We start from the raw sequence: 41,282 nt of genomic DNA on the forward strand, positions 1-41,282 counted from the left end.
AGGATCTTTATTAGCGCCCTTTTGCCTCGCAGCCCGCCTACTGTTAGCCCTTATGCTTCACAATCTAAGTTTTTTATCCTTTGGGTGGATGTACTATGATTAATCGATTTTAAAATATCTTTATAGTAAAAATTTAATTAAAAAGTCTATTTTTTATTATATCTTGGTATAATATACCATGAAGCTGATTAAATATATATCTAAATTCAACAGAGGTAATAAAATAGTGAAGTTTAAAATAGTAGTTGACAGTTGTTGTGATTTAACAAAAGAAATTAAAGAAAGATTTGATATATCGACAGTTCCATTATTTATTGATATTGGTGATCAACATTTTATAGATGATGAGAATCTAGACCGTGAAAAACTACTGGAGGCAATGAGAAACTCTACCGAAGTTCCTAAAACCGCCAGTCCAGGGCCTAAGCCATTTCTAAATTTATACGAGAAATATGAAAATGCCTTTGTAGTTACCTTATCTAAGGAGTTAAGTTCGAGTTATCAGAATGCGGTTCTCGCTAAGAATATTTTATTGGAAGAAGCTAAAGACAAATTCGTGAAAGTATTCAATTCTTTTAGCGCTTCTGTCGGTGAAACAATGATTGCTTACAAAATTGGTGAATTAATTGAAGCAAAACTCGGTAGGGACGAAATAATAAATAAAGCAGAAAAATATATAGAAGAGATGAAGACCTTATTTGTGCTTGATTCGCTAGATAACCTTATCAAGGCAGGGCGTATGGGTAAGTTGAAAGGTGAATTTGCATCTTTATTGAATATAAAACCTATTCTGGCTGGTACTAGAGAAGGTACTATAACTTTATTGGATAAAGCACGAGGAAGCAAAAATGCGATTAAAAAGCTAATTGATAAAATAGGAGAAGTAGGGAATAATTTGAAAGATAAAGTTTTAGGAATTGCTCACTGCAATGCTCTCGAGAGAGCTGAGTATATCAAAAAAGAAGCAGCTAAAAGATATAATTTTAGAGATATAATTATTGTGGAAACTGCAGGGATAAGTACTGTTTATGCTAATGAAGGCGGAGTTATACTTGCTTTTTAAAGTGAATTAAATTTTGGAAAATCCCCGCCATTATAGGCGGGGATAATATATAAAAAGTTTTTTGTATTTATCTTTGTATTATACAGCAAGAATGAATGCATGTGAAACTTTCTTTCGGTCCTAGATAAGAGATTTTTGATTATGACTTATAGGGGGTTTTCTTCGGCATAAAAGGCTGCAGATGCTGCCCCTAAAATACCCGCATCTTCCACTAAAGATGATTGTTCTATAGTGTAAGTATCTGCGAAACTGCTCATTACATATTTTTTCGTCATTTCTCTTAATGGAACAAAAAGAGCATCACCGGCTCTGCTTAATCCCCCGCCGATTATAATTTTTTCTGGGTTAAAGGCATGAACATATCCTCCAATAGCCCTTGCAAGTGCATCGATGGCAAAGTTACAAACTACACTGGCAAGAGGATCATTTTTTTCATAAGCTTGAAAAACGTGTTTTGATTCAATCTTTTCCTTTTTTCCGGCTAATTTTAAAACAAGGCTGTCTGGGTACCTATCTATCAAATTTTTGGCTTCTAATGCTATATATTTCGCAGAAGAAGTAGCTTCTACACATCCCCTATTACCGCAACCGCATTGTGGACCATTTGGTACAACTACAACATGTCCCAATTCTGGGGCTAGACCGTCTTTACCTGTTAAAAATGTGTTGTTACAAACCACACCGGAACCTATGCCTGTTCCTATGGTTAAAGCGATGAAATCGTGCAACCCCTTTGCTTTACCAAAATACCATTCACCAAGTGCAAAGGCATTGGCATCGTTTTCTAAAAAGACGTCAACGTTTATATTTTCTTTTATCAAGCGAACCAATTCAAAATTTCGCCAGTTTGGAAAGTTTGGAGAAAATCTCACAATTCCATTTTTTCTATCTATAGAACCTGGTGAACCTATTCCAATTGCTGAAAATTCAGTGTTTTCCGTTAAATCTTTCACGGTTTTTGTTATATTAGCTATTACTTGGGCATTTCCCATTTCAACTTCTGTAGGTCTAGAAATCTTTTTAATTATTCCTTTTTTTTCATCGACTAATCCGGCTTTTATCTCAGTGCCTCCCAAATCGATTCCTACTACCAACATTGCCATCACTCCTTGAAGTGTATTTGCTGTCTTCTACTATATTTGCTCCCCTCCGCCCAGCAGCCCACCCTTGGACATTAAGGGGCTTCGCCCCTTAAGATCCTCAAAATCAAAGTTTATTTTAAAAAAAGCTTTTTGTACACGGCTGCAAAAGGGCTCCGCCCTGTGACCCCACCGTGCGCACAATTCTGCCAAAAATATATTATAATAAGTTTATCAATCTATTATATCAAAAGTTAAATTAATTATTTAAAAAAAAGATGAAGTTCTACTAAATCTATTTTTTAAAATACAAAAAATAATAAAGGGTGAAGAAAATGGTCTATGCAATTATAGTAGCAGCTGGAGAAGGAAAAAGAGCGGGATTTGAAATTCCAAAACAATTAGTAAAATTAAATAACAAAACCATATTGAGAATGTCCGCTGAAAAATTCCAGAATTCAACATCAATAGATAAGTTTCTCGTCGTATCTCACAGAAACTACGTGGATTTAACAGAAAAAGAAGTTAAAATCTTTTCAAAATTTGAGAATGTGGTAATTGGCGGGAGCAGTAGACAAGAGAGCGTTTATAATGCCCTCTTGTATTTGAATAAAAAAGATAATAAGCCTGATTTAGTTTGCATTCATGATGCCGTAAGACCTTTCGTTGATATTAAAAAAATAGATGAAAGCATCTACAAGGCCAAAGAAATAGGAGGGGCTGTTTTGGCAGAAATGGCAGAAAACACGGTTTCTCAAGTCAATAACGGTCGGATTTTAAAAACTTTAGAAAGATCCCAGATTTATCTTCATCATACCCCTCAAACTTTCGATTTTGCTAAATTACTTAAAGCTTATCAAAATGCCGAAAAGATCTTATCTTCTTTCACAGATGATGCATCTATATTTATTCATGCTGGTTATGAAACATCGATTGTGGAAGATTACAAAAATAACATCAAACTTACAAAAAAAGAGGATTTTGAACTAGCCAGATGCATGTTTAAATGAATCTCTTAGTCTAAAAATGTCTCAAAAACCTTGATCCCAACATCTATTACCTCATCGGGAGGCAAAAATTCAGGGTTATGAAGACCGTGGTGTTCTCCTTTGGAACTTCCTAACCAACACATTAGTGCGGGATATTTTTTTGATATGAAGCCAAAATCCTCACCCGTCATTTTTAAGCCACAGTCAACAAAATTAAATGTTTTTGAGAGTTTAGAAATAAATTTGTCGTATAGCAATGAATCGTTGACGACTTCCGAATAGAAAGATCCTTTGCTTAACGAATAATCAACCCCTGTCATGGTCTTTATCCCTGACAATATATTTTTCATATCTTCGAAATATTTTAGGCTATTTTCAGAATCGACACCTCTTATACTCCCCTCAACATGGGAGTTCCCTGGTAGAATGTTGATCGCGCTACCTGCACTTACTTTACCAACGCCGATTACAAAAGGTTCCATGGGATTTTTTGGAAGTTTATCAAGCACATCTAAAAATATGCGAAGGGCGTTCAACGCATTTTTAGATTGATGGGGAAAGGCAAGATGTGAAGAAACCCCTTCAAAATCCACAAAGAACTCAAGGGCTGAAGCAAAAAGCGTACCACGCGTTGAGGCTATGGTCCCCACAGGGAACTCATCGTTGACATGTAGTGCAAACGCTGCTTTTATATTGTACTTATCCAATATTCCACTTTCGATAACCCTTTGGGCTCCACCCTTTGATTCTTCTGCAGGTTGAAATAAAAAAACTATATTTTTATTTACTTTATTTTTTATCACGTTGAGAAAAAAACCATACAAAATAGCGGTATGAACGTCATGACCACATGCGTGCATGTATTCATTTTTTGATTTGAAATCAACTTTAGTCTTTTCTTTTATATTTAAAGCATCGATATCTGCCCTAAAAAGAAGGTACTCCTCACCGCTGCCACCATTATACTCAACAATAAGTCCAGTTTTTAAAGGTTTATATACGTTAATGTCAACGTTGTAAAAGGTGGCGGCTTCTTTTATGGTTTTTTCCAATAATTCGGTAGTTTGATACTCTTCAAGAGATAATTCCGGATTCTCATGTATTTTATGTCTCAATTCGTAGGGTGGAATGATCATTTTAAAACCTTCTCTAATTTTACCAGCATCTTTTCGATGTCGTTATATTCAATATTTAAAGGAGGCAATAGACGAATCACACTGTTATGAAGTACATTCAACAAAAGACCCTCTTGTAGACCTTTTCCTCTCATTTGAGGGTCCTCTTCTTTTAACTCTATGCCAATCATCAAACCTTTGCCTCGAACTTCTTTTACTTTTTCAAAATTTTTCTCTTTTAAATATTGCATTATGTAATTTCCTTTTTCTTCAACATCTTTCAGAAGAGAAGGGATATTTTCCACAATGAACCTAGCTCCCGCAAGGGCTACAGGATTTGGGGCAAACGTTGAACCGTGTTCTCCTTTTTCAAAAGCCTGAGATATATTTTCAAGAAATAACGTACCTCCCAAAGGCAAACCGCCGCCTATGGATTTACCGATGGTTATAATATTTGGAGATAGCCCAAAATGTTGGTATGAAAAAATTTTTCCCGTTCGCCCAAGCCCAGCTTGAACCTCATCGCAGACTAAAATAAAATTATATTTCCTTTTTAAGTCCTCTATCAAAGATGCGAATTCTGGTTTGATTGATACTATTCCGCCTGATCCCAGAATGGGTTCTACAAAAACAGCCAACGTTTCTTCTCCGAATAGATCGAAGTATCTACTTAAATCCTCTACATCGTTGTACTTTAGTTCTATCGTGTTGGGAAGCAAAGGTTCAAACGGTTCTCTTAAGTCTTTAAAACCGTTTATAGAAAGTGCGCCTAAAGTTCTACCATGAAAACCGTTCTCGAAAAAAACAATCTTATTTCTTTTATCTGTTGCTCTTTTTTTTATGGCTTTTAAAGCAGCTTCAGTAGCCTCTGCTCCAGAGTTACTGAAGTAAACGGTGCCATTTTTCCCAGTGAAATTGACTAGTTTTTCTGATACAAAAATGGCATCTTCATCGAGGAAAAAATTAGAAGTGTGCATATATCTATCCATCTTTTCCTTCAACACTTTTAACAAAGATGGATGAGAATGCCCAAAACTCATTACTCCTATACCAGAAAATGTGTCCAGAAACGCTTCCCCTGTTTTATCGTAAATGTAACAACCTTCCGCTCTATCAATTTTTATTGGAAACGGGTTGTAGACTTGTATTAGGCTCATAAATCAAACTCCTTTGCTATATTTTCCACGGCTTTTTGCTTATACTCTTTTGGAATCAAACATGAAATTTTTATTTCCGAAGTAGTCACCAAAAAGATAGGGATATCTTCAATAGCTTTAAAAAATCGGGAAGCCACTCCTCTTGCCTTCCTCATACCAATTCCGACTACCGATATTTTGACTAAATCATTTTTAAAATCAATAAAATTCTCATGATCATTTTTAAGAGAATCACTTAAAACTTCTCGAAAATTATCGATTACGCTATCTACGATACTGAAAGAGATATCAGCTTTTTCATTATTTTTTATTATTGATATCATATCAATGTTTAAATTTTTGTTGGCAGCGATTTCGAAAATTTTATTAATAAAAAAATGATCCGTCGGAAGATTTAAAATAGTGACTTGGGTTTGATTTTCAGCCACACTTAAACCGGTTACAACAGGTTCTTCTAAATATTCGTTGTAATTATCCACTACGTAACTTCCCTCCTCATCTGAAAAAGACGATGCACAGTATAACTCCACATTAAACTTTTTAGCAATTTCTACAGACCTTGGGTGCAACACTTTTGCTCCTAAAGCCGCCATTTCCAGCATTTCATCGTAAGTAACGTATTTTAATTTTTTTGCATTAGGATAAATCTTTGGATCGATTGTATAAATACCGGCAAAATTACTGTATATCTCACACTTGACTTTTAAAGAAGCGGCTAAGGCAACAGCAGAAGTATCAGAACCTCCTCTTCCCAAGGTTGTCAAATCTCCTTCTTCTGTAATACCTTGAAATCCAGTGATAACTAAAACATCGTGGCTTGCAAGGTTTTTGTGAATTACCTCTTTGTTTATCGCTCTGATCTGAGCCTCATTGTAATCAGAAGTGGTTAATAATCCTAATTGAAAGGCATTCATGGATTTTGATCTGACACCTCTATCGTTCAATATCATAGACAACAAAGAGGCACTGATCTGTTCTCCAGTAGCTAAAAGCATATCCAATTCTCTTGGATTAGGGTTCTTAACTGTTTCTTTAGCTAATGCTATCAATCTATTCGTGGTCTCTCCTCTTGCAGAAACCACAACTAATACTTTAAACCCTTCATCTACCTTGTTACATATTCTCTTGGCAACGTTGTTCAACCTTTCAGAATCCGCAAGAGAACTTCCTCCATATTTTTGAACTATCAACTGCATGTTTAATCCACCCCGGTAAATTTATATGAATAAATTATTTCAACTTTCTAAGTCCTTCTACAAGTTGAGTTTTGGCTTTTGTTTTATCGTCAACCTTTTTAATGAATTTTGCAGGGACTCCTGCTACCACAGAGTATGGTTCGACATCAGAAATTACCACAGAACCGGCTCCGATTATTGATCCCTGACCTACTTTCACTCCTTCTAATACCACTGCGTTAGCTCCAATAAGAACATTATTCTCAATCACCACTGGTTGAGCGCTTGGTGGTTCTATTACCCCTGCTATAACTGCTCCTGCCCCAATATGGCAATTTTTACCTATTTGAGCTCTTCCTCCTATAACGACGTTCATATCTATCATGGTGTTTTCTTTAATGCAAGCTCCTATATTGATAACGGCACCCATCATAATAACACAACCGTCGCCTATCTCCACAAGATCCCTTATTATGGCACCTGGTTCTATTCTTGCGTTGTATTTAGATAAATCTGCCAAAGGAATGGCAGAATTTTTTCTATCCCTTTCTATTCTGTAATTAATTATAGAATCTTTATAAGTCTCATAAATTGTTTTGAAATCTTCTTCTTCGCAAAACAAGATTCCGAATTCATCGTTACCGTAAAATTCAACATTGGAAAAATCTACTTCTTTGAGGTTACCTTTAAGGTACACTTTCAAAGGATTCTTTTTCTTTGAGTTTGCTATTAAATTTATTATTTCTTCGGTGTTCATGATGACCTCCTTTTCAAATTACGTCGGTAAAGGTGAAATACCCATTCTTTTTATTGATTACAAACTCTGCGGACTTAAGAACCCCTTCTGCGAAAGCTCTTCTTGATAAAGCCCTATGAGAAATACTGAGAACCTCACCCAAATTCGCCATGTACAACACATGATCGCCTGCTACATTTCCCAACCTTAATGAGCTTATCGGTACATCTTTATCCAAACTTTCTTTTATCATCTTGGCTGTTCCAGAAGGTTTATCTTTTTTAAATCTATGGTGTGTTTCAACTATTTCAACGTCCCACCCATCGATTTTGTCTTTCAAAAGGTCCACCATCTTTAGAAACAATTGTATGCCGATCGAAAAGTTGTAGCTTTGAACTACAGGTACATCTTTAGATAAAGTTTTTAAAGCTTCAATTTGTTCATCATAAAGCCCCGTTGTTCCAATGATCAATGGAACTTTAAATTTATTCACATAATCTTCCGTTTTTTCGAAAACTTCAGGAAGTGAAAAATCGATAATAAGTTGAGGTTTTTCTTGAAAATATTCACCATCTTTATCGTATCCCCAGACAAATTCATGGTTCTTCTCCTCAAAGAGGTCTTTTATCTCTTTTCCCATTCGTCCTTTGTATCCTACTATACCTATCTTCATACTAGATCCAACCTTTCCATCTCTTCTTTTAGAAGTTTCTCTGTTTCTTGACTTGCTTTCACCAATGGTAATCTCACGACATTTTCACATAAACCTAACAAAGAAACGGCATATTTGACAGGAATGGGATTAACCTCTTTGAATAAAAGTTTGTTGAGTTTCATAAATTGATTGTTTAATTTTCTTGCCTTTTCTAAATCGTTGTTAAGAATGCTATGAGTTAATTCAACAAAAGGCCTGGGGGCAACATTGGATGTAACTGAGATAAGCCCATCTCCGCCTAAGCTCATTATAGGGAGGACTTGATCGTCGTTTCCTGAAAACACCTTAAGAGAATCCGGTTTTATAGAAAACAACTCAGCTATTTGTGATATATTACCGCTAGCTTCTTTTACTCCAATAACGTTTTTACAGTTTTCGTGGATAGAAACGGCTGTTTCTGGAAGTATATTCATACCGGTTCTTGAAGGTACGTTGTACATTATTATTGGTAAAGTTGTTCTTTCAGAGATGTACTTAAAATACTCTACCAATCCTTTTTGTGTACTTTTATTGTAATAAGGGGTAACGATTAATAAGCCATCGGCACCAGCATCTTCAGCCAGTTTATTGTTTTTGAGAACGTGATTCACGTTGTTTGTTCCTGTTCCCACAATAACGGGAATTTTTTTATCCACAATTTCTACTACCGTGTTGACTATTTTTTCTCTTTCTTCCTCTTCAATAGCAGGTGCTTCGCCCGTAGTTCCTAAAACTATTAAACTGTCAACACCGTTATCAAGCTGATATTTAACAAAAGATCTTAGTGAATTATAATCGACGTTCAATTCTTTGTCGAAAGGTGTGATCATAGCTGTTCCAAGACCATTAAACATTGAGAATTCCTCCTTCTTAAAAGTTTTATATCTCTAGTTATAGCGCCCTTTCACCCCGCTCCCCACCCGTTTTAAGGAAGGGACCTGAGAATTAGAAATCGAAAGTAGCAAAGTAATCATCCAACGTTTCGGCTCTTCTTATCATCTTGAATTCTCCGTCTTTGGTGAACAAATATTCAGCGGATCTTAATTTTCCGTTATAGTTATATCCCATGGAGTATCCATGAGCACCTACATCATGAAAAACCAGCACGTCTCCACGTTTTAATTCTGGTAATAATCGATCTGTTGCCAGTTTGTCGTTATTTTCGCATAACGATCCTACCACATCGTACAACTCTGTTTTTTCATCAGAGTTTTTATTTAATACCGTTATATGATGATAAGCCTTGTACATAGCGGGTCTCAATAAATTTGCAGAGTTAGCGTCAATTCCCGCATATTTTTTGTAGGACTCTTTTATATGCAAGACTTTTGTTATTAAGTAGCCATTAGGTCCAGTGATGTATCTTCCGTGCTCCATATATATCTTTGGAGGTTTTAGCCCATTTTCCAGTAAAATATCCTCATACAATTTTTTTATTTGGCGTGAGATGTAGTATATATCAAGTTCCGTTTCTTCGGGTTTATAAGGTATACCAAAACCGCCTCCGAGATTTATGAATTCAAAATCTATTCCTAATTTCTTATGAACTTCCACAGCGGTTTCAAAAAGAAATTGGGCGACTTTTATTATATTTTGAGGGTTCAATTCATTTGAAATCAACATCGCATGCAGTCCGAATCTTTTAACCCCATAATCTTTGAGCCTCGCGAATCCGTTTATTAGATCCTTTTTAGGTACTCCGAATTTTGATTCCTTTAAATTCCCTATTATCTCGTTTCCAAAATCCCCGCCTGGATTGTATCTGATGGACACCAAATCAGGCAACATATATTTTTCTTTTAATAAATCTATATGGCTTACATCGTCAAGATTCAAAATGGCGTTTAAAGATAAAGCCTTTTCATACTCTTGCAAAGGGGTATCGTTGGATGTAAATAGGATCTCGTTATTCACAAATCCACTTTTTTCTGCTGCCACCAGTTCTGCCATTGAGCTGCAATCTACTCCACAACCTTCTTCTTTTGTGATCTTTAATATATGGGGATTAGGGGTTGCCTTCACGGCGAAAAACTCTTTGAAATCAGCCCAAGAAAAGGCATCTTTTAATGTTTTTATTCTATTTCTTATACCTTTTTCATCGTAGAGATAAAAAGGTGTTTGTACGCTTTTTAATAGATTATTTAACTCTTTCTCTGAAAAGGGAAGTTCTTTTTTCAAACCCCGCACCTCAATTCAATTCCCTGTGTTTTTGAAGTATTCTAATTGCATTGGTAGCAGCACCAACTCTTATATTATCCGCTATAACCCACATCAAAAAGGTTTTTTCTTCGATCTTTCTTATTCTAGAGACATATGTAATATCACTTCCCGCAACTTCTATGGGAGTAATTTTTTCCTCGTTGTACTCGACGTTTGGAGTCGATTCAACCAATTTCATAATCTCATCAACAGAAGAATCCAACTTCGTTCTGAAGAAAACCGATTCGGAATGACCGTAGAGTACAGGCACTCTAACGGTTGTAGGGAATACTTTAATTTCTTTGTCAGAAAAAATTTTTCTAGTTTCGTTTATCATCTTTTCTTCTTCAAAAGTAAGCCCGTTCTCCTTTTTTTCACCTATCAATGGTATAACGTTGTTCTTTATGACCTTTGGAAAATGGTTCACTTCATTTATCCCTTTTTCTTGATTTAAAAGCTCCATGATACCCTTATTTCCAGCCCCAGATACCGCCTGATATGTAGAGACAACTATCTCTTTTAAACCTAAATCACGATGGATCCCGTTAAGGGCTAAAACCATTTGAATGGTTGAACAGTTAGGGTTCGCAATTATTCCTCTGTAATTTTTCAACAACTCTGCATTAACCTCTGGAACGACAAGGGGAATCTTTTCGTCCATCCTAAATTGTGAAGAATTGTCTATAACGACATTCCCTGATTCTTGTGCTATGGGGGCGAACCTTTTTGACACCGAGGCACCAGCCGAGAAAAAAAGGTAATCAAACTTTTCTTTCATACTGTCTTCTTGCAGCTTTTCCACGGTGTATCTTTTAGAACCTACTTTGATCTCTTGCCCTTGAGACCTTTCCGATGCAAACAACCGTAATTCGGAAATTTCGTTAATTAGTTTGTATTCTTCAAATAGCTTCAAAAATGTTCTTCCTACCTCACCGGTAGCTCCGACAACTCCAACTTTCAAAAAAAGCACCTCCAAAATTAAAAAACCTCTCACTGTGGAGAGGTCTTAATAATAAGAAAATATATTTTTCTCATTTTTAGCGGCTCTCCACGTTCTTCACGTGACAGTTATGCAGGTATTCCCCACATACCCAGAAGTCCGAAGATGAGGGTTTTCTTCTTACTTCTTCGGCAACCTCGCCTTTCGCTTCTTCCAAATTACCCTCTTTTAAAAGAAGAAGTTACTATTCTCGGTTGCGCCTCCGCTTTAAATAATTAATTTTGTTATAAGATAACATATTGAAATAACACAAAGAATAAATAAAAGTTACTTTTCCATTTCGTTTTAAATTAAATCTATCATATAAGGTTTTAGGAAATGATGGACAACCGCCAAGATTGTCACACTGATAAAAACAGATAGAAATGCATTTAAACTAAATCCTGTTATACTCAAACTCAGTGCTGTACCCGCAGCTGGTGGATGTTCTGTATCGATGACAACCATAAGAAATATAGATAAACCTACGGCGAGGGCATACGATAAATTAGAGAATACAAAATTACCGTTAAGGAAAAGAGAAAAAATACTTCCGCATATAAATCCTACCGCATGTCCACCAACCAAGTTTCTAGCCTTAGCGACCATACTTTTTGGCATCGCAAAAACTATGAAAGTCGATGCCCCTAACGAACTAACTATTATAGGCCTGTCTTGAACATTTAAGATCAATAGTATGAAAAAGATCGTGATGGTAGCCAACAAACTTTGAAAAACATATTTTTTCCAGTTATTTTTAAACTTTACAAAGATATTAGAAATTTCATTCAACTAGGGATTCCCCTTAAAAAAGCGTAAGTTTAAAATGTCTGACCAAAACCGAACCAGACCTGTCCTTGTAAAGCCTCATCCCATCCATATCCAAAGCCTATTTGACCCAATAAAGGAACTGTGAATCTTAATCCGCCACCAAAAGACAAGATACCACCACCAATAAGGTTACTGACGTCATCTTGAGCGCTACCGTAATCAAAATAGGCAATGAGATCCAATGGGACTTGACCTGTGGCAAGCTCGTAAGCCAATTCTGTGTTGAATAAAAGTAAATTTTCTCCTTCTTGTTCGTAAAAATCAGAAGTCCTTACAGAGTACATTCCTCCTACATTGTACTGATAATGCAGGTTAGAATCGATGTTAGAATTATAGACGGTACCCAGTTTCAGTCTACTTCCCAATGTGAATTTATAGAAACTGTAAAACAGTTTACCTTCAGTGTTGGCACCAACATAGTAATTGGCATTGCTTGTTTCAACCCCACCGATACCGTTTATTTGGAAATATTGACCATTATAAGGCCTATAAGGGCTGTCTAAACTGTTGTATAGATACCCCACTGATCCAGAAAGTAGATTAAGATTACTCTCATCAACTAATGTGTAGTTATTGTAGGTAAAGGAACTTGTTATATAAGAGAAGTCTTGTATACTGTATCTTGGAGCAACAGATAAGGACAGATAGTTCGTCGCATCTTCTCCGATGTTCGAATAATACTCTCCATCACCGCTTATCGTATAATGTATGCCGGCGCCTAAATCAAGATCACTACCAGCCAACTTAATAACATCGTAATCGAACCCAAAGGAGTAGTAATTCCCCAAAGGATTCAAATCTGAGTTGAGAGAAAATGTTTGTCCGTATCCAAAAGGATTTAACCACTGAACCTCAAGCTGACCCGTAAAACCTTGATACCATTCTTGACCTTCTTCTGGTAAGCTCCAGGTGACACCACCCATTAATTTCCCGAGTTTTTCGCTTTCTATGGGGGTTATCCTAAAGCCTATCACATCTTCGGCTTGCTGAATAGGTTGTATCATAACATCTTGAAAAAATCCTGTTCCCATGAAGGATGTGTAGGTATCTTGTAATTTTTGCTGGTTGACAACCTCGCCTGGTTTTATCTTCACTAGGGACTCAACTATGTACGGTTGGGTTTTAGCGGTTGCCTCTTGAGTTATTTCAACCTCTCCAACCTTAGGTTCCGTTATTTCGAAAATTAATTCATCATCTTGGTATTTAGGGATAATTAACGTGTAAATATATCCATTGTCGTAATAAACCTTTTGGAGGTTATCGTAAGCGTAAAGAACGTCTAAGTTACTCACAGGGTTTCCTAATGGAACAAACTCATTCACAACCTCATTCAATCTGAAGTCTTCTAAACTTTCGTTTCCGACAAAAGATATTTTGTTTATTACTGCTGGCTCTTGGGGAACAATTTTTCTTAAGCTGCCTTCTAAAACCAGTAATAACTCTCCACCTTTATTTTCTTCTATTTCGGTTACTTCGAAACGTAAATTCGTGTCAGCGGAAAAAAACGGAATTTGATTTAACGAGTTCAATATGATCTGAACCTTTTGAAAACTTGGGTAGGTTTCTTTGGCGTTGGGTCTAAACAAGAAGAACTTGCTATTCCAATCTTTTCTAAAATCAAAACCGATTCTTTCCTTTATGTTTTCTTTATCCAGTTGAGATAATTCTCCCCTTAATTCTAAATCCCAAAGAGAATACTCTTTAACGATGAAAACCAAGGTATCTGATGAATATTCTTTATTGTTTATCTCAGTTGCCTCTAAGGTGATCTCATCTCCAGACATTTTTAGATTAGAGTATATATCAACGAATTGGTAACCGTTTTTTATGTACAAATCTTGTATATTTTTCATCGAGGTTTGAAAATCGTTTAGATTCAAAGGGACATTGGTATTTAAACTGATCGAAGAACGAATATTTTCTTTGTCGATCAATTCATCACCTAAGATCTCAACTTCGTAATTTGTTACAATAGGGTTGGGCTTAAATATGAATTCCAGATTCCCATTTTCGTCCAAATTGTAAGATACAGAGGTAAAATAACCTGATTTTAATATTTCTTGTATAGCCAATCTAATGTCTATATCCCCCACATAGGAGCCTTCTTGTATACCATAATTTGTTAACACCCTTTCCACATCTGTTGCTGCATAAGATATGTCGACATTATAGGAAATGTCGTTTAAAAGGGTTATTGAAAATGCGAATCCTGCAATGAGAAAGACAGCAAATAGTAGAAAATGTTTTTTCATATTAAAACCTCCTAATTTTTTGTAGTTTGTTAGCGCCCTTATACCCCGCTTCCCACCCTTTTTAGAAAGGGACCTGCGGTCCCTAACCCGATGGGGGGGGGAGGGCTCCGCCCTGTGACCCTTTTAAAACATTTTTTTGTAAGCTGCGCTTAGTCGTTATTTGCGCCCCTTCGCCCCGCAGCCCACCCATAAGGAAAAGAGATCTTTCCCTTTCACCCCGCTCCCCGCCTTTTTAGAAAGGGACCTGCGGTCCCTAACCCGATGGGGGGTGGAGGGCTCCGCCCTGTGACCCTTTTAAAACATTTTTTTGTAAGCTGCGCTTAGTCGTTATTTGCGCCCCTTCGCCCCGCAGCCCACCCATAAGGAAAAGAGATCTTTCCCTTATACCCCGCTCCCTGCCCTTCTTAGAAAGGGACCTTCGGTCCCTTAGACCCTGGTGGGGGGAGCCCACTATTGTAGTTACTTTAAAAGATCTCCCTTATACTGATACTTCAAATATGCCTCATAACTCCATGGGCAAGTTTTTTGAAAAAATTGTGCCAAAGCCTTAGCGTACTCTTGAATTTCCCATTGTGCGTGAGAAGACGCCCTTAAATCCAAGAAATGCATTAATGCTCGGGCATTGGTAGTTAAATAAAACTCAGTGTATTCCCCTACGGGTAATATAATACGTGCCATTTCTCTAGCTACACCCATATTTATAAGTTTTTCGTAAGCCTCGTAACTTTTTTGGTAAACTTCTTCTATAATTTCAAGAGCCTCTTCCTTATTTGCCGTGAGGCTGCCTTCTTTCCCTTGTTCATCAGAGTATGCATTACTACTCTGTTTGTCTTTTGTATCCTGTACTCTGATATGGTCAGGGACATAAAACTCGTTGACGTTTTTTGAGGTGTATCTTCTGCTTATCTCATTGGGAGACATTCCTATCCTATGGCGAAACCATTGCCTAACAACAAAGATGGGTGCTTTTACATGAAATGTAAAAGTAATATGTTCAAAAGGGGAAAGATGTCCATGTTCCATCAGGTAGTTTATGAGTTTCCTATCTTTCTCATCGGTAGATATATCTTTTCCGTGTGAGACTCTGGCAGCCCTAACCGCTGATCTGTCATCTCCCATCATATCAACAAGGGTAACAAAGCCTTTATCAAGCACTTTGATAGATTCCTTACCTGCCGTGAGGCTGTCTTTCCTTGAACCCCCTTCGGGGCGTTTGGGGTTATCTTCCTTACCTGCCGTGAGGCTGTCTTCTTGATCGGTCATAATCAATTTTTTCCTCCTTACTTGTCGTGAGGCTGTCTTCCTTTGAACCCCCTTCGGGGCGCTTGAGGTTGCTTCCCTTACTACCAAATCTGAATACTATATAGAATATAGCTAAAATTACTATAAATAATGGCAACAGCGTGGTCAAAAAATTTCTCGTAGTGAGTTTTCTGTCTATAGTGTTCAGAGTTTCTTTTAAATCAGAGTTATCTGGATCGTACATGAGCGCTTTGGTTAAATAAATTCTTGAGATTGTCAAATTGTCAGTGGTGGATCTATTACTCTCGTACAAAGTTGTTCCAAGTTTAGCTAAAGCTTCTGCATTCTCAGGATCGAGATCGATAGCGGTTTTATAATAATTGATCTTCTGAGAGTTCGTTTCCGAAATATCGCCCAAAAGCTCATAACTTTTCGATAGAACAGCTTTTTTATTAGAATTTTGAAGAATCCAGTCGACAATTTTTCTTGATTCTGATTTTTCATCCAAATTGTAATACGAAAGGGCTATTAAAAACATGATCCTTTCATCTTTTTGTGAAAGATTCACATAGTTCATTGATAGTTGTTTAACGTCTTCATACTTGCCTAATTCAAACGCTTCAATTATCAGTAATTCATGAATGTCTCTGTTTAAGGGATAAGAGAAATGAACTTTTTCCAAATTTTTGAATATATTCTCTTTTTCTTGAGGGCTTGCCGTTTCCCACATTAGAACCGATTTGTAATAAGTAGAGAAAGGATTCTCCCCAATTGTTTCCTCTATTATATCAATGGAACTTAAAATTTTCTTAAACGCTTCGGTATTTTTGGATTTTTGGTACACTTCATAATTCATTAAAACATTGAGGGAGTTAACGATCACAGAATTTGGATAATTATTGGTTAATATCTCAATTCTATTGATACTTTCTACTTCGTTACCGGGAAAGTATTCAGAAAGAACGTTCAAAGCTGCTGAATCATCGGGTTTTAAAGAAGGAAGAATATAAGGCATAGTTTGATTAGCAGCTGTTTTGTATTCTTCGTTACCTGTTTCATAATATTTTAAATATAAGCCTAAAACGTTTAAACTTCTTTGGGATGATACTAATAATTGATCAGTATCAAAATTGTAAACGTAGCTATCTAAATTACCAGCATAGATATTCAAAGTTAAAAATAAAATAGGAAAAATTAGAAATGATATTTTTTTAAAAAGTCGAAGCATGTGTCAGTTCTCCTAATTGTTTTTTTAGCGCCATACGTTAAGGGGTAAACCCCTTAAGATCCCCAAGTTCAAAATCATAGTTTATTACAAAAAACCTTTTTGCACAACACTGCAAAAGGGTAAACCCCTTAAGATCCCCGTGCATCATTTGCGAAGCAAATGAGAATTAGGATGTTACTTCTAAAGCATTATGAAAAAACTTTTTGCACAAAGCTGCAAAAGGGCTCCGCCCTGTAACTTGGCTGCTTATCTAGAAACATTTGATTCCGATTGATAACCGTGAGGAACTATTTCATCATCCTCGAGTTGGAACACTACCTTGGTAATTGGCTTTGTCGGCATAAATTTTTTCTTGTGTATGATTATTTCAGTTCCAGGATATGCCACTTTTTTTGCGATGATAAAGGCAGATTCTTTAGAAGATTGAATTTTATTTTTAATCATTTCGAGCTTTTCTTCATCATCCTTTACCTCTGATATGAGCATTTTATAGGTGTTAAAAGATTTCTTGTAGTATTCTAACCTCGCCTTGTCTATTTTACCTTTTTCTTTTAGAGCTTGGATTCCTTTGATTATAGAATTGAGTTTCCTAAGATTCTCCATATCGAGGGCAATTTTTTGCTCTAATTTGATTAACTCTTCGTTTAGATCAGGTAAAACCCCCACTTCACAGACAGTTCTAACACCCATTTCACTACCCAATATTTCCGCTTCGATAAGGTTGGTGGCTAAAATATATCCACCAGAAATCTTTCCAGCTCCTCCTTCAACAATGACGTGTTTCCCTGCCTTGATATTTGAATTAACGATGGCTGTTTTAACAATTACATCTTCTTCCGCTTCAATATTGGCGTTTTCAACGTAGTTGCATCTTAAAATTTTAACTTTTATAGAACTTTTACCTGCACCTTTTATTCCGAATATGGTGGCTTCCCCTTCACAAAACACTGAAGCGGATTCAACTACACCTTTGATCTCTAAATAAGTAGTAGCTTCAACATGAAAACCTGATTTAACATCCCCATTGATGATTAACTTCCCGGGGAAACGCACATTACCCGTAGAATAGTCTATATTTCCTTCTATCTTATGCTCGTCAGAAACATCTAAATTTATCTCACCATTCGATGTTTCTTTACTGACAAACTTTCCATCTATCTTTGAAATTATTTTATTGTTGTTTACTTCGACGTTATTACCTAGCTTTAGTTTTAACTCTTTTCCCACAATACCTTCGATCTTTTCCCCCCGTACTGTTCTTCCTGGTTCGCCTTGCGTTGGAGGAATTATCTCAGCCAATATATCTCCTCTTTTTACTATGATCAATCGACTACTTTCTTTTAAGTCAACATAGCTATTTTCGGTACTGTTAAGCTTTTCTTCAATATTTTGCTGAAAGATTAGCTGTGCGTCCTTTCCAACCTTGGGTGGTATTCCATATGCAACAACGTATTCCTTATCAAATCTAGGTTCAGAGACGATTTCTTCAATAGTTTCTGATTTTATGCCTACTACCACACCTTTTTCTTTTAGAAAAGCCTTTATTCCGCCAAGAGTAGGTGGACGACCATCGTCTATTAATTTCAAAGATGCCACCATTCCATCTTCAGAGATACGCAGATCATATTTAGCCAATCTAGACTACCTCTCTTTCACCATAATATTACTTTCCCTTTCCAATTATCTATCTTGTATCTAGAACTTGTAAAGATGTTAAAATCTTGGGCTATTTCTTTTTTTATTAGGATTATCTGAGGTTTCAAATATTTAAAAAATTGCAAACCAACCTTTTCTAAAAACTTTACTGGAATATCTTGTGGAATTCTAAGCAAGTCTTTTTTGTAATATTTAAAATATTTTTGGGTTAATTCTTCTCCAAGTATCTCAACTAAACTCTTGTAATTTTTCTGTTTGGACTCCTCTTCGTATCTTTTTGATTCTTCTAAAGAAAAAGAGCAACCACAGTAATTTTGGCGATAAATATTGTAAGTTTTACATATTTGTGCTGCCATATGAACACCATTATTCGATCTGAAATTTACATACTTAAAAGACGGATTTTCTTCCATATCCAAATTATCAGTTATTTCTAAAATATCGTCATGAGACTTTCTAGGGGAAGCAAGAAGAGTCGTTGAATAGATAGAAAAATTCATCCGTTTAGCTTCAGATTTGGTCTTTTCAAGCCTCAACTTCATACATTCATAACATCTTTTCGGGCTGCCTTCCTTATTTGCCGTGAGGCTGTTTCCTTCCCCCTTGATCCTTTCTAAAAACTTATCAGGTTCATAATCTCCTACGTAGAGTTGGAACCCCCAAATATCTCTTAATTTTTTAACTTCATCCAATCTCTTGGAATATTCTTGAAGGGGATAAATATTGGGGTTGTAAAAAAATACAACAGGTTCGAATCCCTGTTCTACTAATTTCCTGTAAGAAACCGTTAGATCAGGTGCACAGCAAACATGTAAGAAAATCTTCAAAATTCTATCTTCCCTTCTATTTTTTCTATCGTAGATGATGGAATACCTAATTTCTTTAGATCATCTAAAGAGCTAATAGGTTTAATAGCCCTATACTCGATAATTTTCTGGGCAGAAATTTTTCCTATTCCAGGTAAACTTTCCAATTCTTCACTGGATGCTTCATTTATATTTATTCTATCATCTACTATTTCGTAAACAACCTCTGAAAGATAAATATAATCTTTAATATTTGAAAATGTTTTTTCTCCTATACCAGAAACGTTCATAATGTCTTCTATGTCTCTAAAACCTTTTTCTTGCCTATAATTTATAATCGCTTGTGCCTTGGCGGGTCCGATTCCAGGTAATTCGATCAACTCTTCAACTGACGCCGTCAAAAGGTCTATTTTATTTTCCTGATAAGAATTAAGTCTATCCTCTTTACCCGATTGATATCGATCAACCGTTAAAATCCCAAGCAAAATTATTACAATTATACTTAATACTGGGAAAAGAAGCTTTTTTCTCATTCGGTTTCTACTCCACTAAAGTAGATGCCTTTAGTGAATCTGTCTGCTATACTCAGTCCAGTTAATTCAAAAACAAGCTCTTCATCCATATTTTTCAAATAAGTTTGCGCCTCGTTGTAGTCGTCAAACAGACCCACGAGTATCGCCCAATAATCTTCATTACTCTGTTGAAACTTACCGTTGAAAACAAAAGCGGGGATACCTCCTTGTCTTAACGCCATCGTAGGGAACATAGCTGGTGCTGGAGTAGTGTACAGGTAAATTTGAATGGAAAATAAGTACTGCTCTTCTGCTTCCCCTTCCAAAGAATAATCCGAACGGTACAAGTAATACTTGTCCCCATTTTGAAAAACAAAGTAAGGTATATCGTTGTTTAAAGCGTACAACGCCTCTTCAAAAACCTCGAGCTGGTTGTAAAAAACTTTTACGGCACCTTCATTGTACGGTTTTAACATCGTGACTGAATTTTCCAACAACACTTGATAATCTAGCTCTTGGATAGTGTAACTTGCCCTTGCCATTGTGTTGCCAATCTCAATCTGCGGTAATACTAAATCTTCTAAGACAGCAGATTGGGAAGTTGTTTCAACTTCGTTTAGTGTGTTTAGTTGATTATTATCTAACTCTACTATTTTAAGCTCAAGATTTTTCATCTGGTTTTTTAAATATATCGTATACGTTGTCAGCGCGAAGGTTATCAAAGGTAAAATAAAAACAAGAATTAAAATAACTGTGAACCAAGGCGGATTATTCTTTTTCATTGATTAAACACCTCTCAAAAGAGACTTAAACTCCAAAAGAAGATCTTTCAGCTCGCCAAAATTCAAAAGCAAATCCACAAAGCCATCCTCTTTAAGTAATATTTCTCTTATAGGCACGTTGTTCACTTTAGCCTTGATATTTTGGATTTTTGATGATTTTAGATCTTCGAAACTTCTGATCTTTTCAAATATCTCTTGAAATCTTTCTTCATGAATATAACCAAATTTAAAACTCAAATACAAAAGAAACGCAAAAGACAAACTCTCGTTTTGAACGAAATCAGATTTTACAGAGGTATCTGCTATATATTTCATCAATTTAGTCCCAGGGAAAGGTAAATCATTAGAATAAAGCGATAAAACAAACTTAACAGCAGAATAAAGATAATCCTCTAAATCTAAACGGATGAAATTTTTGGAATACTTCAAAGATAAGCTTGCAAAGTTATTATCGAATAGAAGCCCCAAAATATACCCCAAGAAAAAATGGTTTTTCATATCTTTTTTATCTAAAAATTTACAAAAATACGGATCTATATACACTAGATCGGGATAACCTCTTACCTTCAAAAAATTCCTAGTGTAATTCATATCTAAATAGAACTCTCCCGAAACGGGTAAATATATCATAGAAGACAGCGTTGTTGGCATAACTGTGAGGGTCCCTGTTGGAAAATCCAAAGTATGAAAAACGTAGCCAACCATATCTATCAAGGAACCTCCACCTATCACCACTAAATTGCTGTAACTACCTTCCACAATGACCTTACAAAGTTCTAAATATTTATCGAAATACTTGGTCTCATTGCCACCTTTAACATAAAAGATATTTTTATCAGTACCTGGATTTAAATGATTTTTCAAATTGGAATCAATTATCATCAAAGTCCCGTATTTCGACGCGTATCTTTTGGAAAATTCTTTGTAATACCCTTGGCTTATATTAATATTAATGTCTTTTTCAATACCCTTTGAAAAACTAATACTTTTCATTTTTTTGTCCTTTTTACCTGATTTCGTCGATTTTATCGACACGCCTTTTATGCCTTCCACCTTCAAAATCTGTCGATAAAAACTTCACTACGGTCCAAATGGCTAAATCGATGCCCATAAGCCTACCTGCCAAAACCAAAACGTTGGCGTCGTTATGTTTTCTGGCGTATTCTGCCATCGATGGATACAAGCACAGAGCGCCTCTAACGCCTTTGACTTTGTTCACTGCGATTGACATACCTATTCCAGTACCACAGATACCAATGCCAAAGTCAGCTTCACCTTTGGTTACCTTTTCACCAAGTTTTTTGGCATAATCAGGATAATCGACACTGGCATTGGAATTAGTTCCCAAATCTATTATATTGAATTTCTTCTCTAAAAGATAATTCTTAAGCTGTTCTTTCATCTCATATCCGGCATGATCGGAGGCAATTGCAATTTTCATGAAAATTCGCTCCTTTTTATAGCACTCTTATTAAGCCAACCATTTTTCCTTGTATCTTTAAATGATCAGCTTTGACCTTTATCTCTTTCATACTTTTATTCTCTGGGATAAGTAGCACTTCGTCTTCATTGAGCCTTTTGTACCTTTTAAGTGTTGCATCGTTTCCATCAATCAATGCAACCACTATGTCTCCATCCATTGCGTAATCTTGTTTACGTATTAAAACAAAATCCCCGCTTTTGATCTGTGCTTCTATCATCGAATTTCCTTCAACTCTGAGTGAAAAATATTCGTAATTTTTAGGGAAAAAATTGGTAGGTATGGGAATATAATCGCTAATTGTTTGTATAGCCTCAATGGCATCTCCTGCTGCTATCTTTCCTGAAACAGGAGCCAAAGTCTCAGTGGCAAAAATTTCTCCCGATTTTGGCATCATCTTTATTCCGCGTGAGACGTTTTTACGCTCTATATAACCCTTTTTTTCTAAAATTATGAGATGCTTATGTGCCGCTCTAGGGCTTTTAAAATTAAAATGTTTCATAATATCTCTGATACTTGGAGCAAAACCGTTTTTTTCCATATAAGATTTTATGAAGTCCAGGACCTGTGACTGCCTTTTTGTCAATTCCTCCATTCTATTTACCCCTTCCATGCTTAATAATTATAATTATTATAACACTACTCTTCATCATTTGCTTGAACTTCAATGGCTCCGACAACTGAATCGTCTTCATCCAGTCTTACAATTATAACACCTTGGGTGATCCTTCCTAAAACATTTATATTATTTACATTTACCCTAATAGCCTTACCTTTTTTAGTGAATATCAGTATGTCTCTCCCATCTTCGACACTCATAGTAGCAACTATTGGACCTATTCTAGATATATCTCGTACCGTTTTTACACCAATTCCTCCACGATTCTGCGGTTTGTAAGAATGGAAAGAAACTCTCTTCCCATAACCTCTTTCAGTGATCAACAAAAGTTTTTTACCTTCGTCGACCTTTACCACGTTGATCACTTCATCCCCTTCGCGCAATTTAATTGAGTTGACACCCATTGCGGTTCTTCCCATCGTACGTACCTGGGAAGAGTTAAACATTAACGACATCCCTAGCTTTGTCACAATTAACAAATCTCTATCTGATCCGTCAAGCAAAACTACATCCACAACTACGTCTTTATCAACTAGATTGATTGCTCTAATACCGGAAGCTCGTGCACTGCTGAACTCTCTCAAAGAGGTCCTCTTCACCTTGCCTTGTTTTGTAAAAATGAGAATATCCTTATCGTAATCACCGTCTAAAGATATGGCAACGATGCTTTTTATCTCTTCCCCTTCGTCTAAACTGATGAAGTTAGCGATATGCTTGCCTTTTGTATTTTTCAAAGTAGTCTCTATCTCGTATGCGTTTATTTGATACGCTTTACCAGCGGAACTAAATAACATTAATTTGGATAATTTGTTAGTGTATATGACCTCTTTTACGTCATCTTCATCAGAAATTTTTAATCCTTTTACACCTTTTCCGCCTCTCCCTTGAACCTTGTATTCCGAAGAAGGAATGGCTTTGAGATATCCCCACTTGGTCAAAACTATTACCACATCTTCATCTTGAATCATTTCAACCTCTTCGGCTAAATCCCCTTTGTTATACAGTATCTCCGTTCTTCTTTTATCACCAAACTTGTTTGCTACTTCGTCCAGCTCTTCTTTAATAACTCCTAACAGTCTTTCTTTTTTCTGCAGAATATCCATGGCGTTTTCTATATCTTTGTATAGGTTCTTCAATTCTTCACTCAAATTGGTACTTTCAAGTTTTGAAAGACTGATCAATCTCATGTCTGCGATAGCTTTTGCCTGTTCTTCACTCACACCTATTGTTTCTTGAAGATTTTTCAAAGCTTCCTGAGGATTTTCTGAGTTTCGTATGATCTCAACCACCGTATCAATACCTTGAACCGCTTTGATAAGCCCTTCAACTATATGAGCCCTTTTCCTTGCCTTCTCTAACTCGTACTTTGTTCTTCTTGTTATGACGTTAACCCTGTGATCCAAGAAGCTCTGTAAAAGCCCCTTCAAATTCATCAAAGAGGGCTTTTCGTTATCGATTACATTCATTTGAACGTAAAAATAGGATTGAAGATTTGTGTGCTTGAACAAATCGTTGATCAATTTCTTAACGTTAGCGTTTTTTCTCAGCTCTATTACCAGTCTTATTCCCTCTTTATCACTCTCATCTCTAACGTCTTTTATCCCGACATCTTTCTTTTGTTCTTTCGCCTTAACCACGTATCTTACAATTTGTTCGATGATATCGGCTTTAGAAACGTTGTAGGGTATCTCATCAAAAACGATAGAGGTTCCTTTACCTTCGTCCTCTATTCTGTACTTTCCTCTAATCGTTATCTTCCCTCTACCTGTTTCATAGAGTTCTTTCAACCCTTCTCCGTCGACAACTTGACCACCTGTTGGGAAATCAGGTCCTTTAATATGCTTCAACAGATCCGCTACTTCAGATTCGGGTTTTTCTATTAACAATTTCAAAGCTGCTACAAGTTCGTTTAAATTATGAGGCGGGATATTGGTAGTCATTCCCACGGCTATCCCGCTTGCTCCGTTCATCAAAAGATTAGGCACCATTGTAGGTAAAACAACAGGCTCACTCAAGGAACCATCGAAATTCTCCCTAAAATCTACAGTTTCTTTCTCGATATCCTTGAGCATATACTCTCCAAGTTCAGGCATACGGGCTTCTGTGTACCTCATAGCCGCAGGAGGATCGCCATCTATCGATCCAAAATTTCCTTGTGCCTCAACCAAAGGATACCTCATAGTAAAAGGTTGCCCCATTCTAACTAAGGCATCATAAATAGCCGCATCTCCGTGTGGGTGATACTTACCCATCACTTCACCAACGATACGGGCATTTTTTTTGAATGAAGAGTTATGTTTCAACCCCAATTCGCTCATCGAGTAAAGTATTCTTCTCTGAACAGGTTTCAACCCATCTCTAACATCGGGTATAGCCCTGCTCACTATAACGCTTAATGAATAAAGTAAGTAAGAAGTTTTTAATTCTTCAGTAAAATCTTTGATAAATATTTTATCGTCCATCTATTAGTATTACCTCCATTAAAAATCTTTTAAGAAATCTTTGAACCAGGTTCAACATCTTTATCTACCGTCAGTACACTCAAATTACCGTTTCCATCTTTAGCCGCTAAAAGCATGCCTTCGGATAATTCCCCCATCAATTTGGCGGGTTTTAGATTAGCAATGATTATTATCTTCTTATCAACTAAATCTTCAGGTGAATAAAAGCTCTTGATGCCTGCGATCACTTGCCTTTCACCCATCTGCCCTAAATCAAGATGTAATCGCAGTAGTTTGTTAGACTTTTCGATATTTTCTGCCTTTACCACTTTGGCAACTCTTAAATCGATCTTTTTAAAATCTTCTATTTCTACTATATTTTGAACGTTTTCAATTTCCGACATTACTTCGTCCTCCTTGTTGATATTTACCGTTTTGATTATTCTCTTCCAACTCTTCACGTCGATTCTTTGGAATATGGGATCACCTTTCACAACTTTAACTCCACAGTGTAGAAGGCCCTTTTCAAGGTTCTCTCGATTTAAAACTTCCAAACCATAACCTATCTTTTTTAACATCGTTTCAGAAGTATCTGGCATAATTGGATAAATCAAAATAGAAATAATTCGAATAACGTCGAGCAGATTGTACAAAACGGTGGACAATCTATCTTTTTCATTTGGATCGTTCCCCAAGATCCAAGGCTCAGTTAAATCGATGTATTTATTAGAAAAACGTATGACTTCCCATAGATTTTCAAGGGCTTGTGTAAACTGATACCGCTCCATCAAATTCAAATAAGCGTTTTTCTTACTCTCTAGGAGTTCTAAGAGTTCTTCATCCACCTTGTCTTTTCTTTCAGGTTTTGGTATGACACCATTAAAATACTTTTCAACCATCGTGAGTGTTCTATGCACTAAATTACTTAAATCATTGACCAAATCGGCGTTGTACCGAGTAATTAAGTTTTCTTCCGAGAAATCTCCATCCCTACCAAAGGCGATATCTCTCAACAAATAATACCTTATAACATCTCTACCATATGCGTCCATCAGAATCCTTGGATCAACGGCGTTACCCAAAGATTTTGAAATCTTTTGTCCATTGACCGTTAGCCACCCATGTGCGAATACCTTCTTCGGCAAAGGCAACCCCACTGACATCAACATAGCGGGCCAGATCAGCGAATGGAACCTATTAATTTCTTTTCCAATAAGATGTAAATCTGCAGGCCAGTACCTGTTGAATTTCTGTTGATCATCAGAATAGCCTATCGCACTTACATAATTAATTAACGCATCCACCCAAACATACACCACATGTTTTGGATCACTCTTTAAAGGTATTCCCCAATCGAACGTAGTCCTAGTGATGCTGAGATCTTTTAACCCATCATTCAAAATTTGCAACATCTCATTTCTTCTAAAAGATGGTTCCACAAAGTCCGGATTATTTTCATAATGCTTCAACAATGGTTCGGTATATTTGGAAAGTTTAAAAAAGTAATTCTCTTCCTCTACCCATTTCAATTCCCTATTACATTCAGGGCAAAGCTTAACGCCATCTTGCGTGACTATCTCAGATTCATCCCAAAAGGATTCATCGTGTATGCAATACCAACCGGCGTACTTTCCTTTGTAAACGTCTCCATTCTCCATCATCTTATCAACAAACATCTGCACGGTCTTTACATGATAAGCATCTGTTGTTCTAACAAAATGATCGTAACTAATCCCCATTTCATCCCATAAATTTTTAAATTTTGAAGAAAGCGAATCAACATACTCCTGTGGAGGTATATTCTTCTCTTTTGCTGCCTGTAACACCTTTTGCCCATGTTCATCCGTTCCAGTCAAAAAGAAAACATCGTACCCCATCATTCTCTTAAATCTTGCTACTATATCCGCAACTATCGTCGTATACGCTGAACCAATATGTGGTTCACTGTTAACGTAGTAAATCGGTGTAGTGACGTAAAACTTATCCATCAATGGCACCTCCAAAACTGTTCTACCTTCTTTCCTTTGTCGAATTGTGAAGTCTATCCTATTATATCACATTGAGATTGTTTTGGTATTCTCATATATTCTCTAGAAGTTTAAGCTTTCATTTCAGCAAAATTTTAGCTGTATTGAAGAATCTTTTAATTTTTTAATTTGATGGTACCAAAAGACTCAATATATTTTATTACAGTAAAAATTTAACTTAACAATATTTCTATGATATAATTTCTCAAAGTACAAAAAATTAAATATGCTAAAAAAATCGGAGGGATAATCTTGAGATTTTCCAAACTATATGCTCCTACTTTAAAAGAAGCACCATCTGATTCTGATATAAAAAGTTACGAGTTATTGATCAGAGGAGGGTTTATTAGAAAGATCTCATCAGGTGTTTACAGTTATCTTCCCCTTGGATGGAAGGTCATAAGAAAAATCGAACAGATAGTCAGAGAAGAAATGGAAAAGATAGGTTCTCAAGAGATCATGCTACCCATAATACATCCAGCAGAGTTGTGGAAAATGACGGGAAGATGGGAAGATTACGGACCAGAATTGATGAAACTTAAGGACAGACACGATAGAGAGTTTACTTTAGGTCCCACACATGAAGAAATAGTCACATTTTTGATGAAAAATGAGCTTAGATCGTACAAACAGTTCCCGGTCAACCTTTTCCAAATAGCCACTAAGTTTAGAGATGAAATAAGGCCAAGGTTTGGGGTGCTAAGGGCAAGAGAATTCATCATGAAAGACGCCTACACCTTTCATACCGACTACAACTCATTGCATGAATCTTATCAACATTTCTATAATGCCTATGAAAACATCATAAAAAGAATAGGTTTAAAATATGTCGTTGTAGAAGCGGATACCGGTGCAATTGGTGGATCTTTTTCTCATGAATTTCATGTATTGGCACAGAACGGCGAGGGAGAAATATTTTACTGTGAAAAATGTGGTTATGCAGCCAGTGATGAAAAGGCAAGATCGGGTGAAGATTTTTCAGTAGATGAAAACGAAACCTTCAAAGAAATGGAAAAAGTAGATACCCAACACGCCAAAACCATCGAAGAAGTCGCCAAATTCCTGAATGTTTCTGAAAAGAAGTTGATAAAATCGATACTGTTAAGATCCGGTAAAGGATGGGTGATGGCACTAATTAGAGGAGACTACGAGATAAACCTTGCCAAGATCAGGTCCGTTCTTCAAGATCAAAGCTTAGAACTAGCCGATCCGCAAGACGTTCTAAAAGAATTTGGTGTAAACGTTGGATTCATAGGCCCAATAAACATACCTGAAAATGTCAAGATTATTGCAGATCTAAGTGTAAAATCCATAAAAAATGGGGTTATAGGGGCTATGGAAGAAAAAGCCCATTACATCAATGCAAACGCCGAAAGAGATTTCAGAATAGATTTATTTGCAGACATTAGATACGTAAAAGAAGGCGAAAAATGTCCAACCCAAGGATGTAATTCTACACTCAAACGAACAAGAGGCATAGAAGTTGGTCAAATTTTTGAATTAGGAGACAAATACTCTTCAAAAATGAACGCAGTCTTCACCGATGAAAATGGAGAACAAAAACCTTACATAATGGGATGCTATGGATGGGGGGTATCAAGAACCTTAGGGGCAATAGTCGAACAATTAAACGATGAAAACGGAATAATCTGGCCCAAAAGCGTTGCGCCTTTTGAAGTGGCAATAATACCGGTTGCCATGAACGATGAAGCAATTGTAAGCACATCGCAAGAGATCTACGATTACTTTTTAAAAGAAGGAATCGACGTCATTATAGACGATAGAGAAGTCTCCGCTGGATTTAAGTTCAAAGATATAGATCTAATCGGAGTACCGATAAAAATTATTATCGGCAAACGTTTAAAAGAAGGAAAAATTGAGCTAAAACAAAGAGATAAAGAAGAAAGCACATTGATAGAATTCAAAAACGTAAAAGAGTTATACGATAAAGTAAAAGAAACATTAGAAAACTATGACCCAACTCAAAATTTAAGCATTTGAGCAGTTGCGAGCAAAGCCTTACCATCCCTTTCCTTATGGGTGGGCAGCGGGGCTTGCCTTTTGCTGATCTGTGCAAAAAGCTTTTTGCCGATCTTTGCTAAATGGTCTTTTTCGTAATTTTTTTGAATAATTTTCCTAATCTCATTTACTTTGGAAATGATGTATTGGTTTTGGGGTTCTTAAGGGGCTTGCCTTTTGCTGATCTGTGCAAAAAGCTTTTTGCCGATCTTTGCTAAATGGTCTTTTTCGTAATGTTTTTGAATAATTTTCCTAATCTCATTTACTTTGGAAATGATGTATTGGTTTTGGGGTTCTTAAGGGGCTTGCCCCTTAAAGTATGGTGCTAATAAAATCATTAAAAAAGATATCACTCCTCTTTTATGAGGAGTGATATCTATCACTACCACAATTCACTAAAAAATATCAAAAATCTACTTTACTACAACTACTTCACTAACTCTGTTAGCTCTTCTAATGTAATATTTGTAATGTTTTTCTTTATTTGATTTATAGTTTCTTCATTTGCTTTTCTGATCTTTTCTTCTCCCCCCTACTTTCATTGCTAACTTTGTTCATACATTTTGCTCTTTTTTCAATTTTCTTCTAAATCATTCATTATTGAGTTGATTTCGTTCTGAATGACATCACGTCCATATGTAAATTTATATTTATCAATAATATTAAGAGCGTCCTTAAGGTATTTCAGAGCATTCTCCAAATCTCCTTTTTCTTGGTAAATAAATCCAATATTGCTCAAAGCAATTTCTTCTCCCTCTTTGTGATCTATCTCTCTAAAAATTTTTAAAGCTTCTTGGAGGTATTTCAGTGCATTTTTCAAATCACCTTTAGCTTTAAAGATTAGCGCAATATTGCCCAACTCATCTGCTTTTCCCTCTTTGTAGCCTTCTTCTTGGCTTATTTTTAGGGCTTCCTCATGATATTTCAGAGCATTCTCCAAATCTCCTTTTGTTTGGTAAATCAAACCAATATTGTTCAAAGTAATTGCTTCTCCCTCTCTGTGATCTAGCTCTCTAAAAATTTTTAGAGCTTTCTGATAGTATTTCATAGCCTCCTCCAAATCACCCATCTCTGAATAAATCACGCCCATATTGTCGAAAATCATTGCGTCTTCTTTACAATAGTCTGTCTCCTTGTCTAATTCTAGAACTTCTCGAAGGCGTTCCTTGGTTTTTTGCGAATCATCTTTTTTATGGCCATTCATAAAGATCCTCCTTGCAAAATATGTATCGACACTTTAGAAACTCTAAAACTTGTTTTAGCGCCCCTTTCACCTCGATTCCCATCCCCTTAAGAAATGGGATTTGGGTTTCGCTCTGTGACCCATCCAAAAGATCAGATAGAGCTTCGTCTACTTACAACTATTTCAATAACTCTTTTAGTTCTTCTATGGTTATCTCTAACAAGTTATCTCCTATATAATCTATTGTCTTTTTGTCTGCTGCTCTTATCTTAGCTTTTAACTCTTTGGTTAATCGTCTACCAAATCTTTTGTTTAATATTTTAATTGTCAATTCTTTTTCTCCTTCTTCAACGCCTTCTTCAAATAATGAAGTTCCGATCTTTGTCATTCGTATCACCTCTTTCAGTTCGTTTATGTACTCATCTCTTACATAACTATCTGAGAACCCTAATAACGATCCTATTACCATTTCTTTTTGGTTTTCATCCGGAATCTTGATTGCTAACTCAAAGACATCTTTTGTCACTTCTTCTTCGCTTTTTTCGTTTCTCATCAATGGCAAGAATACTAAATCCATTAAGTCTTTTTTCGTTAGTGGTTCTTCTTTTTCTATCTTTCTTTTTATTTCATTGTACCTTTTTGTTCCATCATACTTTATCATGAATATTTGTTGTACTTTGTATTTAATAGAACCCATGTCCAATTCATTTTCTGCACTTTCGTATTTTCCAGAGTACATTACTACTGTGTTTATCTTTCTTCTTTCTTTTTGATATAACGCTATGTCGTATTGCGCAAATCTTAGTAAGTCGGCTTTCTTCCACGTCGTTTGAAATTCTAAGTGTAACAGTGAGTTGTCCTCTAGTTCGAATACAAAATCCGTGTTTTGGTTTGATGCGTTGATTACTGGTATGTCTATTGGTTTTACTGAAATTATCTTTGGAAAGTTGAGTTCATGATATTCGGCGGTTTCGTCTTTGTGAATGTAACCCGTTGTGTTAGTGTCTTTCATTGTTTCCCCCCTCGATAGTTTGTTGAATTATTTAAATTGTAACATATGTTTTTGAAAATCGCTTTAGATCTTAAACATAAATACATTCATTCCAAATTATATCTCTTATTTCTCGTATTAAAACACTTGTGTCAGATATCTAATTAGGCATTTTTCACATCATTTCTTAATTCTTCAGTGTTGTAATTAAATAGCGAGGTATCGAAACCACCCAATATTTCAATAAAAGCTCTCTTGGAAAGTTCTGATAATTGTGCGGCTTCTCCTAAGGATAACTTACCTTCTTCATATAATTTTGTAGCAATTAATAATTTAATTTCTTTTTCATTTAAATCAATAAAATCTGGTAGATTTATAGATATGGTTTTCATAAAAAGCTCCTCATATAGTATTTCGCTCCCCACCCATAAGGATATACTTATATACAGATATTATAACTCAAAAAACTTTCCTTAACTGAATCTACCGTCGTCTTTCAATTGTTGCAGTTTGTGAACATTTTTCTCAAGCCATCCTATTTTTATCCCATCATTAGTTGTGAATTCTGGTACGTAGGGTTTTATATCCAAAACAGGGGTACCATCAATTATTTCTACATTTTGAATCTCCAGTATATTCTTTTCTACTTTTATTAATCTAACAACCGATAAACCAATGGGGGTGTATTTAATTTCCATCATACTTTTAGCTCTTTTCAAAATAATTTTATCACATCTAAAGAAATTAATAAAAATTTAATAAAGTTATGATATTTTATTTATATTGCGCTTTTTGCATTTTTGAAAAAAACTAAACTGACACTTTTTGGAAGAGAATCGCATAAATTATTCTATTAGTTTTAATGCCATCGAACTTAATAACTTATCACCTTGTTTAAAAGAAGTTGTACTTCGAAATGAGTTATTGGCAGATGTATTTTTCAAAGCTGGACTAATAGAGGCTTGGGGCAGAGGAACAATAAAAATTACAGATGAATGTAAAAAAGCTGGACTGCCAGAACCAGAATTTAAAGAAGAGTTTGGCGGTTTTGCAGTTTATTTCTATAAAGACATTTATACTGAAGATAATTTAAGAAAAATGGGGTTAAATGAAAGGCAAATCAAAGCAGTTTTGTATGTAAAAGAAAAGGGAAAGATTACGAATAAGGAATATCAGGAAATCACTAATGTATCTAGGCAAATGGCAACTATTGATCTCGCAGAAATTGTGAAGAAGGGGGTATTTGCAAGGATTGGAAAAGCAGGCAAGGGAGTTGCCTACCAATTGACTAAATTGACTAATAAATGACCAATATTTGACTAATGGAGAATGAAAAAAACATATCAAGAATTAAACATTTGTTTTGAACCACAGCCGCAAATGATTTGAAAGATTCAATAGATTTAGTAAACAAGAAAATTTTTTAAATTTGAAGGAAAAGGTAGAAATAATTGCTATGTTATCAAATAATTTGGCATTAGTTGGAGAGTATTTGGCAATTTTTGGGTTTCCCTTAACTGAATCTACCGTCGTCTTTCAATTGTTGCAGTTTATGAACATTTTTCTCAAGCCATCCTATTTTTATCCCATCATTAGTTGTGAATTCTGGTACGTAGGGTTTTATATCCAAAACAGGGGTACCATCAATTATTTCTACATTTTGAATCTCCAGTATATTCTTTTCTACTTTTATTAATCTAACAACCGATAAACCAATGGGGGTGTATTTAATTTCCATCATACTTTTTGCTAACTTTCCTACTTCCTCAAACATTCTTGGCACCCCCATTTCTTCTAAATCAAGTATAATGAGCTTTATAGCTCCCTTCCCCTGCTGGACACCCATATGGGGAAAAGTATTTTTATTAGCGCCCCTTTCCCCCTACTTTCGGTGTCACCTTTGTTCATATATTTTGCTCTTTTTCAATTTTCTTCTAAATCATTCATTATTGAGTTGATTTCGTTCTGAATGACATCACGTCCATATGTAAATTTATATTTATCAATAATATTAAGAGCGTCCTTAAGGTATTTCAGAGCATTCTCCAAATCTCCTTTTTCTTGGTAAATAAATCCAATATTGCTCAAAGCAATTTCTTCTCCCTCTTTGTGATCTATCTCTCTAAAAATTTTTAAAGCTTCTTGGAGGTATCTCAGTGCATTTTTCAAATCACCTTTAGCTTTAAAGATTAGCGCAATATTGCCCAACTCATCTGCTTTTCCCTCTTTGTCGCCTTCTTCTTGGCTTATTTTTAGGGCTTCCTCATGATATTTCAGAGCATTCTCCAAATCTCCTTTTGTTTGGTAAATCAAACCAATATTGTTCAAAGTAATTGCTTCTCCCTCTCTGTGATCTAGCTCTCTAAAAATTTTTAGAGCTTTCTGATGGTATTTCATAGCCTCCTCCAAATCACCCATCTCTGAATAAATCACGCCCATATTGTCGAAAATCATTGCGTCTTCTTTACAATAGTCTGCATCTTGGTCTAATTCTAGAAATTCTCGAAGGTGTTTCTCGGCTTCTTCCTGATTGTAATCTATATTCTGGTCTAATTCTAGAACTTCTTGAAGGTGTTTCTTGATCTTTTCCAAATTATCTTTTGTATGGTCAGTCATAAAGATCCTCCTTGCAAAATATGTATTACTTACTGTCATTAGAAACTCTAAAACTTGTTTTAGCTCCCCTTTGCCCCGCAGCCCGCCCATAAGATTAGTGAAGTGTTTTCTCTGTTAACTTAATTATACCATTTCTTTTTGAAGGTGTTCGATCCTTATTAGCGGTTATAATGCAGGGGGAAGCTAAAAGACAAATATATTATCAATTGAGCCAAAAAAGAGCCAATAATGAGCCAATTGACCCAAAAAAGAGCCAATAGGCGAATTTGACAGTTACAAAGGCGTAAGAATTCTAAAACAGTCATGAATAAATGTTTTGTTCCGGCTATTGACGTCAGGAGATAAAAAACACCACTCCTTATTGAGAACAATCACAACAAAGGAGTGATATTTTTTAAGAGCACAATTATATCTCAAATTCTTGAGATTGGTATAGAATTACCCTTCTATAACTACTTCAATATTCCTTTTAGTTCTTCTAATGTAATACTTAGAATATTTTTCTTTATTTGGTTTATGGTTTCTTCGTTTGCATTTCTGATCTTTTCTTCTAATGTTTTATCAAAATCTTCTCCAAACCTTTGATTGAGAATTTCAATTATCAATTCTTTTCTTTCTTCAAGCTTTCCTTCTACTTTTCCTTCCAATTTAGCCTTTTCTCTGTCTCTTTTTGCTATCTCTTCTAATGTGTTAAACATTTTTGGCACCTCCATTTCTTTTAGCTCTTCGTACCTTTCTTCTATCTCTTTGTAATCTGTTCTCTTTCTAAGCAATTCTAAGAATGCGTTTCTGTGTTTATCAAACTTCTCTTTTTACTTCTTTTTTATCTCCAAATGCTCTTATTATATTGATTTCTTGATTTTTCAAAGAGGGTGTTAGTTTTTTTTGTATAAAATAATAGTTATTGAATTCTTTTAGGTCATAATATAATGGTTTTCTTCCAGGGTTAATTGGGTTTATATTGTTTTCTTTTATGATTCTTTGTATAGTTCTTATTGATTGGTCTGTCATTGTTGCTAAATCTTTTTGTGTGAAATATAATTTTTGTTCTTTTTCTCCAATATTATCAAATTCTTCATCATAATACAACAGATCATCTTTCATTTCTTTTAATATCTGTATAAATTCTTCAATTTCTTCTTTATTCTCATATGTTTTTGGATTTACTAAAAAATTATATAAAACTTCTTTATTTTTAGGCTTTAAATCAGAGAAAATGCTTAATAATTCATGTATTTCGAGCATTGTTTTTCCTCCTTATACCCCTTTTTCATTTATTTATTTTAACATTTGCACTTATGTTTGCAGTATATTTTATCATATAATAGATGCGAAGTGTTTCTTTAGTTCATTATCATAACTTGAACGAAAAAACCAAGAGTAATATTTTGAACTTTTTAAAAAAGAGGATAAAAGAAACAGCCTCAAGCACCCCGAAGGGGGTTCAAGGAAAGACAGCCTCACGGCAAATAAGGAACGAAAACAAAAGTTTTAACTTTTTTGGATGGAACTTCTTTTTTTCAAAAGACATACATAATGGTATAATTTATTATCAATATGACCGAAAATGAGGCGACATTATGAAAATTCTAAATTATAGAATTTTACTCAAGAAAGAAGCTGAAGGAGGTTATACTGTTATAGTCCCTGTTCTTCCAGGCTGTGTCACACACGGGGATACAATAGAAGAAGCAATAAAAATGGCGAAAGAAGCTATTCAATTATACATAGAAAGCTTGCAAGAACACGGAGAAGAGATACCTTCTGAAGATGAAACTATAGAGTACACAATAACAGTGGAAATTTAAATTTGCTAAAAAACTGGAGGAATAATCTTGAGATTTTCCAAACTATATGTATGCTCTTACTTTAAAAGAAACTTCACCTGATTCTCGGTCCGAGGGTGAAGGGTGCAAATAAAATTATTAAAAGAGATATCACTTCTCATAAAAGAGGAGTGATATCTCTATTACTACCACAATTCACTTAAAAATACTCAAAAATCTACCAACTACCATTACTTCAATATTTCTTTTAGTTCTTCTAGTGTTATACTAAGAATATTTTTCTTTATTTGGTTTATAGTTTCTTCATTTGCATTTCTGATCTTTTCTTCTAATTTTTTATCTAAATCTTCTCCAAACCTTTGGTTTAGAATTTCTATGATGAATTCTATAAATCTTTCCCTTTCTTCAAGTTTTCCTTTTTCCATTCCTTCATTCCTCAGCTTTTCAGCAATTGTCATAACTATTTCACCCCTTCCAGGCATTATTTCTTTTTGTACTTTTAATATCTCCTCTATCGTTACATCTTCCCTTACGTTTAATAGGTAGATCATGCACCCTTCAAACCATTCATGTACCTGTTCTTCTGGTAGTTGGTTTATATATGCGAATACTATTGCTAATCTTTCTTTAAATTCTTTTTCGGTCATTGCAGTTCCTGCTCTCATTGCTTCTAATGCAACTTTCGTCGCTGTTAATCCTATTATCCTTTTTTTCCCTTTGATTGAGAAGTCACATATTTCATATCGGTATGTCGGTAAGTATGTTTTTAGTTCATCTGATAAATCTTCTATCCCTTGTACCATATTTGATAAGTTCGTTTCTACGTTCCAGATTTCTCTTCCATGGTATATTACTATCGGTATTATTATCGGAACCTTTTTTGTTTTGGGATCGTATTTTTCTTCCCATATGTTTGTAATGTATCTCAACAGTTGAAAGATTATTTTCCCTTCAATGTAGCTTTTGTGTTCCATCAGAATGTATATGTATCCATCTTGTCCTTTTATCTTTGTTTTGTACAACATAATTATACCATATGTTTTTGAAGGTGTGCTCTCTTATCACATAACTTCTGTATAATGAGTTTTAGCGCCCTTCCCCCGCTGCCCGCCCATTAGGAAAAGGATCTTTGTTAGTGCTCTTCCCCCACTCCGTACCCATTAGTAAAGGGTCTTTATAGCCCCCCTTGCTTCACTCCTCACCCAAAAGGAAGTGGGATCTTTACCCTTTGGCTTCGCTACCTGCCCTTTTATGGAAGGGGCTTGCTGTCCTAACCCAGCAGGTGAGAAGGCTTTACCCATGTCCATAAAGTTTAAAAAAACCAAGAGAAATTTTGATATAATATGATTAGGCAAAGGAGGTTAAGCCATGGCCATAAAAAGAATACGAGTGAAAAATTTCAAGAGTTTCAAAGATCTAGAAGTAGAATTAGGAAAGTTTAATCTTCTAATTGGTGCTAATGCTTCTGGAAAATATAATTTTATACGGATCTTTGAGTTCTTAAGGGATATAGTAAAGCATGGGTTGGATAATGCAATTTCTATGCAAGGGGGCAGTGAGTATCTCAGGAATATAAGTATCGGTCCGTCCGAGGATTTTTCATTAGAAGTTGTTTCTGATCAAGAGTTTAGAAGAGCGATAAAAAAGAAAGAAAAAGGGTCATTAGGGATGATAACATATGAAACGATTTATAAGTTCACTATTAATTTTAATAAAAGCGGATCGGGTTTTAAAATTGTTGAGGACAAAATAACTCAGAAAGGTAAATTCGTTAGATTAGAAAGGCAAAAGGGAAAGCTACAGGAAAAAGAAGAACTTGGGGAAGGTGAGATCCTTTTTTCCAACGTTGAGGGGAAACTTAAGGTCGACTTAAAGTTAACCGCTGAGTTGCCGATAACAAAGGATGATATATTTCCACGAATCTTAAGAGAAGAAAAAATGCCACCCAAAACCCTTCTCATCGAACTTCCTTTATTTCCATTCATACTTCCTCCATCAGAGGCAATTTTCGGTGATGTTTCAATATACGATTTTGACCCTAAGCTTCCTAAAAAGGCAGTGCCGATTACTGGAAAGATGGAATTGGAAGAAAACGGAGAGAATTTAGCCATCGTTCTCAAAAACATTTTAGAAGACAAAGAAAAGGAAAGGAAACTCTCTAATTTAGTGAGAGACCTTTTGCCTTTTGTAAATAAACTGGATATAGACAAATTTGCTGACAGATCTTTACTTATTAAATTGGAGGAAGTATATGCTCAAAAGCAATACTTACCTGCTCCTTTGATTTCCGACGGAACAATAAATATTACAGCCCTGATTATTGCCTTATATTTTGAAAAAAAATTACTAACTATAATTGAAGAACCCGAAAGAAATATACACCCATCTCTTATTTCCGGCGTTGTAGAGATGTTGAAAGAGGCGTCACAGAAGAAGCAAATTATTGTTACCACTCATAACCCGGAGATGGTGAGGCATACAGATTTAGGAAGCATTTTGCTTATCTCTCGAGATAAAGAAGGTTTTTCCACCATTTCCAGACCTTTTGAGAAAGAAGAGGTAAAAACATTCTTAAAAAATGAGATAGGTATCGAAGAACTCTATGTACAAGATCTTCTGGAGGCATAATCATGGATTATAAAATGTTGTTTATTCTCGTCGAAGGAGACGATGATAAAAGATTCTTTGAGAAAATAATAACTCCTCTCTTTGAGGGAAAATACGATCAAGTTAAGGTATGGAAATATGCACAACAGAAAAAAGAGAAGGTTAGTAAATTTCTTAAAAGCATTAAAGGAATGAATGCGGATTATATCTTTGTAGCTGTGGTTTAAAGGTGCAACAATTCCTTTTTCCTTGTGGGGCGGGCAGCGGGGTGAAAGGGCGCTAATAAAATTATTAAAAAGATATCACTCCTCCTAAAGCAAAAAGAGGAGTGATATCTCTTTTAAATACTCAAAAATCTACCTTCTACAACTATTTCAATATTTCTTTTAGCTCTTCTACGGTTATTTCTAACAAGTTATCTCCTATGTAATCTATTGTCTTTTTGTCTGCTTTTCTTATCTTATCTTTAATTTCTTCAGTTAGTTGGTTGCCAAATCTTTTGCTTAGTAATCTAATTGCACATTCTTTTCTTTCTTCAATTTTTCCTTTTTCGATGCCTTCTTCTTCACCTTCGATTCTTCCTTTTTTAAAACCTTCTATTTTACCTTCCATTTTAGCCACTTCTTTGCCCCTTTCCAACATTTTTTCTGCTGTGTCAAGTACATTTGTGATTTTAATGTCATCTAGCTTCTTTATCGTTATTTCTAATAAGTTGTCTTCTATGTTGTTTATCCTTTTTTCACTCGCATTTCTTATTTCATCTTTTAACCTTTCGGTTAATTGGTTGCCAAATCTTTTACTTAATATTCTAATTACAAATTCCTTTCTTTCTCGAAGTTTTCCTATTTGAATACCTACCTTTTCACCTTCAATTTTTCCTAAGATTCTTCCTTCTTTCATACCTTCCAATCTAGCTTCTTCTCTTTCCCTTTTTACTACCTCTTCTAATGTGTCCATTCTTGGCACCCCCATTTCTTCTAAATAAAGTATAATAGGTTTTATAGCGTTCTTCCCCCGCTCCCCACCCGTGTGGAAGAGGGACCTGTGGGCCCTTTCCCCACTTTTCAACCATAAGGAAAGGGGTCTGTTCCTTTTTAACCCACGGACCACCCGTTTTAGGAAGAAAAAGTAGGCAAGTTGGGTTTTAAAGTTCCGTGTTTTAAAATAAGAAAGGTAATGGTATAATAGGGTTGATTGAAAAACGCTTGGGAGAGAAGAAGTGTTCGTTCATAGAGGTATATATTAAGTAGTTCAAATATAAGTCCTAAGATGAAATTTGATAGGGTGCTACGTAAAAACATTTCATAAAAAGCTCATACCGTTAACCTACAAGTTAAAAAAATATTAGTTTGTGTCATTGAGGAGGGTAATATAAAGATATATTTTTAACAATATTTAATATATTATACCATCAATTGATGGTATAATATGAGTGTAGGAGTTATAAAATGGTTGAATTTTTTCTAGAATTATTGAAACAATTTATCAATAATAATCAATTACAGCTCGTGAAAAGGGTGAAAAATACTGAGTTTCTAACCAAGGTCGGGTGGACTGAGGAAGACGTTCATGATTTTTTACTTAACGAATTAACAAAAGATGATTTTATATATGATAGTGTAGAAAAAGACTTTAATTTTCCCGAAGGAACCGTTTATATTTTTAAAAAACAAATTCGTGTTGAGGATGAAGTGTATCAAATTTATATTAAAATTAAATACGTTGAAAAAGAAGATTACATGGTACTTTTGTCTTTTCACGAGTCAGAGGAGGGCGAAGGAAATGTATGAATTGAAAAAACCAAAAGAAAGGTTGTTCTGTGAGCAATGTGGAAAATTGGTGAGGTATAAAACTATAAAAAAGAAAGAGAATTATAACGTTAAGAATTACCCTATTGAAGTCGAACGTACTGTTGCTATATGTGAAGAATGTGGGGCTGAGTTACTTGAACCCTATTATGAGAATGAGAATTTAAAAGCAGCATACAGAAAATATGCTGAGTTGAATAATTTGGTGTTACCTGAAGAGATCAAGGAAATTAGAAGTAAGTATAATGTCTCTCAGACACTATTTGCCTTGATTTTAGGTTTAGGAGAAGCTACTATACAACGTTATGAGATGGGTTCATTACCAACCAAAGTTAATAGCGATTTGATCAAGAGAGTTTCCGAACCGATTGAATTTTATAAGATTTTAAAAAGTAACAAAGATAATATTCCTGATATCGAGTATAAGAGGATCTTAGGAAACATTCAGAGAATTCTTAAAGAGTTTGAAAATAAACTTGAAGTTCAGGAATTGGAAAAAATTTTGTATATTAAACATCCTGAAATAGATATTGAAAAAATGAAAGGTTTAATAGCTGGTTTATTTTATTATTCAAAAGAATATCATCACAAGGATTTTTTATACAAAACCGTCTTTTTTAAATTGCTATGGTTAGTGGAAAAGGAATCCAAAAAAATTCTTGGCAGGCAAATTGCTAATTTGAAATTCATTCATTATAATTATGGCCCAATTCCTAAAGGGGCAAAAAATGAAGAGGGCGTTCTTTTAGATTATTTGATAAAGACGAATTTAGTAAAAATGAATATCGATTTTTCTAAAAAGTTTTTGCAAGAGACGTATAAGATCGGTTTGGTAGATCAAACTCCTTTAAAGAATTTAACAGATGAAGAAAGAAAGATTGTAGAAAAGATTGTTAAAAATTATGGAGGATTGAGCGCTAGAAAATTAGTTGAAGTATCACATAATGACGTGGCTTATAAAAGTTCAAATTATGATGAAGAGATAGTGATTTAGGGTCAATCTTTTTATGGATAATTCTGATCTATAACAATATACCACCCTATCACACAAATGCTGTGCAACGAGTTTTATAGCGCCCCTTCGCCCCGCAGCCCGCCCGTGTGGAAAAGATCTTTATTAGCGCCCTTCCCCCGCTCCCCACCCGTGAGGAAGAGGTACCTGCGGTCCCTTAAACCCTGTTTTTCACACATAAGGAAAAGGATCTTTAT

The 41,282-nt window shown here is 35.3% G+C and carries 41 protein-coding genes and 1 riboswitch; of the genes, 9 read left to right on the top strand and 32 right to left on the bottom strand.

Features of this window, described 5'->3' with window-relative positions; genetic code table 11:
- The first annotated feature begins 226 nt into the window (after positions 1–226).
- Positions 227–1,063, top strand: a complete 837-nt coding sequence (locus X926_RS02485; protein WP_103064856.1) for a DegV family protein — start codon at positions 227–229, stop codon at positions 1,061–1,063.
- Between the two features lie 146 nt (positions 1,064–1,209).
- On the opposite strand, the gene X926_RS02490 is transcribed toward X926_RS02485, so the two are convergent.
- Entirely contained in the window at positions 1,210–2,160 is a 951-nt protein-coding gene (locus X926_RS02490) for an ROK family protein (protein WP_103064857.1), read from the bottom strand.
- Between the two features lie 317 nt (positions 2,161–2,477).
- On the opposite strand from X926_RS02490, the gene ispD reads away from it, so the two are divergent.
- Positions 2,478–3,152, top strand: coding sequence for a 2-C-methyl-D-erythritol 4-phosphate cytidylyltransferase (gene ispD, locus X926_RS02495; RefSeq protein ID WP_103064858.1), 675 nt, complete (start codon positions 2,478–2,480; stop codon positions 3,150–3,152).
- Positions 3,153–3,157: 5 nt separating this feature from the next.
- Here ispD and X926_RS02500 read toward each other — a convergent pair whose 3' ends face one another.
- The 21 genes from X926_RS02500 to metG form a co-directional block, all read right to left on the bottom strand.
- Positions 3,158–4,267 carry an amidohydrolase gene (locus X926_RS02500; protein WP_103064859.1) on the bottom strand — a complete coding sequence of 370 codons (1,110 nt, stop codon included), beginning with the start codon at positions 4,265–4,267 and terminating at the stop codon, positions 3,158–3,160.
- Positions 4,264–5,403, bottom strand: a complete 1,140-nt coding sequence (locus tag X926_RS02505; RefSeq protein WP_103064860.1) for an aspartate aminotransferase family protein — start codon at positions 5,401–5,403, stop codon at positions 4,264–4,266. Before X926_RS02505 ends, X926_RS02500 begins: the two co-directional genes overlap by 4 nt.
- Positions 5,400–6,599, bottom strand: coding sequence for an aspartate kinase (locus X926_RS02510; RefSeq protein WP_103064861.1), 1,200 nt, complete (start codon positions 6,597–6,599; stop codon positions 5,400–5,402). The genes X926_RS02505 and X926_RS02510 overlap by 4 nt, the downstream gene beginning before the upstream one ends.
- A 34-nt stretch (positions 6,600–6,633) precedes the next feature.
- Positions 6,634–7,335 carry a 2,3,4,5-tetrahydropyridine-2,6-dicarboxylate N-acetyltransferase gene (gene dapD / locus X926_RS02515; protein WP_012209038.1) on the bottom strand — a complete coding sequence of 234 codons (702 nt, stop codon included), beginning with the start codon at positions 7,333–7,335 and terminating at the stop codon, positions 6,634–6,636.
- Positions 7,336–7,348: 13 nt separating this feature from the next.
- Positions 7,349–7,987, bottom strand: a complete 639-nt coding sequence (locus X926_RS02520) for a 4-hydroxy-tetrahydrodipicolinate reductase (protein ID WP_103064862.1) — start codon at positions 7,985–7,987, stop codon at positions 7,349–7,351.
- Positions 7,984–8,862 carry a 4-hydroxy-tetrahydrodipicolinate synthase gene (gene dapA, locus X926_RS02525; protein WP_103064863.1) on the bottom strand — a complete coding sequence of 293 codons (879 nt, stop codon included), beginning with the start codon at positions 8,860–8,862 and terminating at the stop codon, positions 7,984–7,986. The genes X926_RS02520 and dapA overlap by 4 nt, the downstream gene beginning before the upstream one ends.
- 91 nt (positions 8,863–8,953) lie before the next feature.
- On the bottom strand, positions 8,954–10,195 hold the full coding sequence (lysA, locus tag X926_RS02530) for a diaminopimelate decarboxylase (RefSeq protein ID WP_103064864.1): 1,242 nt from the start codon (positions 10,193–10,195) through the stop codon (positions 8,954–8,956).
- A 1-nt stretch (position 10,196) separates the two neighbouring features.
- Positions 10,197–11,168 (bottom strand): aspartate-semialdehyde dehydrogenase, encoded by a 972-nt coding sequence (locus X926_RS02535; protein WP_103064865.1) that lies wholly within the window; start codon positions 11,166–11,168, stop codon positions 10,197–10,199.
- Positions 11,169–11,240: 72 nt separating this feature from the next.
- Positions 11,241–11,420, bottom strand: a riboswitch (Lysine riboswitch).
- Between the two features lie 72 nt (positions 11,421–11,492).
- On the bottom strand, positions 11,493–11,978 hold the full coding sequence (locus X926_RS02540; protein ID WP_103064866.1) for an HPP family protein: 486 nt from the start codon (positions 11,976–11,978) through the stop codon (positions 11,493–11,495).
- A 29-nt stretch (positions 11,979–12,007) separates the two neighbouring features.
- Positions 12,008–14,269: a POTRA domain-containing protein gene (locus tag X926_RS02545; RefSeq protein WP_103064867.1), complete on the bottom strand. Its 2,262-nt coding sequence runs from the start codon at positions 14,267–14,269 to the stop codon at positions 12,008–12,010.
- Between the two features lie 459 nt (positions 14,270–14,728).
- A complete protein-coding gene (gene thyX / locus X926_RS02550) occupies positions 14,729–15,532 on the bottom strand; it encodes an FAD-dependent thymidylate synthase (RefSeq protein ID WP_103064868.1) in 804 nt (267 codons plus the stop codon).
- On the bottom strand, positions 15,498–16,739 hold the full coding sequence (locus X926_RS02555) for a tetratricopeptide repeat protein (protein ID WP_103064869.1): 1,242 nt from the start codon (positions 16,737–16,739) through the stop codon (positions 15,498–15,500). The genes thyX and X926_RS02555 overlap by 35 nt, the downstream gene beginning before the upstream one ends.
- 246 nt (positions 16,740–16,985) lie before the next feature.
- The gene (locus X926_RS02560) at positions 16,986–18,374 is read right to left on the bottom strand and encodes a DUF342 domain-containing protein (RefSeq protein WP_103064870.1); all 1,389 of its coding nucleotides are present in this window, start codon (positions 18,372–18,374) and stop codon (positions 16,986–16,988) included.
- Positions 18,375–18,391: 17 nt separating this feature from the next.
- Positions 18,392–19,222 (bottom strand): epoxyqueuosine reductase QueH, encoded by an 831-nt coding sequence (locus tag X926_RS02565; protein WP_158245179.1) that lies wholly within the window; start codon positions 19,220–19,222, stop codon positions 18,392–18,394.
- Positions 19,219–19,734, bottom strand: a complete 516-nt coding sequence (locus X926_RS02570) for a ComEA family DNA-binding protein (protein WP_103064872.1) — start codon at positions 19,732–19,734, stop codon at positions 19,219–19,221. The genes X926_RS02565 and X926_RS02570 overlap by 4 nt, the downstream gene beginning before the upstream one ends.
- Entirely contained in the window at positions 19,731–20,495 is a 765-nt protein-coding gene (locus tag X926_RS02575; RefSeq protein WP_103064873.1) for a hypothetical protein, read from the bottom strand. The genes X926_RS02570 and X926_RS02575 overlap by 4 nt, the downstream gene beginning before the upstream one ends.
- Positions 20,496–20,498: 3 nt before the next feature.
- A complete protein-coding gene (locus X926_RS02580; protein WP_146255745.1) occupies positions 20,499–21,488 on the bottom strand; it encodes a 3-dehydroquinate synthase in 990 nt (329 codons plus the stop codon).
- A gap of 13 nt (positions 21,489–21,501) precedes the next feature.
- The gene (gene rpiB, locus X926_RS02585; RefSeq protein WP_103064875.1) at positions 21,502–21,936 is read right to left on the bottom strand and encodes a ribose 5-phosphate isomerase B; all 435 of its coding nucleotides are present in this window, start codon (positions 21,934–21,936) and stop codon (positions 21,502–21,504) included.
- Between the two features lie 16 nt (positions 21,937–21,952).
- Entirely contained in the window at positions 21,953–22,570 is a 618-nt protein-coding gene (gene lexA / locus X926_RS02590; protein ID WP_012209053.1) for a transcriptional repressor LexA, read from the bottom strand.
- 44 nt (positions 22,571–22,614) lie between these two features.
- Positions 22,615–25,056, bottom strand: coding sequence for a DNA gyrase subunit A (gene gyrA, locus X926_RS02595; protein ID WP_012209054.1), 2,442 nt, complete (start codon positions 25,054–25,056; stop codon positions 22,615–22,617).
- A 29-nt stretch (positions 25,057–25,085) separates the two neighbouring features.
- A complete protein-coding gene (gene metG, locus X926_RS02600; RefSeq protein WP_103064876.1) occupies positions 25,086–27,023 on the bottom strand; it encodes a methionine--tRNA ligase in 1,938 nt (645 codons plus the stop codon).
- Positions 27,024–27,314: 291 nt separating this feature from the next.
- Here metG and X926_RS02605 point away from each other — a divergent pair, with 291 nt between their 5' ends.
- Positions 27,315–29,063 carry a proline--tRNA ligase gene (locus X926_RS02605; protein ID WP_103064877.1) on the top strand — a complete coding sequence of 583 codons (1,749 nt, stop codon included), beginning with the start codon at positions 27,315–27,317 and terminating at the stop codon, positions 29,061–29,063.
- A 592-nt stretch (positions 29,064–29,655) separates the two neighbouring features.
- On the opposite strand, the gene X926_RS02610 is transcribed toward X926_RS02605, so the two are convergent.
- The 4 genes from X926_RS02610 to X926_RS02625 all read right to left on the bottom strand — a co-directional run bounded on the left by X926_RS02610 (position 29,656) and on the right by X926_RS02625 (position 31,956).
- Positions 29,656–30,285 (bottom strand): tetratricopeptide repeat protein, encoded by a 630-nt coding sequence (locus X926_RS02610; protein WP_103064878.1) that lies wholly within the window; start codon positions 30,283–30,285, stop codon positions 29,656–29,658.
- A gap of 157 nt (positions 30,286–30,442) precedes the next feature.
- Positions 30,443–31,276 carry a hypothetical protein gene (locus tag X926_RS10295; RefSeq protein ID WP_123821467.1) on the bottom strand — a complete coding sequence of 278 codons (834 nt, stop codon included), beginning with the start codon at positions 31,274–31,276 and terminating at the stop codon, positions 30,443–30,445.
- Between the two features lie 143 nt (positions 31,277–31,419).
- Positions 31,420–31,647 (bottom strand): UPF0175 family protein, encoded by a 228-nt coding sequence (locus tag X926_RS02620; protein ID WP_233186664.1) that lies wholly within the window; start codon positions 31,645–31,647, stop codon positions 31,420–31,422.
- 81 nt (positions 31,648–31,728) lie between these two features.
- Positions 31,729–31,956 (bottom strand): TrmO family methyltransferase, encoded by a 228-nt coding sequence (locus X926_RS02625; RefSeq protein ID WP_103064880.1) that lies wholly within the window; start codon positions 31,954–31,956, stop codon positions 31,729–31,731.
- 223 nt (positions 31,957–32,179) lie between these two features.
- Between X926_RS02625 and X926_RS02630 the strand changes: the two genes are divergently transcribed.
- Complete coding sequence (locus X926_RS02630; RefSeq protein ID WP_233186665.1) at positions 32,180–32,563, top strand: ATP-binding protein; 384 nt, start codon at positions 32,180–32,182, stop codon at positions 32,561–32,563.
- Between the two features lie 205 nt (positions 32,564–32,768).
- Here the strand turns inward: X926_RS02630 and X926_RS02635 are convergent, their stop codons facing one another.
- The 4 genes from X926_RS02635 to X926_RS10225 form a co-directional block, all read right to left on the bottom strand.
- Complete coding sequence (locus X926_RS02635; RefSeq protein WP_199171161.1) at positions 32,769–33,029, bottom strand: TrmO family methyltransferase; 261 nt, start codon at positions 33,027–33,029, stop codon at positions 32,769–32,771.
- A gap of 149 nt (positions 33,030–33,178) precedes the next feature.
- Positions 33,179–33,871: a tetratricopeptide repeat protein gene (locus X926_RS02640; protein ID WP_158245180.1), complete on the bottom strand. Its 693-nt coding sequence runs from the start codon at positions 33,869–33,871 to the stop codon at positions 33,179–33,181.
- 452 nt (positions 33,872–34,323) lie between these two features.
- Entirely contained in the window at positions 34,324–34,569 is a 246-nt protein-coding gene (locus X926_RS10220) for a hypothetical protein (RefSeq protein WP_199171162.1), read from the bottom strand.
- 100 nt (positions 34,570–34,669) lie between these two features.
- Positions 34,670–35,116 (bottom strand): hypothetical protein, encoded by a 447-nt coding sequence (locus X926_RS10225; protein WP_103064883.1) that lies wholly within the window; start codon positions 35,114–35,116, stop codon positions 34,670–34,672.
- Between the two features lie 335 nt (positions 35,117–35,451).
- Between X926_RS10225 and X926_RS02665 the strand changes: the two genes are divergently transcribed.
- Positions 35,452–35,679: a type II toxin-antitoxin system HicB family antitoxin gene (locus X926_RS02665; RefSeq protein WP_199171163.1), complete on the top strand. Its 228-nt coding sequence runs from the start codon at positions 35,452–35,454 to the stop codon at positions 35,677–35,679.
- 209 nt (positions 35,680–35,888) lie between these two features.
- Here X926_RS02665 and X926_RS02670 read toward each other — a convergent pair whose 3' ends face one another.
- Entirely contained in the window at positions 35,889–36,683 is a 795-nt protein-coding gene (locus X926_RS02670) for an Rpn family recombination-promoting nuclease/putative transposase (RefSeq protein WP_233186666.1), read from the bottom strand.
- A 343-nt stretch (positions 36,684–37,026) separates the two neighbouring features.
- On the opposite strand from X926_RS02670, the gene X926_RS02680 reads away from it, so the two are divergent.
- Positions 37,027–38,286, top strand: coding sequence for an AAA family ATPase (locus X926_RS02680; RefSeq protein WP_103064887.1), 1,260 nt, complete (start codon positions 37,027–37,029; stop codon positions 38,284–38,286).
- A 2-nt stretch (positions 38,287–38,288) separates the two neighbouring features.
- Positions 38,289–38,492: a hypothetical protein gene (locus X926_RS02685; protein ID WP_103064888.1), complete on the top strand. Its 204-nt coding sequence runs from the start codon at positions 38,289–38,291 to the stop codon at positions 38,490–38,492.
- Between the two features lie 142 nt (positions 38,493–38,634).
- Here the strand turns inward: X926_RS02685 and X926_RS02690 are convergent, their stop codons facing one another.
- Positions 38,635–39,222, bottom strand: coding sequence for a hypothetical protein (locus X926_RS02690; RefSeq protein ID WP_103064889.1), 588 nt, complete (start codon positions 39,220–39,222; stop codon positions 38,635–38,637).
- Positions 39,223–39,713: 491 nt separating this feature from the next.
- Here X926_RS02690 and X926_RS02695 point away from each other — a divergent pair, with 491 nt between their 5' ends.
- Both X926_RS02695 and X926_RS02700 read left to right on the top strand, forming a co-directional pair.
- On the top strand, positions 39,714–40,055 hold the full coding sequence (locus X926_RS02695) for a type II toxin-antitoxin system MqsR family toxin (protein WP_103064890.1): 342 nt from the start codon (positions 39,714–39,716) through the stop codon (positions 40,053–40,055).
- Entirely contained in the window at positions 40,048–41,067 is a 1,020-nt protein-coding gene (locus tag X926_RS02700) for a type II TA system antitoxin MqsA family protein (RefSeq protein ID WP_103064891.1), read from the top strand. The genes X926_RS02695 and X926_RS02700 overlap by 8 nt, the downstream gene beginning before the upstream one ends.
- Positions 41,068–41,282: the final 215 nt, after the last annotated feature.

The sequence above is a fragment of the Petrotoga sp. HWHPT.55.6.3 genome, assembly GCF_002895495.1.
GTDB lineage: Bacteria > Thermotogota > Thermotogae > Petrotogales > Petrotogaceae > Petrotoga > Petrotoga mobilis.

Coding starts and splice junctions, on each gene's coding strand:
- X926_RS10225 (WP_103064883.1), bottom strand. CDS start 35,116: ATGCTCGAAATACATGAATTATTAAGCATTTTCTCTGATTTAAAGCCT.
- rpiB (WP_103064875.1), bottom strand. CDS start 21,936: ATGAAAATTGCAATTGCCTCCGATCATGCCGGATATGAGATGAAAGAA.
- X926_RS02680 (WP_103064887.1), top strand. CDS start 37,027: ATGGCCATAAAAAGAATACGAGTGAAAAATTTCAAGAGTTTCAAAGAT.
- X926_RS02640 (WP_158245180.1), bottom strand. CDS start 33,871: ATGACTGACCATACAAAAGATAATTTGGAAAAGATCAAGAAACACCTT.
- X926_RS02690 (WP_103064889.1), bottom strand. CDS start 39,222: ATGGACACATTAGAAGAGGTAGTAAAAAGGGAAAGAGAAGAAGCTAGA.
- X926_RS02500 (WP_103064859.1), bottom strand. CDS start 4,267: ATGATCATTCCACCCTACGAATTGAGACATAAAATACATGAGAATCCG.
- X926_RS02610 (WP_103064878.1), bottom strand. CDS start 30,285: ATGAATGGCCATAAAAAAGATGATTCGCAAAAAACCAAGGAACGCCTT.
- X926_RS02510 (WP_103064861.1), bottom strand. CDS start 6,599: ATGCAGTTGATAGTTCAAAAATATGGAGGAAGTTCTCTTGCGGATTCT.
- gyrA (WP_012209054.1), bottom strand. CDS start 25,056: ATGGACGATAAAATATTTATCAAAGATTTTACTGAAGAATTAAAAACT.
- X926_RS02555 (WP_103064869.1), bottom strand. CDS start 16,739: ATGCTTCGACTTTTTAAAAAAATATCATTTCTAATTTTTCCTATTTTA.
- X926_RS02685 (WP_103064888.1), top strand. CDS start 38,289: ATGGATTATAAAATGTTGTTTATTCTCGTCGAAGGAGACGATGATAAA.
- X926_RS02505 (WP_103064860.1), bottom strand. CDS start 5,403: ATGAGCCTAATACAAGTCTACAACCCGTTTCCAATAAAAATTGATAGA.
- X926_RS02670 (WP_233186666.1), bottom strand. CDS start 36,683: ATGTTGTACAAAACAAAGATAAAAGGACAAGATGGATACATATACATT.
- X926_RS02665 (WP_199171163.1), top strand. CDS start 35,452: ATGAAAATTCTAAATTATAGAATTTTACTCAAGAAAGAAGCTGAAGGA.
- X926_RS02545 (WP_103064867.1), bottom strand. CDS start 14,269: ATGAAAAAACATTTTCTACTATTTGCTGTCTTTCTCATTGCAGGATTC.
- ispD (WP_103064858.1), top strand. CDS start 2,478: ATGGTCTATGCAATTATAGTAGCAGCTGGAGAAGGAAAAAGAGCGGGA.
- X926_RS02635 (WP_199171161.1), bottom strand. CDS start 33,029: ATGTTTGAGGAAGTAGGAAAGTTAGCAAAAAGTATGATGGAAATTAAA.
- X926_RS02700 (WP_103064891.1), top strand. CDS start 40,048: ATGTATGAATTGAAAAAACCAAAAGAAAGGTTGTTCTGTGAGCAATGT.
- X926_RS10295 (WP_123821467.1), bottom strand. CDS start 31,276: ATGAAAGACACTAACACAACGGGTTACATTCACAAAGACGAAACCGCC.
- thyX (WP_103064868.1), bottom strand. CDS start 15,532: ATGACCGATCAAGAAGACAGCCTCACGGCAGGTAAGGAAGATAACCCC.
- X926_RS02580 (WP_146255745.1), bottom strand. CDS start 21,488: ATGAAAAGTATTAGTTTTTCAAAGGGTATTGAAAAAGACATTAATATT.
- dapA (WP_103064863.1), bottom strand. CDS start 8,862: ATGTTTAATGGTCTTGGAACAGCTATGATCACACCTTTCGACAAAGAA.
- X926_RS02490 (WP_103064857.1), bottom strand. CDS start 2,160: ATGTTGGTAGTAGGAATCGATTTGGGAGGCACTGAGATAAAAGCCGGA.
- X926_RS10220 (WP_199171162.1), bottom strand. CDS start 34,569: ATGTTTAACACATTAGAAGAGATAGCAAAAAGAGACAGAGAAAAGGCT.
- X926_RS02520 (WP_103064862.1), bottom strand. CDS start 7,987: ATGAAGATAGGTATAGTAGGATACAAAGGACGAATGGGAAAAGAGATA.
- X926_RS02625 (WP_103064880.1), bottom strand. CDS start 31,956: ATGATGGAAATTAAATACACCCCCATTGGTTTATCGGTTGTTAGATTA.
- dapD (WP_012209038.1), bottom strand. CDS start 7,335: ATGAACACCGAAGAAATAATAAATTTAATAGCAAACTCAAAGAAAAAG.
- lexA (WP_012209053.1), bottom strand. CDS start 22,570: ATGGAGGAATTGACAAAAAGGCAGTCACAGGTCCTGGACTTCATAAAA.
- X926_RS02575 (WP_103064873.1), bottom strand. CDS start 20,495: ATGAAAAAGAATAATCCGCCTTGGTTCACAGTTATTTTAATTCTTGTT.
- X926_RS02570 (WP_103064872.1), bottom strand. CDS start 19,734: ATGAGAAAAAAGCTTCTTTTCCCAGTATTAAGTATAATTGTAATAATT.
- X926_RS02695 (WP_103064890.1), top strand. CDS start 39,714: ATGGTTGAATTTTTTCTAGAATTATTGAAACAATTTATCAATAATAAT.
- metG (WP_103064876.1), bottom strand. CDS start 27,023: ATGGATAAGTTTTACGTCACTACACCGATTTACTACGTTAACAGTGAA.
- X926_RS02620 (WP_233186664.1), bottom strand. CDS start 31,647: ATGAAAACCATATCTATAAATCTACCAGATTTTATTGATTTAAATGAA.